General features: G+C 64.0%; 56 protein-coding genes and 1 tRNA gene (1 of these 57 running past the window's edge). 32 read left to right on the top strand and 25 right to left on the bottom strand.

Going from position 1 to position 56,273, the window contains the following annotated elements; all coding sequences use genetic code 11:
• The 3 genes from RQI43_RS21570 to RQI43_RS21560 all read right to left on the bottom strand — a co-directional run.
• Nucleotides 1–152, bottom strand: the 5' end (the start) of a protein-coding gene (locus RQI43_RS21570; RefSeq protein WP_207410888.1) for a TIGR00645 family protein. It extends 352 nt beyond the left edge of the window; only the first 152 of its 504 coding nucleotides appear in the window; the start codon lies at nt 150–152; the stop codon falls past the left edge of the window.
• An 87-nt stretch (nt 153–239) separates the two neighbouring features.
• Nucleotides 240–899, bottom strand: coding sequence for a peptide-methionine (S)-S-oxide reductase MsrA (msrA, locus tag RQI43_RS21565; protein ID WP_311276543.1), 660 nt, complete (start codon nt 897–899; stop codon nt 240–242).
• 99 nt (nt 900–998) lie between these two features.
• Entirely contained in the window at nt 999–1,319 is a 321-nt protein-coding gene (locus RQI43_RS21560) for a hypothetical protein (protein ID WP_056428459.1), read from the bottom strand.
• A gap of 179 nt (nt 1,320–1,498) precedes the next feature.
• Here RQI43_RS21560 and RQI43_RS21555 point away from each other — a divergent pair, with 179 nt between their 5' ends.
• Both RQI43_RS21555 and RQI43_RS21550 read left to right on the top strand, forming a co-directional pair.
• On the top strand, nt 1,499–2,194 hold the full coding sequence (locus RQI43_RS21555) for an HAD family hydrolase (protein WP_207410890.1): 696 nt from the start codon (nt 1,499–1,501) through the stop codon (nt 2,192–2,194).
• Between the two features lie 396 nt (nt 2,195–2,590).
• Entirely contained in the window at nt 2,591–2,965 is a 375-nt protein-coding gene (locus RQI43_RS21550; RefSeq protein ID WP_405030684.1) for a hypothetical protein, read from the top strand.
• Nucleotides 2,966–3,025: 60 nt separating this feature from the next.
• Here RQI43_RS21550 and RQI43_RS21545 read toward each other — a convergent pair whose 3' ends face one another.
• The gene (locus RQI43_RS21545; RefSeq protein WP_244478213.1) at nt 3,026–3,931 is read right to left on the bottom strand and encodes a GlxA family transcriptional regulator; all 906 of its coding nucleotides are present in this window, start codon (nt 3,929–3,931) and stop codon (nt 3,026–3,028) included.
• A 231-nt stretch (nt 3,932–4,162) separates the two neighbouring features.
• Here RQI43_RS21545 and RQI43_RS21540 point away from each other — a divergent pair, with 231 nt between their 5' ends.
• From RQI43_RS21540 to RQI43_RS21525, 4 genes are read left to right on the top strand one after another with little or no spacing between them, the layout of a single operon-like run.
• Nucleotides 4,163–5,413, top strand: a complete 1,251-nt coding sequence (locus RQI43_RS21540) for a sarcosine oxidase subunit beta family protein (RefSeq protein ID WP_311276542.1) — start codon at nt 4,163–4,165, stop codon at nt 5,411–5,413.
• A gap of 30 nt (nt 5,414–5,443) precedes the next feature.
• On the top strand, nt 5,444–5,731 hold the full coding sequence (locus tag RQI43_RS21535; RefSeq protein ID WP_056428443.1) for a sarcosine oxidase subunit delta: 288 nt from the start codon (nt 5,444–5,446) through the stop codon (nt 5,729–5,731).
• Nucleotides 5,728–8,766: a sarcosine oxidase subunit alpha family protein gene (locus RQI43_RS21530; RefSeq protein ID WP_311276541.1), complete on the top strand. Its 3,039-nt coding sequence runs from the start codon at nt 5,728–5,730 to the stop codon at nt 8,764–8,766. Before RQI43_RS21535 ends, RQI43_RS21530 begins: the two co-directional genes overlap by 4 nt.
• A complete protein-coding gene (locus RQI43_RS21525; protein ID WP_311276540.1) occupies nt 8,759–9,376 on the top strand; it encodes a sarcosine oxidase subunit gamma family protein in 618 nt (205 codons plus the stop codon). Before RQI43_RS21530 ends, RQI43_RS21525 begins: the two co-directional genes overlap by 8 nt.
• A 30-nt stretch (nt 9,377–9,406) precedes the next feature.
• Here RQI43_RS21525 and RQI43_RS21520 read toward each other — a convergent pair whose 3' ends face one another.
• The 7 genes from RQI43_RS21520 to RQI43_RS21490 form a co-directional block, all read right to left on the bottom strand.
• Complete coding sequence (locus tag RQI43_RS21520) at nt 9,407–10,012, bottom strand: XRE family transcriptional regulator (RefSeq protein WP_056454447.1); 606 nt, start codon at nt 10,010–10,012, stop codon at nt 9,407–9,409.
• A 340-nt stretch (nt 10,013–10,352) separates the two neighbouring features.
• Nucleotides 10,353–10,664, bottom strand: a complete 312-nt coding sequence (locus RQI43_RS21515) for a hypothetical protein (RefSeq protein WP_405030683.1) — start codon at nt 10,662–10,664, stop codon at nt 10,353–10,355.
• Nucleotides 10,627–11,319 carry a hypothetical protein gene (locus RQI43_RS21510; protein WP_311276538.1) on the bottom strand — a complete coding sequence of 231 codons (693 nt, stop codon included), beginning with the start codon at nt 11,317–11,319 and terminating at the stop codon, nt 10,627–10,629. Before RQI43_RS21510 ends, RQI43_RS21515 begins: the two co-directional genes overlap by 38 nt.
• Before the next feature lie 7 nt (nt 11,320–11,326).
• Nucleotides 11,327–12,721: an APC family permease gene (locus RQI43_RS21505; RefSeq protein WP_405030682.1), complete on the bottom strand. Its 1,395-nt coding sequence runs from the start codon at nt 12,719–12,721 to the stop codon at nt 11,327–11,329.
• Between the two features lie 62 nt (nt 12,722–12,783).
• Nucleotides 12,784–12,954, bottom strand: coding sequence for a hypothetical protein (locus tag RQI43_RS21500; RefSeq protein WP_200919106.1), 171 nt, complete (start codon nt 12,952–12,954; stop codon nt 12,784–12,786).
• A gap of 55 nt (nt 12,955–13,009) precedes the next feature.
• On the bottom strand, nt 13,010–13,420 hold the full coding sequence (locus RQI43_RS21495) for a hypothetical protein (RefSeq protein WP_311276537.1): 411 nt from the start codon (nt 13,418–13,420) through the stop codon (nt 13,010–13,012).
• On the bottom strand, nt 13,417–13,719 hold the full coding sequence (locus RQI43_RS21490; protein WP_311276536.1) for a hypothetical protein: 303 nt from the start codon (nt 13,717–13,719) through the stop codon (nt 13,417–13,419). The genes RQI43_RS21495 and RQI43_RS21490 overlap by 4 nt, the downstream gene beginning before the upstream one ends.
• Before the next feature lie 640 nt (nt 13,720–14,359).
• On the opposite strand from RQI43_RS21490, the gene RQI43_RS21485 reads away from it, so the two are divergent.
• From RQI43_RS21485 to RQI43_RS21465, 5 genes are all read left to right on the top strand, one after another.
• Nucleotides 14,360–15,253 (top strand): glutamine amidotransferase family protein, encoded by an 894-nt coding sequence (locus RQI43_RS21485; protein WP_311276535.1) that lies wholly within the window; start codon nt 14,360–14,362, stop codon nt 15,251–15,253.
• Nucleotides 15,253–15,942, top strand: a complete 690-nt coding sequence (locus RQI43_RS21480) for a protein glxC (RefSeq protein ID WP_056428416.1) — start codon at nt 15,253–15,255, stop codon at nt 15,940–15,942. Before RQI43_RS21485 ends, RQI43_RS21480 begins: the two co-directional genes overlap by 1 nt.
• Nucleotides 15,942–17,303 (top strand): FMN-binding glutamate synthase family protein, encoded by a 1,362-nt coding sequence (locus RQI43_RS21475; RefSeq protein ID WP_056428413.1) that lies wholly within the window; start codon nt 15,942–15,944, stop codon nt 17,301–17,303. The genes RQI43_RS21480 and RQI43_RS21475 overlap by 1 nt, the downstream gene beginning before the upstream one ends.
• 83 nt (nt 17,304–17,386) lie before the next feature.
• Complete coding sequence (gene glnT / locus RQI43_RS21470; protein ID WP_056428409.1) at nt 17,387–18,685, top strand: type III glutamate--ammonia ligase; 1,299 nt, start codon at nt 17,387–17,389, stop codon at nt 18,683–18,685.
• 236 nt (nt 18,686–18,921) lie between these two features.
• Nucleotides 18,922–21,675, top strand: coding sequence for a PAS domain-containing protein (locus RQI43_RS21465; RefSeq protein ID WP_311276534.1), 2,754 nt, complete (start codon nt 18,922–18,924; stop codon nt 21,673–21,675).
• Between the two features lie 48 nt (nt 21,676–21,723).
• On the opposite strand, the gene RQI43_RS21460 is transcribed toward RQI43_RS21465, so the two are convergent.
• A complete protein-coding gene (locus tag RQI43_RS21460) occupies nt 21,724–22,176 on the bottom strand; it encodes a response regulator (RefSeq protein ID WP_311276533.1) in 453 nt (150 codons plus the stop codon).
• Entirely contained in the window at nt 22,173–23,282 is a 1,110-nt protein-coding gene (locus RQI43_RS21455; protein ID WP_056428401.1) for a sensor histidine kinase, read from the bottom strand. The genes RQI43_RS21460 and RQI43_RS21455 overlap by 4 nt, the downstream gene beginning before the upstream one ends.
• A gap of 288 nt (nt 23,283–23,570) precedes the next feature.
• On the opposite strand from RQI43_RS21455, the gene RQI43_RS21450 reads away from it, so the two are divergent.
• The 4 genes from RQI43_RS21450 (at nt 23,571) to RQI43_RS21435 (ending at nt 27,884) form a co-directional block, all read left to right on the top strand.
• The gene (locus RQI43_RS21450) at nt 23,571–24,371 is read left to right on the top strand and encodes a hypothetical protein (RefSeq protein ID WP_311276532.1); all 801 of its coding nucleotides are present in this window, start codon (nt 23,571–23,573) and stop codon (nt 24,369–24,371) included.
• 97 nt (nt 24,372–24,468) lie between these two features.
• The gene (locus tag RQI43_RS21445; RefSeq protein WP_311276531.1) at nt 24,469–25,959 is read left to right on the top strand and encodes an alpha/beta hydrolase; all 1,491 of its coding nucleotides are present in this window, start codon (nt 24,469–24,471) and stop codon (nt 25,957–25,959) included.
• On the top strand, nt 25,956–27,506 hold the full coding sequence (locus RQI43_RS21440) for a GMC family oxidoreductase (protein ID WP_311276530.1): 1,551 nt from the start codon (nt 25,956–25,958) through the stop codon (nt 27,504–27,506). The genes RQI43_RS21445 and RQI43_RS21440 overlap by 4 nt, the downstream gene beginning before the upstream one ends.
• 69 nt (nt 27,507–27,575) lie before the next feature.
• Complete coding sequence (locus RQI43_RS21435) at nt 27,576–27,884, top strand: cupin domain-containing protein (protein ID WP_056428392.1); 309 nt, start codon at nt 27,576–27,578, stop codon at nt 27,882–27,884.
• 111 nt (nt 27,885–27,995) lie between these two features.
• Here RQI43_RS21435 and RQI43_RS21430 read toward each other — a convergent pair whose 3' ends face one another.
• From RQI43_RS21430 to RQI43_RS21410, 5 genes are all read right to left on the bottom strand, one after another.
• A complete protein-coding gene (locus RQI43_RS21430; RefSeq protein WP_311276529.1) occupies nt 27,996–28,766 on the bottom strand; it encodes a glucose 1-dehydrogenase in 771 nt (256 codons plus the stop codon).
• 138 nt (nt 28,767–28,904) lie between these two features.
• Nucleotides 28,905–30,536: an alpha-D-glucose phosphate-specific phosphoglucomutase gene (locus RQI43_RS21425; protein ID WP_311276528.1), complete on the bottom strand. Its 1,632-nt coding sequence runs from the start codon at nt 30,534–30,536 to the stop codon at nt 28,905–28,907.
• A 146-nt stretch (nt 30,537–30,682) separates the two neighbouring features.
• Entirely contained in the window at nt 30,683–30,937 is a 255-nt protein-coding gene (locus RQI43_RS21420) for a DUF6894 family protein (protein ID WP_056428385.1), read from the bottom strand.
• Nucleotides 30,938–31,092: 155 nt separating this feature from the next.
• Nucleotides 31,093–31,815 carry a Crp/Fnr family transcriptional regulator gene (locus tag RQI43_RS21415; RefSeq protein ID WP_244478163.1) on the bottom strand — a complete coding sequence of 241 codons (723 nt, stop codon included), beginning with the start codon at nt 31,813–31,815 and terminating at the stop codon, nt 31,093–31,095.
• Nucleotides 31,816–32,443: 628 nt separating this feature from the next.
• Nucleotides 32,444–33,325: a Crp/Fnr family transcriptional regulator gene (locus RQI43_RS21410; protein WP_311276527.1), complete on the bottom strand. Its 882-nt coding sequence runs from the start codon at nt 33,323–33,325 to the stop codon at nt 32,444–32,446.
• Nucleotides 33,326–33,820: 495 nt separating this feature from the next.
• On the opposite strand from RQI43_RS21410, the gene RQI43_RS21405 reads away from it, so the two are divergent.
• The 3 genes from RQI43_RS21405 (at nt 33,821) to RQI43_RS21395 (ending at nt 35,590) form a co-directional block, all read left to right on the top strand.
• Nucleotides 33,821–34,084: a hypothetical protein gene (locus RQI43_RS21405; protein WP_156652676.1), complete on the top strand. Its 264-nt coding sequence runs from the start codon at nt 33,821–33,823 to the stop codon at nt 34,082–34,084.
• A 159-nt stretch (nt 34,085–34,243) separates the two neighbouring features.
• Nucleotides 34,244–34,933, top strand: coding sequence for a response regulator transcription factor (locus tag RQI43_RS21400; protein ID WP_056428706.1), 690 nt, complete (start codon nt 34,244–34,246; stop codon nt 34,931–34,933).
• A gap of 234 nt (nt 34,934–35,167) precedes the next feature.
• A complete protein-coding gene (locus tag RQI43_RS21395) occupies nt 35,168–35,590 on the top strand; it encodes a PsiF family protein (RefSeq protein WP_311276526.1) in 423 nt (140 codons plus the stop codon).
• Here the strand turns inward: RQI43_RS21395 and RQI43_RS21390 are convergent.
• Both RQI43_RS21390 and RQI43_RS21385 read right to left on the bottom strand, forming a co-directional pair.
• On the bottom strand, nt 35,580–36,248 hold the full coding sequence (locus RQI43_RS21390; RefSeq protein WP_311276525.1) for a methyltransferase: 669 nt from the start codon (nt 36,246–36,248) through the stop codon (nt 35,580–35,582). The genes RQI43_RS21395 and RQI43_RS21390 overlap by 11 nt on opposite strands.
• Nucleotides 36,245–37,402 carry a glycosyltransferase family 4 protein gene (locus RQI43_RS21385; protein WP_311276524.1) on the bottom strand — a complete coding sequence of 386 codons (1,158 nt, stop codon included), beginning with the start codon at nt 37,400–37,402 and terminating at the stop codon, nt 36,245–36,247. The genes RQI43_RS21390 and RQI43_RS21385 overlap by 4 nt, the downstream gene beginning before the upstream one ends.
• 535 nt (nt 37,403–37,937) lie before the next feature.
• Between RQI43_RS21385 and RQI43_RS21380 the strand changes: the two genes are divergently transcribed.
• From RQI43_RS21380 to RQI43_RS21370, 3 genes are all read left to right on the top strand, one after another.
• On the top strand, nt 37,938–38,522 hold the full coding sequence (locus tag RQI43_RS21380; protein WP_311276523.1) for a hypothetical protein: 585 nt from the start codon (nt 37,938–37,940) through the stop codon (nt 38,520–38,522).
• 155 nt (nt 38,523–38,677) lie between these two features.
• Nucleotides 38,678–39,943 carry a DNA topoisomerase IB gene (locus tag RQI43_RS21375; RefSeq protein WP_311276522.1) on the top strand — a complete coding sequence of 422 codons (1,266 nt, stop codon included), beginning with the start codon at nt 38,678–38,680 and terminating at the stop codon, nt 39,941–39,943.
• A gap of 557 nt (nt 39,944–40,500) precedes the next feature.
• Nucleotides 40,501–42,585, top strand: coding sequence for a TonB-dependent siderophore receptor (locus RQI43_RS21370; protein ID WP_082470580.1), 2,085 nt, complete (start codon nt 40,501–40,503; stop codon nt 42,583–42,585).
• 412 nt (nt 42,586–42,997) lie between these two features.
• Here RQI43_RS21370 and RQI43_RS21365 read toward each other — a convergent pair whose 3' ends face one another.
• Together RQI43_RS21365 and RQI43_RS21360 are read right to left on the bottom strand one after the other, a co-directional pair.
• Nucleotides 42,998–43,726 carry a response regulator transcription factor gene (locus tag RQI43_RS21365; protein WP_207410916.1) on the bottom strand — a complete coding sequence of 243 codons (729 nt, stop codon included), beginning with the start codon at nt 43,724–43,726 and terminating at the stop codon, nt 42,998–43,000.
• A gap of 292 nt (nt 43,727–44,018) precedes the next feature.
• Nucleotides 44,019–44,915, bottom strand: a complete 897-nt coding sequence (locus RQI43_RS21360; protein WP_207410917.1) for a diguanylate cyclase domain-containing protein — start codon at nt 44,913–44,915, stop codon at nt 44,019–44,021.
• Between the two features lie 218 nt (nt 44,916–45,133).
• Here RQI43_RS21360 and RQI43_RS21355 point away from each other — a divergent pair.
• The 3 genes from RQI43_RS21355 to RQI43_RS21350 all read left to right on the top strand — a co-directional run bounded on the left by RQI43_RS21355 (nt 45,134) and on the right by RQI43_RS21350 (nt 46,584).
• Nucleotides 45,134–45,208: transfer RNA gene (locus tag RQI43_RS21355), tRNA-Thr, on the top strand.
• A gap of 197 nt (nt 45,209–45,405) precedes the next feature.
• Nucleotides 45,406–45,894, top strand: a complete 489-nt coding sequence (locus RQI43_RS24605; RefSeq protein WP_405030680.1) for a DUF6538 domain-containing protein — start codon at nt 45,406–45,408, stop codon at nt 45,892–45,894.
• Between the two features lie 165 nt (nt 45,895–46,059).
• Nucleotides 46,060–46,584, top strand: coding sequence for a hypothetical protein (locus tag RQI43_RS21350; protein WP_311276521.1), 525 nt, complete (start codon nt 46,060–46,062; stop codon nt 46,582–46,584).
• Between the two features lie 360 nt (nt 46,585–46,944).
• Here RQI43_RS21350 and RQI43_RS21345 read toward each other — a convergent pair whose 3' ends face one another.
• Nucleotides 46,945–47,385: a helix-turn-helix transcriptional regulator gene (locus tag RQI43_RS21345; protein ID WP_311276556.1), complete on the bottom strand. Its 441-nt coding sequence runs from the start codon at nt 47,383–47,385 to the stop codon at nt 46,945–46,947.
• Between the two features lie 201 nt (nt 47,386–47,586).
• Between RQI43_RS21345 and RQI43_RS21340 the strand changes: the two genes are divergently transcribed.
• The 5 genes from RQI43_RS21340 to RQI43_RS21320 all read left to right on the top strand — a co-directional run bounded on the left by RQI43_RS21340 (nt 47,587) and on the right by RQI43_RS21320 (nt 52,086).
• On the top strand, nt 47,587–48,417 hold the full coding sequence (locus tag RQI43_RS21340) for a porin family protein (protein ID WP_311276520.1): 831 nt from the start codon (nt 47,587–47,589) through the stop codon (nt 48,415–48,417).
• A gap of 268 nt (nt 48,418–48,685) precedes the next feature.
• Entirely contained in the window at nt 48,686–48,814 is a 129-nt protein-coding gene (locus RQI43_RS21335; RefSeq protein WP_280136556.1) for a hypothetical protein, read from the top strand.
• An 81-nt stretch (nt 48,815–48,895) separates the two neighbouring features.
• The gene (gene ctrA / locus RQI43_RS21330) at nt 48,896–49,597 is read left to right on the top strand and encodes a response regulator transcription factor CtrA (RefSeq protein ID WP_056428356.1); all 702 of its coding nucleotides are present in this window, start codon (nt 48,896–48,898) and stop codon (nt 49,595–49,597) included.
• Between the two features lie 1,104 nt (nt 49,598–50,701).
• Nucleotides 50,702–51,313, top strand: coding sequence for an isochorismatase family cysteine hydrolase (locus RQI43_RS21325; protein ID WP_311276519.1), 612 nt, complete (start codon nt 50,702–50,704; stop codon nt 51,311–51,313).
• A gap of 140 nt (nt 51,314–51,453) precedes the next feature.
• A complete protein-coding gene (locus RQI43_RS21320) occupies nt 51,454–52,086 on the top strand; it encodes an SGNH/GDSL hydrolase family protein (RefSeq protein WP_311276518.1) in 633 nt (210 codons plus the stop codon).
• Between the two features lie 353 nt (nt 52,087–52,439).
• On the opposite strand, the gene RQI43_RS21315 is transcribed toward RQI43_RS21320, so the two are convergent.
• Complete coding sequence (locus RQI43_RS21315) at nt 52,440–52,577, bottom strand: hypothetical protein (protein WP_156467779.1); 138 nt, start codon at nt 52,575–52,577, stop codon at nt 52,440–52,442.
• Between the two features lie 152 nt (nt 52,578–52,729).
• Here RQI43_RS21315 and RQI43_RS21310 point away from each other — a divergent pair, with 152 nt between their 5' ends.
• Nucleotides 52,730–53,050, top strand: a complete 321-nt coding sequence (locus tag RQI43_RS21310) for a sensor histidine kinase (protein WP_311276517.1) — start codon at nt 52,730–52,732, stop codon at nt 53,048–53,050.
• Nucleotides 53,051–53,267: 217 nt separating this feature from the next.
• Here RQI43_RS21310 and RQI43_RS21305 read toward each other — a convergent pair whose 3' ends face one another.
• A complete protein-coding gene (locus RQI43_RS21305) occupies nt 53,268–53,879 on the bottom strand; it encodes a helix-turn-helix domain-containing protein (protein WP_311276555.1) in 612 nt (203 codons plus the stop codon).
• Between the two features lie 102 nt (nt 53,880–53,981).
• Between RQI43_RS21305 and RQI43_RS21300 the strand changes: the two genes are divergently transcribed.
• Nucleotides 53,982–54,896 (top strand): SDR family oxidoreductase, encoded by a 915-nt coding sequence (locus RQI43_RS21300; RefSeq protein WP_311276516.1) that lies wholly within the window; start codon nt 53,982–53,984, stop codon nt 54,894–54,896.
• 199 nt (nt 54,897–55,095) lie between these two features.
• Nucleotides 55,096–56,187, top strand: coding sequence for an adenylate/guanylate cyclase domain-containing protein (locus tag RQI43_RS21295; protein ID WP_311276515.1), 1,092 nt, complete (start codon nt 55,096–55,098; stop codon nt 56,185–56,187).
• Nucleotides 56,188–56,273 lie beyond the last annotated feature (86 nt).

The following is a 56,273-nucleotide window of genomic DNA, read 5'->3' as shown; positions in this document are numbered from 1 at the left end:
TCAGTGGCGCTCCACATGTGCAAGACGAAGTGGGCGAGTTCCTGCAGCAGCTTGACCAGCAGCACGACGATGCCGATGCCCAGTGCGGCATAGAAGGGCGCCAGCAGCCAGCGACACGCGAAAAGTACGCGTTCGAAAACCTGTTCGACCATCTGTCCCAAAACCCCCGTCCGACCGGGCGGGGGTTTGCCATGTACCGCCAAGCTCGACAAGGTTCGGGCTTGGATAAGCCGGGCGCCTCAGGCGGCGATCCCGGTTCCGACCGGACAGGTCACTCCGGTGCCGCCTACACCGCAATAGCCAGCCGGGTTCTTGGCAAGGTATTGCTGATGGTAGCCCTCGGCGAAGTAGAACGTATCGAGCGGGACGATCTCCGTCGTGATCTCGCCGAACCCGCGTGCCTTCAAGGCCTCTCCGTAGACCTCCCGAACGCGTCGGGCGGTCTCGGCCTGCGCCTCGTTCGCCGTGTAGATTCCCGAACGGTACTGCGTGCCGACATCGTTGCCCTGGCGCATGCCCTGGGTTGGGTCATGGCTCTCGAAGAACGTCTTGAGCACTGCCTCCAGGGGGCGCACGGCCGGATCGTAGACGACGAGGACAACCTCGTTATGGCCGGTCATGCCCGAGCAGACCTCCTCGTAAGTCGGGTTGGGCGTGAAGCCGCCAGCGTACCCCACCGCTGTCACGACGATTCCGTCCGGCAATTGCCAAAACTTGCGCTCGGTGCCCCAGAAGCAGCCGAGTCCCAGGACGATCTGTTCGGTTCCCTCCGGATAGGGGCCTTTCAGCGGATGGCCGTTGACGAAATGGGTCTCGGTGGTGGGAATCGGCGTCGACCGGCCGGGCAACGCATCGGTGGCGCTCGGCATCTCGGGACGCTTGCGGAAGAACTGGAGCATCGGGGGCCTCCATGAGAGGGCGGGATGTCCCCTATATGGGGTGCCGGCCCCGTTCCTGAATGCCCCGTGTCGAAACGGCCATGCCGCCGGACGTCGATGTCAGGGCCGGCTGAGGAAGCCGATCGGCTCGCGGGGCGGCTGGCCGAGCCAGAGCAGGAAAGCCCCCAGGCCGAGGCCGAGGAGGCAGGCGGGGGCCAGGGTCAGCGGCAGGACGAGGGCTTGCCAAAGCCATGGCGCCACGCTCTCCACCGCGCCCTGAAGCGCGCTTCCGCGCTCCTTGAACAGTGTCATCAGCAGGTCGCTCAGGCTGGTGACGCGCACGCCGTTATTGGCGATCGAACGCGCGCCATCATAGACGAGGCCGACAAAGCCCGCCGCGAGGACGACGTATCCGAGGAGGCGGCTGAGAAAGCGGAGCATCGCGGCTTGCACACAAGCCGGCTCCCATGCCGGCCTTGCGGGATTACGGGCCGCCGTCGCGAGGCGCAAGGTGTCCGAGGCGCACGCCGTCCCGGCAATGAGTGCGCGAGGACTGCCATTGCGCCCCGAGACGCCTCCGTGGCACAGCCCGGCCCAGACATTTCCAGCGGACCAGCGCTTTGCCGACCGAACCCGAAACTCCCACCGAACTGGTGATCTTCGATTGCGACGGCGTGCTGGTCGATAGCGAGCCCCTGAGTCTCGGGACGCTGACTGCCGGGCTCAATCGGATCGGAGTGGTCATCGATGTGGATACGGTGAGGGAGCGCTTCGCCGGCACATCCATGACGTCGATCATGGGGCATATCGAGCGCGATTACGGGATCGCCGCGCCCGACGGCTTCGTCGAGGCGGTGAAAGCCGAAACCCTTCGCGCCTTCGACCGCGACCTGCGCGCCATGGAGGGGATCGCGCTGGCGGTGCGGGCGCTGGAGCTTCCGAGCTGCGTCGCGTCCAGCAGCGATCCGGCGCGGCTCGCCCATTCGCTCGGCCTCACCGGCCTGTTGCCCCTGTTCGAGGGCCGTATCTTCTCGGCGACCATGGTCTCCCGCGGCAAGCCGGCTCCCGACCTGTTCCTCCTTGCCGCTGCCGAGATGGGCTTCGCTCCTGGCCGATGCCTCGTGGTGGAGGATAGCGTGCCTGGTGTCACGGCGGCGCGCGCCGCGGGGATGCGCGTCCTGGGCTTCACCGGCGGAGGGCATTGGCTGCACGATTCCACGGGAGCGGACTTGATCGCGGCCGGTGCTGAACGAGTCTATGGGCATCATCGCGACCTTGCCGGCCTGATCGGGCGCGTGGCCGCCGCGTCCGCTTGACCGCGGCGCACTCCAAAAAAACTACCCTCCGAAGAAATCGCCTGCGCTTCGTGGGTCCAGGCGTCATTCCTGCCACAAGACTGCATGCATTCGGAAGATGCATCCGTTGACGAAGCGACGTGTTGCTCTCATTTTAGAGGTGCGGCTCCAGACCGGATGGCTTGGTCCGTCGCGGTGATTTGAAGTGTGTAGCTTGCGCCGCGTCATCAAACGCTAAAGCACTGCGGAGCGCTCGCGCCTCGTGGTCCTTCATCGAAAGGATGACTTGCCGTGATTGATCGACCCTCGTTCCAAAGTCTCTTTTGTGCCTGCTCCCGCTGTCGATGCTGACCCACCCGTCAGATCCGATTGCTTTCAGCAGATGGCCGTTAGGCCGCGCCAGGAGACTTCGACACCATGCCCCACTTTCACCAGGGCGACGCCCACAGGGCGTTGAACCGATTGCACACGCCTGATGCCCGGGCGGATCATCTGGAGGCCCGTGCCCGTAACCGCCTTCATACCGCCCCGCCGCCACGGGTGATCGAAATCGGCGACGTGACGGCCGGAATCGCTGTGCCCGAACGGGGCGGCGTCCGGTTCTTCTCGTCCGAACGCGATTTCGACCCCCTCGACGGGCTCGTCTTCGCCAGCGTCGAGAAGGCCGCCAAGGCGGCTCGGGACCGTTTCGCGGCTCGTCGCGCGCTGCGCAGGCACGCCGCCTCGCCCCGCCTCGATCCTGTCCGGGCCGACGCGGCCTTCGACATCCATCGGACCGCGTACGGGCGCTGAGCCTTCGCTCCCCTCGAAGGCGGCCGTTCCGGCGCGGACGCCCGTCCCGGAACGGCCCTCTCACCCCTCGCCGGTTTTGCTAGGCGGGGTTGTGGCCTTGAGGCGCCTCCGGCGTTCGGCTCGGGCGAGTTCGGCCGCATTGGCAAATCCCGTCGCCATGGCGATATTCGCCGAGCTCAGCGCGCTCTCGCGGCGGAGCTGATGGGCCCGGTCGAGCCGCAGGGCGAGATAATGCTGGTGAAGACTGATGCCGATCCGGTTTCTGAAGAGTAGCTCGAGCTGACGGATCGACACGCGGGCGAGATCGGCCAGTCCCTGCCGCGAGAGCGGCGTTTCCAGATTCGCTTCCATCGCGGCGAGGACCCGGAGCAGCCGCGGGTCGCGCACCCCGATCCGCAGGCGGAGGTCCATCCTCTGCGGAGTCAGGCCCTCGCGAATCTGGTTGTGCAAAAACCAGTCGCTGACGCCGTTGGCGAGGCCCGGACCGTGGTCGCGCTCGATCAGGTTGAGCATCAGGTCGAGGGCGGCGATGCCGCCCGAGCAGGTGATCCGATCGTCCTGGATCTCGAAGAGGGAGCGCACGACCTCGATATCCGGGTAGCGTTCCTCGAAGGCGGGAACATGCTCCCAGTGGAGCGTGCAACGGCGCCCCGTCAGCAGACCCGCACGGGCGAGCAGGTAAGGCCCTCCGGAAATGCCGCCGAGCGTGATCCCCCGCCGGGCGAGATGGCGAAGCCAAGCGGTCAGGGCTGGGTCGTCGAAGGCGGCGGGATTTCCCCCCGCACAGACGAAGACACGGTCGGCGTCGAGCTTGGTGTCGCCGACATCGACATCAGGCAGGATCGCAATTCCGTTGGAAGCCTGGACGGCGCCTCCGCCCGGTGCCGCATGCCACCAGCGGTAGACTTCGCTTTCCAGAAGGGTGTTGGCCGCCCGCATGGGCTCGACCGCGGCCGCGTAGGACATGAGCGGAAAGCCCGGCAGCAAGATGAAGCCGACGGTCAGCGGCGCCGGCTTTTCCGATGCCGTGGCGTCAAGGGCGAGATCGGGCAAGATTCGGGGACTTTGGCGCTAGAGGACGGCCGTTCATTTCTGCGCAAATTGTCCGAATGACGTCGCAAAATGCAAGGGGCGTTAGCCGGCGATACGCTACTCAAGGTGACACACGCCGCAACCAGCCCCGGAGCATGTCCTGCCATGCGCTATTCCCTCCTCAGCGTCCTGGGTCAGGCCCTGCGCGGCCAGCGTGATTGGAAGCCCCAATGGCGCGATGCCGCGCCCAAGGCCGAGTATGATGTCGTCATCGTCGGTGGCGGCGGCCACGGTCTCGCGACAGCCTATTATCTCGCCAAGGAGCACGGCATCACCAACGTCGCCGTGCTGGAGAAGAGCCATGTCGGCTCCGGCAATGTCGGGCGCAACACCACCATCGTCCGCTCGAATTATGGGCTCGCCGGCAACATCCCGTTCTACGAACGGTCGATGAAGCTCTGGGAGGGGCTGGAGCAGGACATCAACTACAACGCCATGGTGAGCCAGCGTGGCGTGCTGAATCTTTACCATTCGGATGCGCAACGCGATGCCTATGCCCGGCGCGGCAACGCCATGCGGATGGCGGGCATCGATGCCGAACTCCTCGACCGCGAGGGGGTTCGGGGAATGGTGCCGTTCATCGATTTCGACAATGCGCGCTTTCCCGTGAAGGGCGGTCTCCTGCAGCGCCGGGGCGGCACGGTGCGCCACGACGCCGTGGCCTGGGGCTATGCCCGCGCGGCCAGTGACCGGGGCGTCGACATAGTCCAGAACTGCGCCGTCACCGGCATCCGCCGCGAGAATGGGCGGGTGGTCGGGGTCGAGACGAGCCGTGGCTTCATCCGGGCGAAGAAGGTTGCGCTCTCGGTGGCGGGCTCGACATCGCTGCTGGCCTCCATGGCCGATCTGCGCCTGCCGATCGAGAGCCACGTGCTCCAGGCCTTCGTCAGCGAGGGCGTGAAGCCTCTCATCGACACGGTGATGACCTTCGGGGCCGGCCATTTCTACGTCAGCCAGTCGGACAAGGGCGGCCTCGTCTTCGGGGGCGACATCGACGGCTACAATTCCTACGCCCAGCGCGGCAACCTCGCGACGATCGAGGACGTGATGGAGGGCGGCATGGCCCTGTGGCCGGGCCTCGGGCGCCTGCGCCTGCTGCGGCACTGGGGCGGGATCATGGACATGTCCATGGATGGCAGCCCGATCATCGACCGTACACCGATCGACGGCCTCTATCTCAATGCGGGCTGGTGTTACGGCGGCTTCAAGGCGACCCCGGCGGCGGGGTTCTGCTTTGCCCATCTCATCGCCCGCGACACGTCGCATGGGGACGCCGCCGCCTACCGGCTCGACCGTTTCGCCACCGGCCATCTCATCGACGAGAAGGGCATGGGCGCCCAACCGAACCTGCATTGAGCGCGGATCTGGATTGAGGGAACGACGATCATGCGTATCCGATGCCCCCATTGCGGGCCCCGCGACAACGGCGAGTTCAGCTATCTCGGCGACGCCGCGCCGATCCGGCCCGACGGCATGGAAGCGCCTCCCGCCGCCATGCACGACTACGTCTACCTGCGTGACAACCCGGCCGGCCCCCATCGCGAGCTCTGGTATCACGGCGCCGGCTGCCGCTCCTGGCTCGTGGTCGATCGAGACACGCGCACCCACGAGATCACCGGGGTGTCCTCCGCCCGCGAGGTCGCGCTGAGCCGTCGGACAGGAGAGGTCGCATGACCACGCTCACCCTTCGGGATACCGCCTCCCCCAGCGGCGCCTCCCCGGCAACGGCCGTTGGGCAGGGCTTTCGTACCGCGACCGGCGGCATGATCGACCGGCGCCGCCCCCTGGACTTCACCTTCGACGGCCAGCGCTACAGCGGTTTTCAGGGCGATACCCTGGCCTCGGCGCTGTTGGCCAACGGCGTGCGCCTCGTCGCCCGGTCGTTCAAGTACCACCGCCCGCGCGGCATCCTCACCGCCGGTTCGGAAGAGCCTAACGCCCTCGTCGAACTGCGTTCGGGCGCGCGCCGGGAGCCGAACACCCGCGCCACCGTGGCCGAACTGTACGAGGGGCTTGAGGCGTCGAGCCAAAATCGCTGGCCGTCGCTGAAATACGACGCCCTCTCGGTCAACGCCCTGGCGGCGCCGGTTTTCGCGGCGGGCTTCTACTACAAGACATTCATGTGGCCGGCTGCTCTGTGGGAGAAGCTCTACGAGCCGATGATCCGCCGCGCCGCCGGCCTCGGCCGGGCCGCCCATGCGCCGGATCCCGACACTTACGACAAGGCCTTCGCCTTCTGCGACGTGCTGGTCATTGGGGCAGGACCGGCCGGGCTTGCGGCGGCCCTGGCCGCCGGACGCTCGGGCGCGCGTGTCATCCTCGTCGACGAGGATCACCGGACGGGGGGGCGCCTGCTTGCCGACCGGCGCGAGATCGCCGGCCGATCCGGTGCGGACTGGGCGACGGACACCCTCGCCGAACTGGCGAGCATGCCGGACGTGCGCATTCTGAGCCGGACCACCCTGTTCGGGGTCTACGATCACGGAGCCTACGGGGCGGTCGAGCGCGTCGGCGATCATCTCGCCGTGCCCCCCGTCCATGCGCCGCGCCAGCGCCTGTGGCGGATCACGGCAAAGCAAGCCATTCTCGCTGCCGGAGCCATCGAGCGCCCTCACGTCTTCGGCGGCAACGACCGGCCCGGCGTGATGCTGGCCGGCGCGGTGCGGACCTACCTCAACCGATACGGCGTGCTCCCGGGCCGGGCCGTCGCAATCTTCACCTCGGGCGATGACGGATGGCGCACCGTGGCCGATGTCGCCGCGGCGGGCGGACAGGTGGTGGCCGTGATCGATTCCCGCGCATCGGTGCCGGCCGAGCTGCGCCGGGCGGCCGAGGCCGTCGGCGCGCAGGTGATCTGTGATGGCTACGTCACCGGTACGAAGGGGCATCTCGGCCTGGAGGCGATCGAGGTGGTGGACACCTATGGCAGCCGCCAGACTATCGCCTGCGACTGCCTCGCCATGGCCAATGGCTGGAACCCGATCGTGCATCTCGATTCGCATCTGTCCCGGCGCCCGATCTGGGACGAGACGATCCACGCCTTCGTGCCGGGTGCGCTTCCCTCCGGTATGGTGGCCGTCGGGGCGGCGGGCGGGGCCTTCACCCTCGCCTCCTGCCTGGAGACCGGCGGCCGGGCCGGTGTGGAAGCTGCCTCAGCCTGCGGATTCGCCAGCGCCGCGCCCGAGATCCCGAAGACCGATCCCGAGAGCATCGCCCATACGCCGCTGTGGCGCGTGCCGGTCTCGAGGGGCAAGGCCTTCGTCGATTTCCAGAACGACGTGGCCGCCTCCGATGTGGAGCTCGCCCATCGCGAGGGCTTCCGCGCGGTGGAGCTGCTGAAACGCTACACCACCCTCGGCATGGCCACCGACCAGGGCAAGACCTCGAACCTCGCCGGGCTCGGCATCATGGCGGAGCTCACCGGCCAGCCGGTCGCGAGCGTCGGCACTACGATGTTCCGGCCGCCCTTCACCCCCGTCGCCATCGGCGCTTTCGCCGGGCATCACCGGGGCAAGGATTTCCGCGCGACCCGGCACGTCCCATCGCATGCCTGGTGCGAGGAGCAGGGCGCGGTCTTCGTGGAGACCGGCCTGTGGCTTCGTCCGGCCTATTTCCCCAAGGCCGGCGAGAGCGACTGGCTGGAAACGGTCAATCGCGAGGTGAACACCGTGCGCGCCCATGTCGGCATCTGCGATGTGACGACGTTGGGCAAGATCGACATCCAGGGCAGGGACGCCCTCGCTCTCATCGAGCGGGTCTGCGCCAATCCGTTCGGCACGCTACCCGTGGGCAAGGCGCGCTACGCCGTACTTCTACGTGAGGACGGCTTCGTCCTGGACGATGGCACCATCGCGCGGCTGGGCGAGAGCCATTTTGTGATGACGGCCTCCACGGCCAACGCTGCCAAGGTCATGCAGCACTTGGAATTCTGCCACCAATGGCTGTGGCCTGAGCTCGACGTGCAGATGGTCTCTGCGAGCGAGCAATGGGCGCAATATGCGGTAGCCGGACCGCGCGCTCGCGACACGTTGCAGGGCATCGTCGATCCCGGTTTCGACCTGTCGAACGAGGCTTTCCCCTTCCTGGCCTGCGCCGACATCACGGTCGGAGGGGGCATCCCCGCGCGGCTGTTCCGCATCTCGTTCTCGGGTGAACTCGCCTACGAACTCGCGGTGCCGGCGGCCTATGGCGACGCCGCCTGGCGTGCGGTCATGGCGGCCGGCTCGGCCTACGGCATCACCGCCTACGGCTCGGAGGCGCTCTCGGTGATGCGCATCGAGAAGGGCCACGCCGCTGGCGCCGAGATCAACGGCCAGACGACGGCGCGCGACATCGGCCTTGGCGGCATGCTCGCCAAGAAGAAAGACTATATCGGCCGGCTGATGAAGGAGCGCCCGGCCCTCGTCGATCCCGAACGGCCGATCCTCGTGGGGTTCCGCCCGGTCGATCGCAGCCAGCGCCTGCGTGCGGGTGCGCGGTTCCTTGCCGTCGGCGCCGCCCCGAGTCTCGCGGCCGATGAGGGTGTCATGACCTCCGTCGCCTATTCGCCGAGCCTCGGGCACTGGATCGGGCTCGGGTTGATCCGGCGCGGCGCCGAGCGCCATGGGACGCGCGTGCGCGCCTACGATCCGGTGCGCGACGGGGATGTCGAAGTCGAGATCTGCTCACCGGTCTTCGTCGACCCGAAAGAGGAGAAGCTGCGTGTCTGATGTTACCGAGACGACATGGCGGCCGAGAAGCGCCTGGGCGGGGATCGCGCCGGTCGGTCGGCACGGCCGCCCGGGCGGCGAGCCCGGTCTCACCCTGACCCTGCGCGACGAATTCGGGCTTGCCACCGTGATCGCGGTGAAGGGCCGGACCGACGCCCTGCAGCAGGTTCTGGGCGAGCGCTTCGGCTGGTCGCTGCCCGATACGGGGACTGCCAGCCTCACGGGAGAGCGGGGATTGGTCTGGTCCGGACCGGATCAATGGCTCGCTCTCTTCGAGACGCGCCAGGAGATGGCGGGCCTCGGCGAGGCGTTGCAGGGTATTGCCGCGGTCACCGACCAGAGCGACGCCCGGGCGATCGTCCGCGTGTCCGGGCCGGACGCCCGGGCGTTCCTCGCCAAGGGCCTCGCCATCGACCTTCATCCCCGTGCCTTCCAGCCGGGGCAGGTCGCCGTCACCGCCCTTGCGCATATGGGCGCGCAGATCTGGCAGCGGGACGCAGCCCCCATCTACGACCTCGCCGTGGCGCGCAGCTTCGCCGGCAGCGTCTGGTCGTGGCTGAGCCATGCCGCGGCTGAGTTCGGCTACGACGTTCGCAACGCGGCGCCGTGAGCGGAGCCGGCTGTTCCCCGGCCGGATGCTTCAGCTACGCGGGTAGATGATGACCGACAGGTAGGTCATCGGGGTCTTAATCAGTTTGGCCGGCCCATGCGAGGCCGCCGAATCGAACAGGAGCGAGTCCCCTGGCTGCAGCGTGTAATCGTGCTTGTCATGGCGATAGATGACTTCGCCGGTCAGCATGTAGATGAACTCGGTGCCGCCATGCCGAAACTCCGTATAGGACTCGGCATCGTTCTCCAGGGTGATGAGATAGGGCTCGACGACGATCTCGCCGCGCAGGCCCGCCCCGAGCAGTTCGTAGAGATGCCCGGCCTTCGTGCCGCGCCGTTCGATGACGACGCCCTGTCCGCGCTTGACGAAGGAGCAGTCGCGGCTCTCCTCGAAGGCCGAGAACAACACGGTGATGGGCACGTTCAACGCCTTCGCCACAGCGTTGATCGACGACAGCGACGGCGAAATCTGCCCGTTCTCCATTTTGGAGATCATGCCGGGTGATATCCCGGCCGCCGTGCCGAGATCGGCTACAGAGAGGTCGCGCTCGCGCCGGAACAGGCGGATCTGGTGGCCAAGTGCCCGCTCGAGTGTGCGCTTGTCGTCCACCGGTGCGTTAGAGGCGGTGTTCAGCATCCGGTTTCTGATCTCGCCCTCATCGCAACACGCATCGAGCACGACGCGGGGCTCAAGAGCATCATGTCGGCACAAGATTCACGTCTAACACCGGAATACCGCATCGAACAGATTGCGCGATTGCCGGTGAGGCGATCCGACTCATGATTGTCGATGGCGGAATCTGTGCGGTTGGTTCCTTTGCCCGACACATCAGCCGATCAGGCGCGCCGAACCGCGAAACCCGTCCGTGTAAAAAAGATGGTGTGCGAGCAGACGCGTTGCTTCGGAGAAGACGTCCAGCCTGCCTCGAGTGAAGGCGCGCGCCCGTTTCCGGACGATCGCCCGCACAGGCCGTGGGTCAGGATGCCGAAGTAGTCGGGCGTGACGTGGAACCATAGGATGTCACCGCACGCAGGCGCGCGATCCGGTAAGCGTCGGGGATCGAGAGTGCCCAGACGAACACGCCTGCTGCGTGACGACCGATCACATCCACATCCGGCGACGCGAATTTCGTGGTCAGCCACGCCCCCACCAGAGTGAAGAACGCGAAGCCCAATCCGCGTTGTGCCTGCCCGAGGAGCACATGGCCCATGCCCGGCAGCAGGATGGCGGCCGCGAGGACCAGATAGGGGTTAGGCTGCGGCGCGCGCAGGGGCTTCTTCGGATCCATGGACTGCATCTTCTCCGGTAAGGCTCCGGACGAGGCCGGTTGCTTGGGCGAGCAGAGGCCGCAACTGCTCCGGACCGATCTGCGTCATGGGGAAACGGTTCTCGCGCAGGAGCAGGTAGGCACCGCGTTCGCCCTGGCAGAGCTGGCTGACGATCCGGATCCCCCGAGGCGTGAGCAGCACTTCCTTCACGCGTGGCTCGGCGAGAATGGTCTCGATTGTGCCGGAGGCACGGGCAAGGAGGGGGGCGGCACCGAGCGATCCCCGCACCAGCGTCTCGCCCGGCCAGCCTTCCGGCACATCGTAGCGCGCCGGGAGATTGTCCGCCGGGGCATAGAATTCGGCACCCACCACGCGCCTGAGGATGTCGATCGTGCCGCGAACGCCTGTCGCATGATGCACCGAGACGCTGAGCCAGAGCTGCGGAAGGCGCCGGAAGGCAAGGGCTTCCGGGAGGACCCGGATCTCGACCGGCATGCCCAGGAACCGGCCCGCGAGAGTTCCGAAGCCCGTCGGGTCGCGGCCATGGACCGGCTTCGCCAGAAGGTCTTCGCAGGGTCGGAGCATTCCGGCCCGTTCCGCCGAGGCCGTCCGGCCGCGCCGGTAGAGCGCGTAGCCGGCGGCACCCAGCATCGGGAGGATGAGGAGGTCGATCATTCCGGCCTCAATAGCCGCGCGGCTTTGGCCAGTGCATCGTGAACTGGTCGCCGCGCCTGACATACTTGTAGCGGTGCAGCACGAACCAGGCGGAGGCGATGATGTAGAAGGTCATCATCGCAACGAGTTGCGTCCCGTAGCCGAGGAACACCGCGACGTAGGTGACGCTGCACAGAAGCAGAAGCAGAAGGCACGGCAGCGGATGGAGCGGATGGACGTAGCCTCTCTGAATGGTGCCGAGAGGCCACTTCCGACGGAACAGGACGATGGAGAGCGCCATCAGCGTGTAGCCGAGCAGCCCGGACAGGATCGAGAAGGTGATGGTCTGGTCGAGCGGCGTCGAGACCGCGAACATGATCGCCACCGGCACGAAGAAGACGATCGACCGGTAGGGTGTGTGGTAGGCGGGGTGCACCGCACCGAACCAGGCCGGCATGTAACGGTCGCGCCCCATGGCGAACCAGGCCCGCGAGGCGTCGTTGATGCAGCCATTGGCCGAGGCGACGGTGGCGAACAGGGTGCCGAAGAACAGAAACACTTCGAGCCAGCGATTCCCCGTGAGACGCCCGGCATCGTAGAGCGGCGTCACGGCCTGGCCGAGATATTCCCAGGGCATCAGCCCAGAGCAGACGTACCAGGTGGCCGTCGCGGCGATCAGGAGGGTCATCATCCCCGTCATGGTGCCCAGCGGCAGGGCACGGGCGGGCGAGCGCACCTCCTCCGCGGCCTGCGTCGTTCCCTCAATGCCGAGGTAGAACCACAGGCCGAAATGCATGGCGGCGAGGATGCCGAGATTCCCGTAGGGCAGGCCGACCAAGAGGGCATCGTGCTGCAGCACTGCGCCCGGCGCCCAGGGTTGGGTCGCCACGAAGAGCACCACGATGGCGAGGAAGGCAGCGGCCGTGATCAGCAGGTTCATCGTCAACGATGCGAGCACGCCGCGATAGTTCAGGAAGGCGAGGGCCACGATGGTGAGCACCATGAACGCGCGCTTGTCGACGGTGCCCGCGACGCCGAGATTGGCCATGAACGCTTCGATCAGATCCCCGGTCACGATGGCGTTCGAGACCTCGAGCATCGTGTAGGCCATCACAAGGTAGAGGCCGACATTGAAGGCCGCGAGCGGCCCGATGATGTGCTTGGCCTGCGCGTACTGGCCGCCCGCGGCGGCCACCGTGGAGGTAATCTCGGAATCGATCATGGCCACGCAGGTGTAGAGTATCCCGGCGAGCCAGCAGGCGGTCAGCGCCGCGACCGGCCCCCCCTTCCCGACGGCGAAGTTCCAACCCATGAACTCGCCCACCAGCACGATCCCGACGCCGAGCGCCCAAACATGGCCGGGCCCGAGCACGCGCAAGAGCGCGATCTTCCTGGCGGGCACAGCGGCCGATACTGACGACACGTCTGGCAGCGAGACTTTCGGGGGCTGGAATCCAGGCGGAGTGGCGATCTGAACATCCTGCATCACGACCTCGCTGCCTGTTCGCCGACATCGGCATCAACGATCTCGCCCTCCTCGGACGAGAGGAGGTAGTCCTCTCCGAAGGCTCGGTTGGTGCGCACCAGATCGACGGCCATCCAGAGCGCAAGGGCTCCGGCGATCGCCCAGGCACTCCAGTTCATGATCTCGACCATGACGGATATCCTCGTAGGAAATGAACGGGCTGACTGTGACCGCGGCCAATGAGGCTCAGCGAGGCTCTACTGTCTTACTCGGGTCATCGTCGCCGAAGCGCTCGGCGATGACTTCGCGGTACTCATGGTCAGAGTAGCGGAACATGAAGACGAAGTAGGCCACGATGATCAGCGCCGTGAATGCCAGGGCCGTCCAGTTGAAGTTATAGTCGAATCGGGTCCCGATGATCGTCGCGGCCTTCTCTGGCGCGATGCCCAGCTTCTCCCACTGAGCCGCCATAACCGCGTTCTGTCCCAGTGATTCCCAGGATGGATTCGGATATTCCGTCGTGGTCGTGCCGCCGCCGGCCAGTTTGAGCCAAAGCGGCAGGTAGAGTGTGATGAACACAAGGATGAGCATCAGGATCGCATCGAAAATCTGCCCGATGATCGGCTGACTCGGCGGCTCGTAGGGAACCTTTTTCATTCGGTTGCTCCTTTGTGCTGCCGCGCTTTGCAGATCTGGTCAAGATAATAGATGTCGGTGCCGTAGATTGCGGACTTGTCTTCACTGTAGTGACGGATCATCGCGAAGGTGGATGCTGTGTTAAGGAAGAGCACGATGGCGCCAAGGATCGCCATCGGAATGAGCAGGTTGGTGCTCTCGAAAGCTTTCCACATGCTCCAGAACGTGAAGGCATAGATCAGCCAGACCGCGACCACAGCGAACGCGGCGGCTGCGCTGTCGCGTCTGAACATGGATGAGATGCGGGGATCCTGATTCACGGCATGTCCTCCTTCATAAATTTTCTTTTTGAGAACCCAGGGTTCCTTTCTGGAAAGATCCTGCCGAGAATAGGCCCTTGTCAATGCCTAAATTGGTGGCGCAGTGCACGCGTATTGAACTTTCTTGCCTGTCCCTTGAGAGAGTCAACTGTTTCTCAGCCGTCGCTTGATGGTGGAGAGGGGTGGGCGGTGACCTCGTCACTCGCTCGTGAGCCATCACTTTCTCTTATGATGAAGGGACACATTCTCCGTTCGTCAGGACTTGACGGCCTCACGCTTTTCGCGAAACCCTATTTCTTGAAGGGAATTTTTCGTCGTTCCGGCGAGCGGGTGTTCTCGTCGCTACAGGTTGCGTCGAACCTATTTGACGAGGATAGGCGTATCGTAACGACGCCTTGTTCTCAGCGATACAGTTCTTCAGAGCGGTAAACTTGCAGGGCGCTGTGCTGGCCAGGCGAATCTCGCTGCGAGCATTTGTCATTTTCGCAACGTGCCTCACAGAAAGGCGCCTCTGTTCGGGCGGCAGATGATCGGTCACCCCCAATATTTCCCAGGAAGAATTTTTTGTGACCGATAGTTGACGGGTCGGTTGGAATGTGAGAGCAACAATGAACATGCTCGGTGGAAGCGGGAAAGTGCGATGTGCGGTATAGTCGGGTTGTACTTGAAGAACTCAAAGCTTGAGCTGCAGCTTGGCTCGCTTCTGTCCAAGATGCTCGCGACAATGACGGATCGCGGTCCCGATAGTGCTGGCTTCGCCGTTTACGGATCGGACAGTGACGGCGTGAAGCTCACCCTTCGTGGTGCGGATCAGGCAGCGCTGCGAAAGGCGATCTCCGGTCTGGAAGAGGCTCTCACATTCACCTTCGACAAGATTGAACGCGACACTCATACCGTCATTTCCGTGCCCGCCGAGCGCGAGGGGCGGATCCGCGCGTGGCTCAAGAAGGAGGCGCCCGGCATCGACGTGGTCAGCGCCGGCCGGCGCATGGAGATCTACAAGGAGGTCGGGCTACCGGCCTCCGTGGCCGAGCGGTTCGATCTCGCCGGCATGACCGGCACCCATGGGATCGGTCATACGCGCATGGCCACGGAGAGCGCGGTCACCACCAATGGCGCGCACCCGTTCTCTACCGGCATCGACGAATGCCTGGTCCATAACGGCTCGCTGTCGAACCACAACGACATGCGCCGCCGCCTCGAGCGCGAGGGCCTCACCTTCGCTACCAAGAACGACACCGAGGTCGCCGCCGGCTACCTGAGCTGGCGCATGCGCGAGGGGGCGTCCCTCCAGCAGGCCCTGGAATCGAGCCTGTCGGATCTCGACGGTTTCTTCACTTTCGTGGTCGGGACCGAGACGGGCTTCGCCGTCGTGCGCGATCCGATCGCCTGCAAGCCTGCGGTGATGGCCGAGACCGACGATTACGTGGCGTTCGGCTCCGAATACCGGGCCCTCGTGGGTCTGCCCGGCATCGCCTCCGCCCGCGTCTTCGAACCCGAACCCGCCAAGGTCTACGCCTGGGAGCGTCACTGATGTCGTCCTACGATCTCAATCAGGCGCCTCTGCGCGACCTCAACCGGGCGCTGCATGCCCTACGTCCCGACACCAACGAGACCCATTGGACCATCACCGGCCCGGACGGCCGCCACGCCATAGCGGTGGGCCTCGATGCGCCGATCTCCGTCGAGATCGAGGGGAATGTCGGCTATTACTGCGCCGGCATGAATAAGCTCGCCAGCGTCGTGATCAACGGCAATGCGGGCGTGGGTGTCGCCGAGAACATGATGTCGGGCTTCGTCCATGTGCGCGGCGACGCCAGCCAATCGGCCGGCGCCACGGCTCATGGTGGCCTGCTGGTGATCGACGGCAATGCGGGCGCGCGCTGCGGCATCTCGATGAAGGGCGTCGATATCGTCGTAAAGGGCTCGATCGGCCACATGTCGGCCTTCATGGCGCAGGCCGGAACCCTGACCGTTCTGGGCGATGCCGGCGAGGCTTTGGGCGATTCCCTCTACGAAGCGCGGCTCTACGTGCGCGGCTCGGTCAAGAGTCTCGGCGCCGATTGCATCGAGAAAGAGATGCGCGACGAGCACCGCGAACAGCTTTACGCCAAGCTCAAGGCCGCCGGACTGGCGGGCGAGGTGAGCCCGTCGGAATTCCGGCGCTACGGCTCCGCGCGCCGCCTCTATCATTTCAACGTCGACAACGCCGGAGCCTACTGATGGCCGAGACTCCCAAGGACCCGACCCTCAAGGATGCGCGCCCCTTGCCGCGCACCAAGCCCCGCTTTTCAGCGACCTACACGCCTGACGTGATGTCCGAGATCCGCCGCGCCGCCGCCACCGGCATCTATGACATCCGGGGGGCCGGGGCGAAGCGCAAGCTGCCGCATTTCGATGACCTCCTGTTCCTCGGCGCCTCCATCAGTCGCTACCCATTGGAGGGGTACCGCGAACGCTGTGGCACCGAGGTGGTGCTGGGCGCGCGTTTCGCTTCGAAGCCGATCCACCTCAAGACACCGATTACCATCGCTGGAATGAGCTTCGGCTCGCTCTCCGCCCAGGCCAAGGAAGCCCTCGGGCGCGGAGCCACGCTCGCCGGCACCTCGACCACCACCGGCGACGGCGGCATGACGCAGGAGGAGCGCGGGCATTCTCAGACGTTGGTCTATCAGTACCTGCCCTCGCGCTACGGCATGAACCCGGACGACTTGCGGAAGGCGGACGCGATCGAGATCGTCATCGGCCAGGGCGCCAAGCCCGGCGGCGGCGGCATGCTACTCGGCCAGAAGATCACCGAGCGTGTCGCGGGCATGCGCTGCCTGCCCCCGGGCGTCGACCAGCGCTCGGCCTGCCGCCACCCGGACTGGACCGGGCCGGACGATCTCGAGATCAAGATCGAGGAACTGCGCGAGATCACCGATGGTGAGAAGCCGATCTACGTGAAGGTCGGCGCCTCGCGGCCCTATTACGACACTGCGCTCGCAGCCAAGTCCGGCGCCGACGTGGTTGTCCTCGACGGCATGCAGGGCGGGACAGCCGCGACGCAGGACGTGTTCATCGAGCATGTGGGCATTCCGATCCTGGCGGCGATCCGCCCCGCAGTGCAGGCGCTGCAGGATCTCGGTCTGCACCGGAAGGTGCAGCTCGTCGTCTCGGGCGGTGTGCGTTCGGGAGCCGATGTGGCCAAGGCTCTGGCTCTGGGCGCGGATGCCGTCGCCATCGGCACGGCGGCGCTCATCGCCCTCGGCGACAACGATCCACGCTGGGAGGCCGATTACCAGGCCCTCGGCACCACCGCCGGCGCTTATGACGACTGGCACGAGGGCAAGGATCCCGCCGGCATCACGACGCAGGATCCCGAACTGGCCAAGCGCCTCGATCCGGTTCTGGCTGGCCGGCGTCTCGCCAATTACCTCGCGGTGATGACGCTGGAAGCGCAGACCATCGCGCGTGCCTGCGGCAAGAGCCACCTGCACAACCTCGAACCCGAAGACCTCGTGGCGCTCACCATCGAGGCTGCCGCCATGGCGCAGGTTCCGATGGCCGGCACCAGCTGGATTCCCGGAAAGACCGGCTTCTGACCACGCAAGGCCGCCCCTGAAGGGCGGCCTTTTCTCCACCGCATGGCCGCGATCGGCCGCACGACGCAACGCAGGGTGACGCCATGACCCCGGATCTCGAAGCCGTCGCAAAAGAGCGTGGCATCAAGTATTTCCTCGTATCCTACACGGACCTGTTCGGAACCCAGCGCGCCAAGCTCGTCCCGGCCGCCGCCATCGCCAGCACCTGTCGGAACGGCGCGGGGTTCGCAGGCTTCGCCACATGGCTCGACATGAGCCCGGCCGATGCCGACCTCCTGGCCGTCCCCGATGCGGCGGGCCTGATCCAGTTACCCTGGAAGCCTGAGGTCGGCTGGTTGCCCGCCGATCTCGTAATGGGCGGCAAGCCCGTGGAGCAGGGGCCGCGCAACATCCTCAAGCGTCTCATCAAGGACGCGGCGCGGGACGGCCTTCAGATGAAGACCGGCGTCGAGTGCGAGTTCTTCCTGATCACGCCCGACGGTTCCGAACCCGCCGATATGGCCGACCGGCAGATGAAGCCCTGTTACGACCAGTCGGCCCTCATGCGCCGCTACGACGTGATCACCGAGATCTGCGATGCGATGCTGACCCTCGGGTGGAAGCCGTACCAGAACGACCATGAGGACGCGAACGGCCAGTTCGAGATGAATTGGGACTACGACGACGCCCTCGTCACGGCCGACCGGCACGCTTTCTTCAAGTACATGACCCGCTCGATCGCCGAGAAGCACGGACTTCGGGCGACCTTCATGCCCAAGCCCTTCATGGACCTGACCGGCTCCGGCTGCCACGCCCACGTCTCACTGTGGAACGGGGAGCGCAACGTCTTCTCCGATCCGTCGGACGAGATCGGGATGTCGCGGGAGGGCTACCACTTCATCGGCGGCCTGATTCACTCGGCCGATGCGCTCGCTGCCATCACCAACCCTTGCGTCAATTCCTACAAGCGCATCAACGCCCCGCGCACCACATCCGGCGCGACCTGGGCCCCCAATACGGTGACCTATACGGGTAACAACCGCACCCACATGATCCGCATCCCCGATGGCGGGCGCTTCGAGTTCCGTCTCGCCGACGGCGCCGCGAACCCTTACCTGCTCCAGGCAGGTCTCCTCGCTGCCGGCCTCGATGGCCTGCGCAACCGGCGCGATCCGGGCAAGCGGCTCGACATCAACATGTACACGGACGGTCACATGGTCGAGGGCGTCAAGCGCCTGCCGCTCAACATGCTCGACGCCATGCGGGCGCTCGAACAGTCGGACGTCCTCGCTCAATCCCTCGGCAGCTTCGTGCCCAGCTACCTCAAGCTCAAGACCGAGGAATGGAACGCCTATTCGCGCCATCTGACGCAGTGGGAGCGCGACACCACGCTCGACTGCTGACGGAAGGCTCCCGGCCGGTTTCCGGGAGCCCATGAGTGCGAGGTGTCGTTTCGCTCCTCGACCCAACCGTCGTCCGAGAGCGGCCGTCCTGCGCCGCTTTCGACCTGGATCGCTCTTGATGATAAGCATGGTGAGGGACATATCGCAGCCGGTTGCCCGTCTTGGAATTTCGGCGCATGAACCGGCGGATCTCGGCTTTTCGGTCCGAATAAGACGAATGCGGGCAGGAAAGCTCTGTGGACCACGACGACAACAGTGCGGGCATCGAGGCCCACCGTCGTGCGGCCCTCGCACGCTATGGCATCCTCGATACCGAGGCCGAGGCTGATTTCGACGATATCGTGAAAGCGGCGTCGGCGGCCTGCAATGTGCCGATCTCGTTGATTTCCCTGCTCGATGGCGAACGGCAATGGTTCAAGGCCGAGACCGGTTTCGGCCAGAGGGAGACTCCGATCTCTTCCTCGATCTGCCGCTATGCCGTCCGTGAACAGGACGCGGTGTTCGAGATTTCCGACACGACCCGCGACGAGCGGACCGCCACGAACCCGCTTGTTACCGGCGATTCGCACGTTCGCTTCTATGCTGGCGTACCGCTGCAGACGGCGGACGGCGTGACCCTCGGAACGCTGTGCGTCCTCGACACCAAGCCGAACAGCCTCACCCCAGCGCAGATGCTCATCCTGCGCACGCTGGCCAAGCAGGTGATGGCCCTCCTCGATCTACGGCGGGCCCTAGAGGACCGGCGCGAGAGCGACCGGCTCAACAAGGCGATCCTGGAGAGCGCTGTCGATTACGGCATCATCTCGATGGACCTGTCCGGCCAGGTCACGAGCTGGAACACCGGGGCGGAGCGCGTCCTCGGCTGGACCGAGGCGGAGATGTGCGGCGAGTACGCCCATGTCTTCTTCACAGTGGAGGACGTCGAGAACGGCTTGCCCGAGCAGGAGATGGGAGCGGCGCTGATGCATGGCCGGGCCAGCGACGAGCGCTGGCACAAGCGGAAGGATGGGTCCCTGTTCTGGGGGCTCGGCGAGATGATGCCGCTGAGGAACGAAGACGGGAATCCCGAGGGCTTCATCAAGATCCTGCGGGATCGCACGGAACAGCGTCTCGCGAGCCAGAAGCAGCACAACGACGCCGAGTTCATGCGCAGCGTCCTGGCCTCCTCGGCCGATTGCATCAAGGTCCTGGACCTCGACACGAGGCTCACCTTCATGAGCGAAGGCGGGATGCGCGTGATGGAAGTCAGCGACTTCAACGCGATCAAGAACTGTCCCTGGCCCGATTTCTGGCAAGATCAAGGTCACATCCAGGCTCGGGAGGCTGTCGCTGCCGCCAAGGCCGGGCGCACGGGCCATTTCCAGGGCCTCGCCAACACCATGGCGGGAAATCTCCGGTGGTGGGATGTGCAGGTTACGCCGATCCTCGACGCCGAAGGGCAGCCGGAGCGTTTGCTGTCGGTCTCGCGCGACATCACCGTCCAAAAGAATGCCGAGCAGCTGATCAGCGCCAGCGAGGCACGCTGGCGCGGCCTGTTTACCAGCATGCAGGAAGGCTTCTTTCTTGCCGAGCTTATCCGCGACGCGGCGGGACGGCCGCTGGATTACCGATTCCTGGAGATCAACCAGGCTTTTGCTCGGCAATCGGGCCTTCCCGATGACAGTGTCGGCCGGACCATCCGCGAACTCGTGCCCGATATCGAGCAATGGGTGATCGACCGCTATGCGACCGTCGTCGATACGGGCGAGCCAACCCTGTTCGAGATCACGGTCGCCGCTCTCGACCGCAGCTTCGAGGTTCGAGCTGGCCATGAGAGCGACCAGCGCTTCAGTTGTCTCTTTCTCGATGTCACCGAACGCGCACAGAACGAGACCCGCCGCCTCGCCATCGCGGAACTCGGTGACCGCCTTCGCCATTTGAGCGATCCTGTCACGATCTCCTTCACCGCGGCCGAGATCGTTGGCCGTACCCTCGGACTGTCCCATGCCGGCTACGGCGCGGTGGACCAGGATCGCGAGACCATCCTCATCGGCCGGGGCTGGTCCGCCCAGAATATTCCCCGTATCGACGGACTTCATCACTTCCGGGAATACGGCTCGTACATCGATGAGCTGAAGACCGGCGGGACAGTCCTGATTGAGGATGTCACCTCAGATCCGCGAACGGTGGCGGATGCAGCCTCGCTCATCCCCATTAGCATCCGATCGCTCTTGAACTTGCCCGTCATGGAGCACGGACGTTTCATGGCCTTGCTGTACGCGGCCAAGGACGTGCCCCATTCCTGGACGACCGAGGAAATCGGTTTCGTCCGCAACGTCGCCGACCGGACCCGCGCTGCGATCGCGCGGATCGAGGCGGAAGCGCAGCAGCGCGTGCTCAACCTCGAACTCAGCCATCGCATGAAGAACATGCTGGCGATGGTGCAATCCATCGCCACGCAGACCATGCGCAACGCCACCGACATCGCCACCGCGAAGGACGTGCTGGCGGGTCGTCTGATCGCTCTCGGCAAATCCCACGACCTGCTCCTCGGCGGCTCGCTCGGCGATACGCCCCTCAAGACGCTGATCGAGAGCACGCTGGAGCCTCACAAGGACAAGCCGGACCGGTTCGCCGTTCGTGGACCCGCGCTGAATGTCGGCGCCAAGGCCGCGATGTCGCTCGCTCTCATCCTCCACGAACTCGCGACGAACGCAGCCAAATACGGCGCGCTCTCCGCCGCGAAGGGTAGCATCACCATCCTCTGGGAGATCCGCCCGCATGAGAGCGACGGCAGCGACCGGGTGCTGCTGCGCTGGGTCGAAGCCGGCGGGCCTCCAGTGCAGCCGCCGACGCGGACGGGGTTCGGCACGCGGCTGATATCGCGCGGCTTGGCCGGCAATTTCGGCGGTGAGGTTTCCCTCGATTACCGCATGTCCGGCGTGGTCTGCACGCTCGAAGCTTCATTGAAGGGTTTGCAAGCCGTCGATACCCCGCCCGATTTCCACTAGGCGGCCGGCATCGCGCACCGACGCGCGCTAGGAGGTTGGAACCGGGGGTCAGTCTGCCCGGATCTGATTCCGGCCAGACCCATTGAAGTGGGGCGTGCAACTGCAACCGAACGATCCGGCTTCGGTCTTCCGCTGCGACGTCTCGCAGGTCAGGAGATGCTGCAACAGCGTCTCCAGGTCGTCCTTCTGGTAGGGCTTCTGCATCACCGGGACGGTGCGATAGGCGGGCTCGACTCCGGCCGCCCCGTAGCCTGTGGCGAAGAGGAACGGGATGCAGCGCTCGAACAGCTTGTCGGCTACGGGATAACTGCGCGCGTCGCCGAGATTCACGTCCAGGACAGCGAGATCGAATGTCTCCGCTTGCAGGTTCCTCAACGCCTGTTCGAGGCGCATGGCGATCACGACCTCGCAGCCGAGATCGAGCAGTATGTCCTCGGCGAGCATCGCCACCAGGCTTTCGTCTTCCACCAGCAGGACGCGGCGCCCCTCGAGCATGCTCATGAGCCGGGTCGCCCCGTCACGATCTCCTGCCCATGCCAGCCCAAGGGCGTCAGCGGGATATCGAGGCGACAGACAACTCCGGTTGGTGCGAAATCGATCGCGGCGTTGCCGTCGAACTCCAAGGGCAATTGTCGCTCGACAAGACGGGAACCGAAACCCCTGCGCGTCGGGGGAGCCACTTCCGGGCCACCCGTCTCCGTCCAGGTGAGGGAAAGGCGCTCGCGCGCCCCATCGGGTTTCAGCGTCCAAACGACGGTGACCCTGCCCTCGGGCACGGAAAGAGCACCGAACTTGGCGGCGTTCGTCATCAGCTCGTGCAACGCCATGGCCAGCGTCACGGCTACCTTGGGATGAAGACGGGTATCCGGGCCGGTGATCTGGAACCGGTTCGCGTCGGCCTCCGCCACCGCGTGGGGCGCGATCGCCCGCTCGACGACGCCGATGAGGCTGGCGCTCTCCCAGTTGGATTCGGTCAGGACGTTGTGAGCGTTCGACAAGGCCGTGACACGAGCGTCGAATACGGCGCGGGCCGGCTGGTCGGAAATGGCGCGGAAGGTCTGCGCCGCGATGGACTGGACGGTGGCCAGCGTGTTCTTCACCCGGTGGTTCAGTTCGTTGGTCAGCAGCCGCTGCCGCTCGGCTGCCGCCTTCTCCTCGGTGATGTCGCGGACCTCGATGATCGTGCCGATAATTTTGGCGGCGTCGTCACGGATCGGGCTCGCGGTGAACCCGACAGGGTAGAAATGCCCGTCCTTGTGGACGAACACCTCTTCGCCGCGCTCCTGGTTGTTCTCCGGGAAGGCACGGTCGATGGCGCATTCCTCCAGCGGGAACGGGCGGCCGTCGGGATAGGTGTGGTGGACGATGTCGTGAAGCGGGCAATCGCGCGCGAGCACTTCCCCGACGGTGAAGCCGGTGAGCAGTTCGGCGGCGCGGTTCATGTAGACGCAGTGCTGCCTGTCATCCATCAGGAAGATGGCCACCGACGCATTGTTCAGCACAGCGTTCAGACGGCGCTCGGTCTCGTGCAGCTGCGAGCCGCGGCGCAACGTCGGCAGGGATGTCGATGCTTCGGCGGAGGACAGGAAGGGCGGCCGGGTCGGCACGGAGCGGGCTCTCTGCGAAGATGGGCAACACCCGATGGTGCGCCGCAAGATCTTAACGGGTTCGCCATGGTCCGGCGAGGGGTATCCGGCTATCCTCTAAATCCCCGAGGGACGACAGGCGAAAGTGGGAGGAGCGAGGGTTTGTTCCGCCCAACCGCGTTCGGTTGCACAGTCGATGTGCGCATGGGCAGGTGAGCCCCCGTTTGAGCCACTGCCGAATCCGGAATTTGCCGGAACGTCACTTTGCCAGGGCGACGTCGTGCCGATGCGAGACCGCAGGCGCGGTGCATGATGGATTTCCTCAATTTCCTCTATGGCGCGCCGATCTGGCAGATGGCCTGCGTCATCAGCTCCATCTCCGTGGGTGGCACGGTGTCGGCCGTCCTGATGGTCGACAGGGTTTGGAAGAAGGATCGTCGGCGGTCCCACAACGGTATCGCCGGCTTCTTCATCGCCGTCGTCGGTGTCATCTACGCGATCTTGATCTCTTCCATGGCGATCACCGTCATGACGCGGAAGGACCGTGCCGAAACCCTCGTTTTCGAGGAGGCGGATAAAGTCGCGAGACTGGCGCGGGAGGTGATGACCCTTCCCGAACCGAACCGTGCTGCCATCCGTGCTCATCTGGCGACTGACGTTCAGGTGGTGATCGAGGAGGAGTGGCCCCAGATGAGACGGGCGGAGCGGCCCGTCGCGGGAACTCGGGTGCTGCACCGCCTATGGCTCGAAGCTGCGGCGCTGCCGCTGAAGGATCTGGCGGACGTTCTCACGGTGAAGGACTTTCGCAAGCACATCGACGATCTCTACGATCTCCATCGCGGACGAAGCGATCTGGCCATCAATGGCGTCGACCGGATCGTCTGGGCCGTCGTGCTTCTTGGCTCGATCTCGATGATCGCTTTCGCCGTCCTGTTCGGCGTCGAAAATTTCACGGCTCATCTCTTCATGAGCTGCCTCCTGTCCTTCTCCATCGCTCAGGCCATGACGATGATCGTCGCCATCGACTGGCCGTATTATGGCTACGATTCCATCTCGGAGGACCTTTTCCTCGAACTGAGATCGGGATTGAGAGAGGGGTCGGCCCCCTGACGCTCACGATGCGGATCGGATTGGACGGACGCCATGCCGCAAGCCCGGTGGGGGATTAAGCCCTTGATCGGGAGGGCACGCGCCCGAGTTCGGGCTGATGCCAAATCGTCCCGCTTCCAATACCACCGCCGCTGCCCCGGCCATCGCGGGCCTGGGTACCGGCGGCCCATCCACGTTGGTCTGCCTGCATTTCCTCGGCGGAAGCGCGCGGGAATGGGAGCCGGTCGCAGCCTGCCTCGATGGCGTCGTTCGTCTGGTCGCGCTCGACCTGCCGGGGTTCGGAGATGCGGCTGACGTCCCGGGCTACACGGTGGATGCGATGGCGGATTATGTGGCTGCCCGCATTACGGCCGCCGATCCCGGGGAACGATGGTATCTCGCCGGCCATAGCATGGGTGCCAAGGTGGCACTGGCTATCGCCCGGCGCGCCGAGGACGGGGCGCCGGATCTGGCGGGGCTCGCTGGGCTGGTCCTGCTCGGCGGTTCGCCACCGAGTCCAGAGCCGATGTCCGACGACAAGCGGCAGGAGATGTTGGACTGGATTTCCGCGGATGCGGAGACCCGCCGGCGCAAGGCAGGCGAGTTCATCGACCAGAATACCGGTGCGCGCCTCGACGAACCGCGTCGAACCCGGGCGATCGAGGATGTGCTGCGTGCTGCTCCCGCCGCCTGGACGGCATGGCTTCGCGACGGCTCCCGAGAGGATTGGAGCCGCCGGATCGGCATCCTGCGCATACCGGCCGTCGTCGTCGGCGGAACCGAGGATGCCGATCTCGGCGCTAAGGCGCAGGAGGCACTGACTCTTCCTCACCTGGCATCCGGCCGCCTCGTTGCCCTCGACGGTGCAGGACATCTCCTGCCCCTGGAGCGACCGGAGGCGGTGGCCGAGCTGATTACAGACCTCGTTGCGGAGGGGGCGGCGCGACGGTCTACCTCACCGGAGGTGCCGCAGCCCTACCGCGCGCTGATCGATTCCGAGCGGGTGAATAGCCGTCTGAGGGCGGCGCTCCTCGCTCGCGCCGAGCCCGATGCTTCGGAGTACCGGTCCACATGGTTCGATCCGATGGAACTCGCCCTCCTTCGCGCCGTCCTCGACCGGGTGCTCCCGCAGGGCGATGCCGGCCGGATCGACATCGCTGCGCGGATCGAGGCCCGGCTCGCTGCTGGAACCGGGGATGGTTGGCGCTTCGCCAAGCTGCCGGAGGACGGCGAGGCCTATCGTATCGCGCTGAGCATGCTCGATGCCGCCGCGAGATCCGTCCACGAGACGGGTTTCCTGTCCCTCGGCGGGGCCGATCAGGACGCCCTCCTGCACGCGGCCTCAGCCGGCGAGCGGCTCTCGCCCGAAGAACCGAGGCAGGGGTTCGACGCCGAAAGAATGAGCCTGTGGTTCGAGGATCTGCGCAGTGACGCGGTACGGATCTATCTGGCCCATCCCGCCAGCCTCGCGCGGATCGGCTTCGGCGGGATCGGTGCGGGTGGCGACGACACCGATCGTATGCCCGGCTTCGTACGGGTGGGGATCGGTGACCCTGAACCATGGGAATCTGCCGCCCTGGGTAAGACCGGCGGGGAGATCGGTCTGTGAAGCTCGATGCGATGCGTCGCTACGCAACCGATGACATCGTCGATGTGGTCGTGATCGGCACGGGGGCGGGCGGTGCGCCCGTGCTCGCCCGTCTCGTAGCGGCAGGGCTCACCGTCGTCGCCCTGGAGGCGGGGCCGAATTTCGATCCTACGCAGTTCGCGTTCGACGAAACGCTCGCGGATGAGATCTACTGGACCGAGGAGCGCCTCAGCGGCGGTTCGACACCGGAGGCCTTCGGCGCCAACAACAGCGGGACCGGGGTTGGTGGCTCCACCCTGCATTGGGGGGCTTTCACGCCGCGTGCCGACGAGCGCGACCTGCGTCTTCACTCCGAGACCGGGATGGGCGTGGATTGGCCGCTCGATTACGACGACCTGCTACCATTCTATGAGCGCGTCGAGGCGTTTATCGGCGTGTCCGGCTCCTCCCAGTACCCCTGGGATCCCGGCCGGCGCTATCCTCTCTCACCGGTCCCGCGCAATGCGCCGGCGCAGGTGATGGGCCAAGCCTGCGACCGGCTCGGCATTCGAACCGCCGACTCGCCTGCGGCCGTCGTCTCGCGCGACTTCTCCCAGGAGGGCGGCGGTCTGCGCCGGGGCTGCATCAGTTGCGGCTACTGCCACCAGGGCTGTCGCACCGGCGCCAAGACCAGCATGGATGTGACCTACCTGCCGCATGCGGTCTCCAATGGCGCGGAAATCCGCCCCGATTGTCGCGTGCACGGGCTCGAGCGCGACCGTGAGGGCCGGATCACGTCGGTGATCTACCGGCATGGCGGCATCGATCATCGGCAGCGTTGCGCGGCAGTCTACCTCTGCGCCGGGGCCGTGGAGACGCCTCGGCTCCTCCTGCATCTCGGGCTCGCCAACGGCAGCGGTCAGGTCGGCCGCAACTATATGGGCCATGTGGCGACACAAGTCTGGGGGACGTTCGAAGCCGAGATGCGGATGAACCGCGGCTATCCCTCGTCGCTCATCAGCGAGGACATGGTCCGGCCCGATGATGCGGATTTCGCGGGCGGCTACCTGATGCAGAGTCTCGGCGTCCTGCCCGTCACCTGGGGCAACTCGGTGGCGCGGGGGCGCGGCCTGTGGGGGCGGGCGCTGACCGAACATCTCAATCGTTACAACCACATGGCGGGCATCGGGATCAACGGTGAGACCCTGCCCTGCGACGCCAACGTGCTGGTCCTCGCCGACGAGGTGGACGCGTTCGGGATGCGCAAGGCGCAGATCGATTTCGGCTATTCCTCCAACGAGGATCGGCTGAACGCCCATGCGACGCGGACCATGAAGGCGATCTGGGAAGCCGCCGGCGCCTCCGACATCTGGGTGCTGGAGCGCGTCGCGCACACGATCGGCACCTGCCGGATGGGCATGGATGGCGACAGCGCCGTGGTCGATCCCCATGGCCGAAGCTTCGAGATTCCGAACCTCTGGATCAGCGACGGATCGACCTTCCCGAGTTCGCTGGCCGCCAACCCGGCCCTGACCATCATGGCGCTGGCTCTGCGCTCGGCCGATGCGTTCCTCGGGCATCCCTCCTGAGGATTAATCAGGAACGCCACCGCCATTCCCCGGTTGGATTCACCGCAACGCGACGAGGTTTCAAGCGCCATGACCACGAAGATCTCCACGACGAATGCCCGCGCGGATGCGCATGGCGAAATCCGCCTCGCCAAGGGTGAGCGGGTCGCCATGCGGATGTGGCGTCACGAGCCGCCGACGGACGACAAGCCGAGTGCCAGTCGACCCTACGAGACGGTGGGATACGTCATTTCCGGCCGCGCCGAACTCACGGTCGGCGGCGAGACCGTGACCCTGGAGCCCGGCGACTCCTGGCTCGTCCCGGCCGAGGCCGAGCACACCTACACGATCCTCGAAGAGTTCACGGCGGTCGAGGCCACCGCTCCGCCGGCCGCGTAAACGGCAATACCCGCCGAACCCAAGGCGGCGACGTGAGACCAGACATGAGAGGGGCCGGATCGATCGCGATCCGGCCCTTTTCGATATTCCGTTCCCGAAGAGAGACCCGCCCTACGCGCCGCCCCATTGCATGGTCAGGCCGCCATCCACCACGAGGGTATGGCCGGTGACGTAATCGGCGTCGTCCGAGGCGAGGTAGAGGATCGCCTTGGCGATGTCGTCGGGCTGGCCGGCGCGGTGCCACGGGATGCGCTCCAGGGAGGCTTCGAGCTTCTCCGGGTTCTCGAACCGGTCGCTGGTCATCGGTGTCTCGATCAGGCCGGGGGCGACGTTGTTGACGTTGATCTTGTCCTCGGCGAGCTCGCGCGACAGGCTCCGGCAGAGCGAGCCGACACCGGCCTTCGACATGCCGTAGGGCGCGCTTTCCGGCGTCGGCAGGTGCTGGGCCACCGACGAGACGATGACGATCTTACCCCGCCCGCCATTGGCCCGCCGGACCTTGATGAAGGCGCGGGCGCAGAAGACCGGCCCCATCAGGTTGACCCGCAGGATCTGTTCGAGCTTGCCGTTATCCATCTCGGCCACCGGCATGCCGCTCATGGCCTGGCCGGCATTGTTGACGAGGATGTCGAGAACGCCGAACTCGGCCGCCACCTTGGCGAAGGTCGCCTCGACGGAGGCCGGGTCACCGACATCGTCCTGGATCACCAGGCATCTGCGCCCGGCGGCCTCGACCCGGCGCGCGGTCTCCCGCGCGCCGTCCGCGTCGGTGTTGTAGGTGATCGCCACGTCCGCGCCTTCGCGCGCGAACAACTCGGCCGCAGCCTGTCCGATACCGGAATCCGCCCCGGTGATCAGAGCGCGTTTGCCCTGCAACTTCATGTCTGTCCCATCTGTGCGAGAAGGGGTGCGCGGCCATTGCGTGGCCGGCGATCACCCGTGATCTTCAGGACAATGGGCCGAGGAAAACGCGGTTCCCGGGATGCGGCATCGGTGGAAGGGCCGCCCCCCTTCGTGTCGTCAGGTGATCACGCTGGGCTCGCTGCGCCCCGTGATGCCGGCGATGTCGGCGATGTCGCGCGCCGCCTGGACGACAGGGGCAAGGACGACATCCGGCGTCAGGTCGAGCCGGTCCGGGTCGCTCTCGTAGCGCTCGATATAGACCCTCAGCGTCGCCCCCGCCGTGCCGGTGCCGGAGAGCCGGTAGACCACGCGCGCATCCTCGGCGAAGCTGATGCGGATGCCCTGCTGCGCCGTCACGGAGCCGTCGACCGGGTCGACATAGCGAAAATCGTCCGCCGTGGAGACGGTGAGATCGCCGATCCGGCGGCCGGGCAGGCTCGCGACCTGCGCGCGCAACACCTCCATGAGACGGTTGGCGCTCTCGGACTCGATCTCCTCGTAATCGTGGCGGGTGTAGTAATCGCGGCCGAACGAGGCCCAATGCTCGCGCACGATGGCGTCGGCGCGCTTGCCCGTCGCCGCCAGGATGTTCAGCCACAGCAGCACGGCCCAGAGCCCGTCCTTCTCGCGGACGTGGTTCGAGCCGGTGCCGGCGCTCTCCTCGCCGCAGAGGGTGATGAGGCCGGCATCGAGCAGGGTGCCGAAGAACTTCCACCCCGTCGGCGTCTCGTAGGCGGGAATGCCGAGCGACGCGGCGACCCGGTCGGCGGCACGGCTCGTGGGCATCGAACGGGCGATGCCAGCGAGGCCGGAGGCGTAGCCCGGCGCGCGATGGGCATGGGCGGAAAGGATCGCCAGGCTGTCGCTCGGGGTGACGAAGAGGCCGGGCGCCACGATCATGTTGCGGTCGCCGTCCCCGTCCGAGGCCGCGCCGAAATCCGGCGCGTCCGCGCTCAGCATCAGTTCGTAGAGCTCGTGGGCATGGACCGGGTTGGGGTCGGGGTGGTGGCCGCCGAAATCCTCCTCCGGCGTGCCGTTCACCACCGTGCCGGAAGGGGCGCCCAGCGCCCCTTCCAGGATGGCGGTGGCGTAGGGGCCGGTCACCGCGCTCATGGCGTCGAACCGCATGCGGAAGCCGGAGGCGAACAGGCGGCGGATCGCGTCGAAATCGACGAGTTCCTGCATCAGGGCCGCGTAATCGGCCACCGGGTCGATGATGGAGACGACCATGCCGTCGATCCGAGCCTCGCCCACGGCGTCGAGGTCGAGATCCGGCACGTCGGCGATGCGATACTCGGTGATCGCCTTCGTGCGCTCGTAAATGGCGGCGGTGACGGATTCCGGGGCCGGACCGCCATTGGCGGCGTTGAACTTGATCCCGAAATCTCCGTCCGGTCCGCCGGGATTGTGGCTCGCCGATAGGACGATGCCGCCAATCGCGCCGTGCTTGCGGATGACGCAGGAGGCCGCCGGTGTGGAGAGGAGACCACCCTGGCCGACGAGAACCCGGGCGAAGCCGTTGGCGGCGGCAAGTTTCAGGGTCGTCTGCACCACCTCGCGGTTGAAGAAGCGGCCATCGCCGCCCACGACCAGGGTCGCGCCCTCGCGGTCGGGGATGATGTCGAAGATGGATTGGACAAAATTCTCGACGTAGCGGGGCTGCTGGAAGACGGGGACCTTCTTGCGAAGGCCCGACGTCCCGGGCTTCTGGTCAGAGAATGGCGAAGTCGGCACGTGCCTCGAAGTCATCCGCGAAAGCCCCTCGTTGTCGGCGGGGACAACACAACGGCTGGTCCGTTCCGGTCAACCACCCTGAATGGGTCGAGACGGAAACTTTCTTCGGAATCGTCTCGTCGCGCCTCCTTTGCCACGAAGGCGGGCGACGTCCCGTCGCGTCATCGCTTGGTGTTCGTCGCGACACCTTCGGAGAACGGGACCGTCAGGACGGTTTCGCCCGCTTCGTCGATGATTTCGAACGAGCGATCCAGAGCGTCGCTCAGGGTGGAGCCGCTGACGAGGGCGTTGGCGACGATCTGCTTGACGCCGATCATGACCTCGTCGCGCAGGTCGTCCAGGCCGCCGAACTCGTCTCCGTCCGGATCGAGATGGAGCCCGTCGCGATCGCGCAGGTTCAGAAAGTATCGCGGCATGCCGGTCTCCTACCGTAACGGCCAAGCCTAGACTGGGTGTGCCATGCGGCTGCCGCAAGGGAGATCGGGCAGGAAACCGCAGGCAAGAAAATGTACGCAAGCAACCACGGGCAGGAAACCGGACGCAGCCCCGCCTTTGGGGGCGGCGAGCCTGCTCAAAACATGGTCTGTCCATCCACCCGAAGGTAGCCGGCCTTGAATTCGGCAAGAGACCTCAGCCTGGGCCAGTCCAGGACCTTCAGGTTCTTGCCCTTGAGTTCGATCAGCCCCCGCCGTCTCAGCTCCTGCAGCGAGCGGTTGACGTGGACGGTCGTCATTCCCGTCGTGTCCGCCAGTTCGTGCTGCGTCATGGGGAGATCGCAGCTATCCTCCGTGGCCAGGCCGACAGCCCGCAGCCGGACGAGGAACTCGCAGAAGAGATGCGCGATCCGCTCCAGAGCCGACCGGCAGCCGATATTCACCAGCCATTCGCGCAACGTCGCCTCGTCGATCAGGGCGGAGATGCGCATCGCCCGGGCGATCGCCGGATGGTTCTCGGTGATCTCTCTCAGGGTCGTCGCGGAAACGCGTGCGACCTTGCAGGGGGATAGGGTCGCGATCGTATGGTCGAGCCGGTTCAGCAGGGCGATGTCGAGATCGCAGGTATCGCCCGGAACGAGATAGGCCGTGATCTGTCGGGCGCCGTTGGCGCGTTGCTTGAACCGGCAACCGATCCCTTCGGTGATGAAGATGATATCGCTCGGCGGCTCGCCTTCGCGGACGAGGTTGGTGCGGGCGGGAACGTCGCGGGCGACGGACGCGAGCCGATGAAGCGCGTCCCTATCGGCGTCGCTCAGTTCCACGAAGCCTTCCAGCTTCTGGATCAGAGGATTGAACACGCTATCCGCCGTATTCGAGAATCTATTCCGCGACAATGGTCGATATCTCTATGCGATCAACATCGGCTTTCGCCAAAAGTAGCATTCTTCGAAACGCGTTTTCAATGATCTATGACAATTGAAGGACGCGAACCGCGATTATCTTAAGATAATCGCTCTCGTACTAAAGTCGTAGTCATGCTCCGGTTCGACGCGAGGTTCGAGCTGGACGGGCGCCGCCCCCACCTCCTGCTGTGACTGATCGATTCCCGAAACCGTGGATCGTCAAGGCGAAAGGGGCTTGCTCGACCGCCAGATCCATGGGGATGATCATTTGCCGCATGCTCTCGTCTTCTTTGACTATACGTCCTCGCAAAAGTGCCAAAAGCTCCTGGTGGGCCACATGACCGTAAAGACGGCTCCGATAGCAGCTGTAGGAAAGGTGAGGCATCGATCGCGAAAGTTCTAGTTCAGGCCACGGGGCGAACGCCTCGATCATATCGAAGACGAGATGTCGATTCTAGGACGGTGATACGCAAAAGGAAGACGGTGAATAAGGTCGGCCAGAAGCTTGGTACGGATCATGACCATCGCCGGGGATGAGATCGACGTTCATCGAAGCCTGAACACGTTGGGGGCGGTCCAGGGATCAACTCTCCGCGGCATCCTCGGCGATGAGGCGGCGGTACTCCGCCTCCGGTATGCCGTAGCTTTCGCCCGCGATGAGCTTGAGCTTGTCGCGATTGACGATCTCGATGTGAGACCTCCGGGCCCGGACCGTGCCGGCGCCTTCGAGGATATGGATCGTCGTCGTCACCCCGGGGCGATGGACGCCGAGCATGACGGACAGGAATTCGTGCGTGATGGGAAACTCATCGCCCGAGACACGGTCGTGGCACATCAGCAGCCAACGAGCCAGCCGTTCTTCCAAAGTATAAGAACCGTGTGACAAGGCTGTCTGGGCGGTGAGAAGCTGAAAGATGTGAGCATAGCGCATCATCAACTTGCGGAAGGCAGGTCTTTCCTCGACCAAGCTGCGGAACGAGGCCTTGTCCACCTGCAGCGCTTCGCCGTCGATCTGCATGAAGGTTTCGTGGGGCGTGGATTCCACGTCGAACAGCAGCGGTAGGCCGCTGGCTCCCTCCGAGCCGATGATCCCCACCTCGATGCGCCTGCCTTCGCGGGTGCCGACCACCACCGAGGCGACGCCGCTCTCGATGAAACGCATATGGGTCAAGGGCTGGCCGGGTTGGATGAGGACGTCCTTCCGCTTCAGCGTGACCGGCTCGAGAACGGTTTCGATGGCCGCATAATCGTCGGGGTGCATCCGGGAGAGAAGGCTGTTGCGAACGTGTTTTTGAGAAGGAATGACCATGCAATTGCCCCGAAGAGTCGGCGTCCGGTTTCCACGCCGCTCATCAACCCCAAACGCCGAACGTACCATAGCAACTGCGTCACGGGTCCAACAAATGATAGGCGGTGATTTGTGGATTATGAGCGTTTTTGGCGTTCTTTGTGCGTAATTCGACATTCGGCATGATCGAGTCGCTGTCTCGGGATCTCTGACGCGCCCGATCGAGACGATCGGCATCCTTGGCCGCTCGCCTCGATTTCCTTTTCCGGCCGGGCCGGACGAAGGGATTGCGGGTCCGAATACGCTTTCGGGCGATGCCGCCCGGAGGGATCATGTTGCTGCCGGGCGAGATTCCGTCATCGCGGCGCGGGAATTGCAGCCGTGGTTTCACGGGGCGGGGAAGGGCCGGTTTCCAGGCGCGTCACGGATGATGGGAGATTCGTTTCGGCCGTCGGGCATGCGGATTGTCACGTCGACCGGCGTGCCGTGGCCCTCGGATTCATGGCCCTCGGATTTATGGCCCTGGGATTCTTGCATGGCCTGTATGAGGAATGTCGAATTGTCATGGCACTGCGATAAGCTTAACCGTTTGAAGCCTCTGGGGTTAAGGCGCCGCAGATACATGTCTATGGCCGAAAGATCATAGATCCGACTTTTGAAACGGAGATGTCAGTGCCTAATTTCCTCAAAGCACTCGTCATGACGGTGATTGCTTTTGTTTCGATTTACTATCTGACCGGTAATTCGACGATGGCAGTGACGCTATCTCTCATCCCTCTCCTGCTCGGACTGCTGGGAGTGATGCACGGGCTTGCCTATAGCTTCGCTGCACTCTGCCTGGTCTGTGCGGTAGCCTGGTCCGTTGCTCCCCAGGAGACCAAGACGATGGTACGGGCCGAGGTGGAGAAGACCGGCGTCAAGATCACCGCAAAGTAGCACCGATCGGGCCGGGCGAGGGGATGCGGCACGAGGGGCCTCGGTGCCCCCTCCGATGCCGTTGTCGGCGCGGCGCTTCCCCTCGCTTTGGCGCGTTCGACACCGATCTGGTAGGGTCACCGCAGGGCTCGCGTGCGAGATCGGTGCGGGATGGGTTCGATGCCGGGGGAAGAGGGCAGGGGCGGGGCGGCCACGCGTCTTTTGATCGTCGACGACCATCCGCTGTTCCGCGATGCGTTGGCGAGCGCCGTCAAGCTCGCCTTTCCCGAAGCGGCGATAGCGGAGGCCGAGGGGATCGTCAGCGCCATGGCGGCCCTGACGGCCGACAGTCGAATCGATCTCGTGCTGCTGGACCTGTCGATGCAGGGCGTCGTCGGATTCGATGGCCTGATCTCGATCCGCTCCCGTTTCCCGCGCGTTCCGATCCTCGTCGTGTCCGGCCTGGAAGATCCGCGCATCATGCGCGAGGCGCTGCGGCACGGCGCGGCCGGGTTCGTGCCGAAGGCGGTGGACAAGGCGACGCTGACCCGTGCCATCGCGGACGTTCTGGGTGGAGGCCTGTCGATCCCGGCGGCGCTTTCCGGGCCCGCGGCGGATCTGGCCACTCCGGCGACGCAGCTCGCGGAGCGGATCGCCCGCCTGACGCCGCAGCAATTACGGGTCCTCCTGATGATCCGGCAGGGAAAGCTGAACAAGCAGATCGCGCACGAGCTTCAGGTCGGGGATTCCACCGTCAAGGCGCATGTCTCCGAGATCCTGCGCAAGCTCGACGTCATCAGCCGCACCCAGATCGTGATCGAGACGGCCCTGCTCGATTTCGACCAGATCCGCGCCCCGCAGGCGGGGTGAGCGCGGATCGTCGCTCCTCGGCCGAACCGCGCCGTCCCGGGGCCGATCCTCACGGGAATGTGCCCGGGGGCGGGTGAAGGGCAGGGGGCCGGATGTTGCATCCATGGCGGGCATGGCCGATGATGGAGTGTGGTGCGACGACCGACGCACGGGGCGCGTCGCCACACCGATCGCGGCCACGCTCCGGTCCGTCGCGATCCCATCCCCCCTCCATCCGTTGAAGCGAGTGCGATTATGAAGAACTCGACGTTGCGACTCGTCCTGCTTGCCGGGATGCTCACCGGATTGCCCATGACGGACGCCTCCGCCGCCGTGGGTGGCCGCATCGGCGCCTGCAAGCAGGAACTGAAGGCCAAGGGCCTGAAGGGCGACGAGCGCAAGACGTTCATGAAGTCCTGCAGGGACGACGCGCTCAAGGCGTGCAAGGAGGAGTTGAAATCCGCCGGCGTGGACAAGGCCGACCGGCATGCCTTCATCAAATCCTGCCTGAAGGGCGACGACGCCTCCGGAGCGACCACCGCCCCCACGGCCCCCGCAGCGAATGCGCCTGCCCCGATGGCACCCGCCCCGACGGCGCCCGGCTCGACCGTGCCCCCCGGCACCGGCACCGGCTCCGGCATGATACCGGAGGCGACGCCCCCGGCTCCTAAGCCCTGAAGCGCCAGACGCTGCTGCGCTTGATCTCCGCATCCTCGAGGGAGCGGCTCACCGGCACCTCGTAGGTCGCGAGGATGTCGAGCCGGTCCCTCGGCAGGTAGGAACGGCCGGGATCGCCGATGAGGATGGTGGCGCCCTGCTCATGCAGGGCCGCCAGCCAGTCGGTGACCCGGCCGGCGATGTCGCTCTCGTAGAAGATGTCCGCCACGAGGATCGTCGTGACGCCGAGATCGGCCGGCCGCGAACCGATGAGGTCGTCGAGGACGGGCGTGATCCGTTCGCCGACGCCGTTGGCTTCGGCATTGAGGCCGATGGCCGCGATCGCGAAGGCATCGAGGTCGCTCGCCGTCGCATGGGTGGCGCCGGCGAGCGTCGCCGCGATCGCCACCAACCCGGAGCCGGAGGCGAAATCGAGGATCCGCTGCCCGGCCACGAGGTCCGGGCGGTCGAGGACATGCCGGGCCAGGGCTTGCCCGCCTGCCCAGGCGAAGGCCCAGAACGGCGGCGGCAGGCCGATGGAATCGAGCTCGTCCTCCGTCTTCTGCCAGAGATCGGTGGCCTCGTCGGCCACATGCAGCACGATCTCCGGTGCGTGGGGCACGGGCAGAAGCCGCGTATTGGTGCGGATGAAGCGAAGTGGATCGACCGAGGGTGTCATGAGCGGATGAGATCCGCGTAGAGGCCCGTTACCGCCTGCATCACCGCATCCTCCGTGAAGCCGCCCTCGACCACGCGCCGCCGCGCGGCCTCTCCCATCCGCGCCACGAGGAGCGGATCGGCGGCGAGCCGGATCATCGCGGCAGCGAGGCTCCGCGCATCGTCCGGCGGGACCAGCATGCCCTCGATTCCCTCGCGAACCAGCGTCCGGCAGCCGGGAACGTCGGTGGTGAGGAGGGCGCGCCCGCAGGACGCCGCCTCCAGAAGCGTACGCGGCAGGCCTTCGCCGCCCCGGGAGGGCAGGCATCCGACATGGTGCTCCGCCCAGACGGCGCTCACATCGCGGGTCGGGCCATGCCAGGTGATGCCGTCCCGGCTCCAGGAACGCAGGGTCTCTTGCGGGATCGCCCTCCGGTTCGAGGCGTCCGGAGCACCGTAGAGGGAGAGCTCCACCGCCGCGCCCTCCGCGCGTGCGAGGCGCGTCGCCTCCACGGCAGTGTCGATACCCTTCGACCACAGCATCCGCGCCACGACGGCGATGCGCAGGGGCGGGGAGGGCGGTTGCGGCGTCTCTGCGAGCAAGGCCGGGTCGATGCCGGCCCCGCCGACGATGGTGACGGCCGTGTCGGCCGGATCGAGGCCGAGGGCGATGGCGTCGTCCGGGTTTTCGAACAGGAACCGGGTCTGTTTCGAGGCGAGCGGTCCACGGATCAGCTGGCGCAGGGCGATGCGGGCCATGCGTCCCGCGACGTCGGCGCGCGCGCCCATCAGGCCGAGCCCGGTCAGGGCATAGACCCGGCCTGAGATACCCGCCATCGCCGCCGCCGTCCCGCCCACGAGGATCGAGCGCAGCGCGATGCAATGGACGATATCCGCCTTCAGCGCCTTCAGGATCGCCGCGAGCTGGCCCGCCGCATAACCCGCCGCCATGGGGTTGAGGCTGGAGCGCTCGGCCTCCAACTCGACCACGCGCGCCCCCGTCGCCTCGATCACCGCCCGGTGGGCGCGCACGCGGGTCACCACCGCCACGGACAGGCCCATCGCCACGGCGGCCCGCGCCATGGGCAGGAAGTGCGAGGCGAAGAACCAGTCCTCGGTGACGACGAAGACGAGCCGCTTCATCGGCGCGGAGGAGGGCGAAGGGGACGTGGCCATGAGAGAGGCTGTAGCACGCCGCCGCTCCGGGGCGAGCCGGACGGTGTTGACGGCGTGGTAGGTCAGTCTGAAATCTGACCCTGAATGGTTGCGACTCGCGTTAAAGTTCCGATCTTTCGCGCAGGGTCCCTAGGCGGGGTATCTTGGCACCAATTCAGGGTCGACGATGCATTGGGTTTCTATCTGCCACGGCAGCGCTGGGCAGCGGCGCATCACCGCCCAGGTTGTGTCCGGCAACGCCAAGAAGGCTCTGGAATACGACAGGAAAGCCTTGAACTTGCCAACCTAAATGATGAGGAACTTTACACCCAGGTGAGAGACTCGCGGCGGAAATCTGACGTGTACAACCTTACGGATGTGAGAAGCCGATTGAACCTTAGGCTGGGGATAGATTGACGCCCGCCGGACCGAAAGGCGAGGAGCGGCCCGCTCGCGTATCGTTTCGATTTTGGGGCATGGAAGCCGGAGCTGGCTTATTAGAAACTGCCGCGCTTGCCGCTGGCAAGGGTAGGCTACAAGAAGCGGGGCGATACGAGTGACCAAAACATCGCTTAGAAACAGCGTAATATTTGTGTCCGCAACTTTCGTGCTAGTTGCCCTGCTGGCGGCAATCTCACGATTTATCATCCATTCGGAGTTTTTATACGGATATCTGAAAGATTTTTCTCCGCTAATACTGGCTGTCGGTGCCGCGTATCTTGCGTATAGCTTTCAGAGAAGAATGGCTTTCCTAACATCGCTGCGGGATTTGTGGAAGGACATTACGCAAACAAAGAACACACTTATTAACTTTACCTATAAATCTGATCCAACATTAAAAGAGTACGATGAGGCTCAGCAGAAATTATACAATACTATAGACTTAGTTAGGGCGGTTTACAAAAATGTTGGGGAAACGGATGAAGAAATCGGCTTTTATCCTTTTGAGCCGTTGCATGACATGAGAAGAGCGTTTTCCGCGTGTGAGCCAGCTATTTCATCGTTCGAGAAACGAAAGAAGGCTAGGGCAGAATTAGTTAGCGCGTGGCATTCTCTAAAGTTGGCATTTCTCCAAGAATTTCCAAGAGCGTCTCCGATTGCTCCTGTTGTCGAACGCGGAGCGCGCGATCCACGCCGCTAAACTCGAACTGAGATGCTACCCGGAAGGTAGCTAGGATGAACGATAGCGTGAAGGCTGGGCATCCCCCCGGCGAGACATCGCGCCGCCGCCCCGGTTCGGAACGCCGCCCGTGCCCGGTCGGTTGACGGTTCCTGACGATCGACGGGAGGCGGGTGATGGCGACGGATCGCGAAGAGGACGGCGTTGTCGCCGATCCGCGGGATGCGGCCATCGAGGCAGGCCTGACTTATGTGGATGCCGACCGTCCGGGGCTCACGCGCCGCAGGAGCGGAACCGGGTTCTCCTATCGCGATGCCAAGGGCAAGCCCGTCCGCGACCCTAAGATCCTGAAGCGGATCCGGTCCCTGGCGGTCCCGCCCGCCTATACCGATGTCTGGATCTGCCCCCGCGCCGACGGCCATATCCAGGCCACGGGACGGGACGCCAAAGGGCGGAAGCAATATCGCTATCACCCCGATTTCCGGCAGGCGCGCGACTCGACCAAGTTCGAGCACATCATGGCCTTCGCCGACGCCCTGCCCGCCATCCGGGCGCGGGTGGACGAGGATATGGGCCGTCGCGGGTTGTCCCGCGAGAAGGTGCTCGCCACCATCGTCCATCTCCTGGAGGCGACCCTCATCCGAGTCGGCAACGACGATTATGCCCGCACCAACAAGAGCTACGGCCTCACCACCCTGCGCGATCCCCATGTGACCGTCGCTGGCGCGGAGCTGACGTTCCGCTTCAAAGGCAAGAGCGGCAAGATGTGGAACCTGTCGGTGAAGGACCGGCGCGTGGCCCGCATCGTGAAATCCTGCCAGGACCTGCCGGGCCAGGAACTGTTCCAGTATATCGACGACGCGGGCGAGACGCGCGACGTCACCTCGGCCGACGTGAACGCCTATCTTCGCGAGATCACCGGGCAGGAGATCACCGCCAAGGATTTCCGGACCTGGGCCGGCACGGTGCTGGCCGCCCTGGCCCTGCAGGAATTCGAGGCGTTCGACAGCGAGGCCAAGGCCAAGAAGAACCTGCGCGCGGCCATCGAGAGCGTATCGGCGCGGCTCGGCAACACGCCGACGATCTGCCGCAAATGCTACATCCACCCCGAAATCCTCGACGGTTATCTGGAGGGCGCGTTGCTGATCCAGGTGGCGGATGCGGTGGAAGACGAGTTGCGGGACGATATCGCACGGTTGAAGCCCGAAGAGGCTGCGGTTCTCGGATTGCTGCGGGCGCGTCTCGAAAAGGCGAAGGGCACCGTCTCGGTCAAGACGAAGGTGCCGGCCAAGGTAAAGGCCAAAAGTTCGACGAAGGCCAAGAGTTCGGCAAAGGCCAAGAGTTCAACGAAGGCCAAGGCCATGGGGGCTGCGACGGGCAAGGTGACGCCGTGCAAGGAACGTTCCGTCTCGGTGAAGCCCGAGGCCCGAGCGACGGCATAGGCCGGGACCGGACATCCCGTGGCCGAAATCTACCGGACGGTACCCGCCCTGAACGTCCGCGATGGGTGGAAGCGGACTCTGACGGTACGCCCCGAAGCAGACGTTTCGCCTCGACCGTGATTGCCGCTGCGCATGCGCCATAAGCGACATGTCTATATTGAAAACGGTAGCTGCCCCTTACAAAATCTCGGACAGCCCATATAACCTTACTTAAAGGCTCCCAGTTTTGTTTGGTAAAATCTCATTTATTCAACCGAAGGTCGCGTAAGTTTCAATGAGATAGCGTCGATGTGCTGTGACCCCCGTGCAACAACTAGTCAAAAGGGCGTCTCAGTTTATAATACTTCTAGATTTTTTGGCATCCAGATTGAAATGCCTATAAACGTCGCTTCTCGCGCAGGGCAAATCAAGCTTGACGCCATATGTTTCTGAATTGTAACGGACGAAAAACCATAACAGGCTAGCTTTTGTTCGTGTCCAAATCTTTCAAAAACAATAAAAAAATCTTTCCGCTGGTTACTTCGGTTGCCATTGGTTTTGTGGCGCAATCCGGATCATTGAACGGTTTCGGGCCAAGTTCCGCTTTAGCACAGCTTGCGGCAGACTCCTCTCAGGAAGTGCAGCTCGACGAATTATCAGTGGTTGGCAATGGCGGTCCGGCAAGCAAAGTGGATGGTTACCTCGCCAGAAACAGTGTCAGCGCAACGCGCACTGACACGCCCCTGCGCGAGGTGCCACAAACAGTCGTTGTCGTGCCAGACCAGATCCTCAAGGACGTCGCCGCCACCCGCGTCGATGCGGCGCTCGATCTTGCCGGAGTCGGCCGAGCGAATAACTTCGCAGGTCTCGGGCTGACGGAATTTACGATCCGCGGCTTCTCTACGGGGGAGTACTATCGAAACGGCTTCCCCGTGAACCGTGGCTATCCAAACTCGCCTGATGTCGTCTCGATCGAGCGGATTGAGGTCCTGAAAGGCCCCTCGGCATTCCTCTATGGTCGTGGCGATCCAGGCGGCACCTTCAACATCGTTACCAAACAGCCTCAGGCCGAACGCTCTCTCGCCATCGGAACACAGTTCGGAAGCTTCAATCAGAAACGCACCACCTTCGATGCTACCGGTGCGCTCGATCAGGAGGGGCGCGTGCTCGCCCGCGTCACAGGTGCAGTCGAGGACAACGGCAGCTTCCGAGACTTCGTGCATAGCGACCGTTACTATCTCGCGCCCGTAATCGCGTGGAAGCCGTCGGCCGACACCACGATTACGCTCGAGGGCGAGGTGGTGAGCACCGCGGCGACCTTCGACCGAGGTATCGTGCCTATCAACGGCAACTTGCGTGCGGTGCCGCGCAGCCGCTTCATCGGCGAGCCCGGCATCCCGCCCGTCCGCAACGACAACGCGCTCGGGCAGCTCCGCATCGAGCACCGGCTCGATTCGAACTGGGTGGTGAGCGCGGGCGCGCAGGCGCTCGGCGGCCAGCTTTACGGCGATGGTGTCGGTGCTGTGAACGTGCTGGGCGACGGCCGCACCCTGCGGCGCACCTTCGAACACCGCGATTTGAGCTGGTCGGATCTCAACCTGCAGCTCAATCTTGCGGGCAAGTTCGAGACCGGACCTTTCCGCCACACCCTGCTGATGGGCTTCGAGTACGACAGCTATCGCTACCGGGAGATCTTCGATCGCTCGAATGTGAACGTCAATCCGTTCACCCTCGACCTTCTCGCGCCTCGCTACGGGCAATCTCCGCTGCCGCCGCTCGGCTCGATTACCAACTTCCTCCAAAACACTCAAAGCTACGGAGGCTATATCCAGGACCAGATCGATATAACTCCGCGGCTTCACGCCCTCCTCGGCGTGCGCGTGGAGGATCTTGGTCTCGTCTCGACCGATTATCGGACTGGCCGTACCACCAGCCTGCAGGGGACGGTCGCGACCCCGCGTTTCGGCCTCGTCTACGATCTCACCGACGCAATCGCATTGTACGGCAATTATGGTCGCTCTTTCCGCCCAAACACCGGCACTGACCGCAGCGGGAACCCCTTTGCCTTCGAGCAGGGTGAGGGATACGAGGCCGGCGCGAAGATCAGCCTGCTCGACGGAAGCCTGAGCGCTACGGCCGCCGTGTTCGACATCCGCAGGACCAATGTCCTCACCGTCGATCCAGGCGATTCGAACTTCAGTGTTGCGGCTGGCGAGGTACGCAGCCGTGGTTTCGATCTGACCGTCGCGGGCTATCTGACCCCCGGCTGGCGGGTATTCGGCACCTACACTCATGCCGATGCCGCTGTCACGCGCGACAACACATTGGCCGTCGGGACACGCATCGCAAACATCCCGGCCGATAGCGTCGCTCTACAAAGCGTGTACGAGTTTCAGAACGCCGATCTGCGCGGTCTCGGTCTTGGCGGCGGCATGACCTATGTCAGCCAGCGGGTGGCTGGGACCGCTCTTTCCACCTTCCGCCTGCCGGAATACACGATCTTCAACTTAATCTCGTATTACTGGATCACGCCTCAGGTGCGGGTCTACCTCAACGTCGACAACCTGTTCGACGCAAACTATTTTGATCGCGCTTGGCAAAACCGGTACGCCACTCCAGGCACACCCCGCACTATCATGGGCGGTGTCGCGGCCCGATTTTGACGTGAATCACCGGTGAGTAAAGATCCTCGCCGGAGGCTCGCAGTTGATTAAGGCCATGTCCGCTTCGCTCTTCGAGAAACTCGCGGTAGGACGGTCGCAAACCTACCCAACCCGGCCCTACCATCAGTTCCACCAATCTGCCTGGAAGCGGACCTTCGGCTGCATGGAAGCTCGGCAACGATTGGAGCACCTCGGGATCGCCGCGTTTCGAAATGATGGGGGTTCCACTGCGGTTAAATAAACGACGCTGAAAGCGGGCTGCTCCCAGCGGCGGTCACCCAACGTCGAATTTTTACCGCTGGCATCGACGCGAAAGCGCCCTTTCGGCGAATCCGGTCCTGCCTGCGTCTGGCGGGATTTTCTTCGGGGGCGCGGGTACGGCCGACGCGGCGAGCCGTCCCGTCACGGTTCCTCAGTGTCGCGCCATCGCTTCGATGATGGTCGAGCGGCCGTGCAGGCCGGTCTCGCTTTTGCCTTTCTCGGACTTGCCCTTGTCGCCTTTGCCTTGGCGCGGCATCTCGCTTTCGACGACGGGGGCGAGGCCCAGTTGCCGTGCGAGGCAGACGAGGTCCTTCAGCCGGCCCGTCTGGGTCTTGCGACGAAGGTTGAGCCGATGCGTCTCCACGGTGCGGACGCTGAGGCTGAGGCGTCGTGCCACCTCCTTGTTGCTGAAACCGGCACTGAGAAACCGCAGGATTTCCGCCTCGCGGGGGGTGAGCCCTTCTCCGGCATCCGCCGCATCGGACGTTTCGACATTGGAGGTCGGGGCGTCCGCCTTGCCCGCCTGGGCCAAGCGGACGATGGTGGCGCTGATCTCCCGCGGGGTCGCCGATTGGGCGACCACCGCATCGATACCGGCCACGAGCAGATGGCGCAGGGTGTCGGCGGGCAGGCTCTGGAAGGCCGCCAGCACGCGCAGCCTCGGATGATTCTTCAGCGCGGTGATCCGGGCGAGGTCGGCCTCGCTTGCGTTCTCTCGCAAGAAGACCAGGGCGACGACGCTCTCGATTCCCGGACCGTCGAGCGGCAGATCGGCCTCGCTCACCGTATGCAGGCTGGGCTCATGCTCCAGGAAGGCCCTCAGGACAGGCCCGAGCCCCACGGGTTCGTCGACGATCAAAACTCCAACGGCCTGGTTCATGCCGCTCCCCCCTCTGTCCCATCGCGATACATCGCGCCCGGGCTGGTCAAGAGCAGTTCAAATCCCATTCCATCGGTTTATTCGTCGCGATTCCGCGTCGCGCGATGAATACAAGGACGCATATCGCGAAAACAGCCGCGAAAATCGCCTTATCTCGGTTAACGCGGGCGAATGCATGCTGGCCGACCGACCACGCCTGTCCCTATCAGGAACAGCCCGGTCCGAAATGGGATCGGCTCATTCCATGCCTCACTGACACCGACCCATCGGTAGGGGGCAGTGAGATCCGGGATCAGCCTGCCCGGGCGAGGACGAGGTCGGAGGCGGCGGAAATCACCCGGTTGCGGCCCGTGGTCTTGGCCTCGTAGAGGGCGATGTCGGCGCGCTTGATCATGGCCTCGATCGTGTCGCCCTCGCTCCATTGGCTGACCCCGAAGCTGCAGGTCAGCCGGATCGGCGTGCGTGCCCCACGGATACGCATGCCTTCGACGAGGCGGCGCAGGCGTGACGCGAGAGCCTCGGCATCGGCCACCGGCCGGTGCGGAAGCACGATGCCGAACTCCTCGCCTCCGAGCCGCCCGACGATGCCTTCCTCCGCGATAGTCTTGCTGACGTTCTGGATCGCCGCATCGCCGACATCGTGGCCGTACTCGTCGTTGATGCGCTTGAAATGGTCGATATCCACCAGGATCGCCGACATGTCGCCGTGGTTGCCGACGCGGTCGGCAGCGTCCCGCACCCGCTGGAGGAAGGCGCGCCGATTGAGGAGACCGGTGAGCGGATCGGTCTCGGCAAGGCGAATCAGCTCGCTTTGCATGGTCGTCAGCCGTTCCGCGGCACGCATGCGGGCATGCAGTTCCTCGGCGCCGGGCGGTTTCTCGATGAAATCGTCGGCTCCGCTGTCGAGGGCCTCGGCCAGATTGCGGGAGTTACGGGCCGAAGACATGGTGATCACGTAGAGAGGACGATTGGTCTCGGCGATCAGGCGCGCTGACCAGCACAGTTCGAGCCCGCTCAAGGGGCGGACTTCCAGGCTCGTGATCAGGACTCGCACAGTCGTCGTGTAAGTCACGAAGTCGAGTGCTGCCTGAGAATCGGTAAAGACGTCGACCGTATGGCCTTGCGGTTCCAGAAGTCCGGCGACGACCTTCAGGACAACACGGCTCGTGTCGACGATGACAATGTGCATGGCGTTGGTCACTCGCCCGATTTCTAGCGCTGTGTTTCAGCATGGCAGCCACAGATTAACATGTTGCCAAGACGGCATGCCCACATGAGTCCATCCGAGGCCCCGGCAGGCGGATGCCCTGCATCGCCCCCTGCGGGAGGGGCGTCGCAAGGCAGATCACCGACGCTCCGTCATCCCCGGTTGAATGCCGCGCCTCCGACTGGTAGCTAACGCGTCGGGCCGGCGTAGCACAGCGGTAGTGCAGCGGTTTTGTAAACCGAAGGTCGGGAGTTCAATCCTCTCCGCCGGCACCACGCTTTCGTGTGTAAGCGCAATAGGTTACGCTGTCTGGCGGACTTAGGCTGGCCGGGTCTCACACGGCGGCCTCCCAGATGGCGCGTCCCCGGAAGGATCCCGGCACGGGAACCTGTCACCTGCGGCAAAGGCCGCACAGGATTGTGTCTCCCGTATCAAAGGGACGCGAGTCATTCTTCACATCGATGAAAAGCCTGTGGCCGTCACTGCTGGCGCAGTGGTCCAAGTGTCCCTCCGAACCAAGGATGTTGCGGAGGCGAAGCGACGCCACAGCGAGGCTGATGCCGAACTCAAGCGCTATTGGGAAACCGTCCGGATCGGGCCACAGCCGCTGACGCATAGAGAAGTGACGGCGCTGACAGGCGAAATGTACGCCGCAGGGATGCAATGTCTCAGTGACGACAGAAGCCGATACCTCCTTAGGGTAGTTGAGGAAGCCGATCGGGTTGGGAGCGATCTCAAAACGGATCACATCAATTTCGAGACCCTGCGTGACGCCTTCCTAAGCACTCTTGAGGAGGCCGGAACACCGGCAGAGTGGGCCAAGTTCGACGATCTCCGTGCCATCCCGATGGTGACGCTAGAGCTGCGCCCGACCACGTTGGGTCGGGACACATCTCTAAGCCTCTGTTTGCCGCGCTCTGTTTCGCCGAACCGGCATCCACTTCGGCGGAAAGCGCTCTAGAGGCCGCGTTCGGAGCTCAAGCGGACGCACTTCTGCAGCAAAAATCGCTTGTGACGGATGTAGCCAGTCGAGTTCTTCTGATGCGGGAGCTTTGTCGAGCAACGCGCCAAGCTGCAGACTGCGGCTTTCGAAACGCCAGCGGGGATTATAGTGTGGATAAGACATTTGCTCGCTTCCCTGCCTTGGGATAGCGGCGCTCGTCGTCGGGTGAAGAGGCGGTCTGTTACAATCAGCGACATTTTTTCGGCCTGGGAGGCAGGGCCAAAACAGGAAGTTCAGCCTGCGATAGTCAAACGCTATCGCTGCATATTTGGATTCCTTCCTTCATATTTCGGAGACCGTGACGTCAATTCCTTATCAGATGATGACGTTCATGAATGGGCAATTCATCGCCGCGACAAGCAAGGCGTCACCGCGCGATCAATTAAGCGGAGTGATTTATCCGCAGTAAAAGCTGTGTTCGGATGGGCCATAACCCGTGACGCAAGGCGCCTGTTGCAACGAAACTCAGCTAGCAACGTGCATTTGCCTGAACAAAAGTTCGATATCATGCAGCAAACTCACCTGAAATCGTTGAGGGTAATGCGATGCGATTGGCTGATTGAATCCGATCTTATGGAACAAATGCCCCAAGAAGCTACGGCACGGTCAAGTGTCGTGACGCCGGCTAACGATTCACGATGGGCGTGAAGCTCGCGAGCCTGGGCTATGGCCCCGACCGCCTGTGTACTCCTCCACGCCCGAAGCTGGATCTCCAGCACCCAAGCCGCCAAAGCTAGGGAAGCATCCGAAAACCGCCAAAACCGATGCGCAGCCTGAAAAGCCAGTGTCCAATCAGGACGATGATCTGTAGCGGCGGGCGAGGAGGTCGACCGTGTCTTTTCCTCAGCGATCGCCTTCAGCCGTTAGCCAGGAAGGGCGTCACGCCCGTGATCGCGGCGACCCAAGCAGCGCCAATCCTTACCCCTTGGACACTGAGGAGCATGCCACCTGGAAACGGGGTTGGGAAATGCCCGACAGGGAGATTGGGCAGGAGAAGGCCAAGGGCGATCAGGAGTGAGAGTTTGGCCTGTCACCTGTCAAAACAATCTGGCTAGGTTCTTCCACGCCTTGGGTTTGCCTCGCCCTCAAGCCCACCACAGAACGAACGAGCTGCAGCACGGCGCAGCGCAGTTGATCGTTCTCGATGGTGGCATAGGCACGAAGCAGATCGACAGCACCGGCCTCGCGGAAGAAGCCGAAGGCATCGTTGTGCTCCTCGGCTTCATGATCGCCGAACAGGGTAGACATCGGCACTTCGAGGAACTGAGCGATCTGCTGCAGCCGGCCGCTGCTGACGCGGTTCGCCCCTTTTTCGTATTTCTGGATCTGCTGAAACGTGACGCCGACGTGCTGGCCTAGATCAGTCTGCGACAATCCCTTCGCCTTTCGCAGCGTTGCGATGCGTAGGCCGACGGTACGATCAACGTCTGTCGTGGATTTTACAGTCACAGTGGCCACCAGCTATATTAAGTAATGATTAAGTATGATGACATTCCAAATGAGAGCTAGTGCGTATTTATCTTCGCAACATAGGGAATCGGCACTCGGCTGATGCGCTGTAAATCCCCAGTGTTGCAAGATCGCACTATCGCTGCTGACGCTTTCGAGGCTCTGTGTCGTTCAAATTCATCGCACGGGCCAATGACTTCCATGTTCAAGAAGCTTCTCCTCACCACTGCGGCCACCGCTCTCCTGGCTGGCGCCGCTTCGGCCGCCGACCTTCCGCGTCGCGCCGCTCCCCCGGTCTTCGTGCCGGTGCCGGTGTTCACCTGGACGGGTGCCTACTTCGGTATCAACGCCGGTTACGGCTTCGACGCCGGCAGCAACAGCGACCGCTACGCCCTGCCGGGTGGTTCGGTGCTGAACTCCTTCACCCGCACCCCGGTGGTCGTCTCCACCAACGGCGGCAACGATCTCGAAGGCTTCGTCGGCGGTGGTCAGGTCGGCTACAACTCCCAGTTCACCCCGGGTTCGGGCGTGGTCGTCGGTCTTGAGGCGGACGCCCAGTACACCGACTTCGGCAACAAGAGCCGCACCGTGACCGGCACCATCAGCCCTGTCGCCGGCGCTCTCAACAGCCCCGTCGGTGTCCGCGTCCCGGGCAACGAGATGAACTTCTTCGGCACCGTCCGCGGCCGCCTCGGCTACGCGTTCGATCGCGTCCTGTTCTACGGCACCGGCGGCTTTGCCTATGGCGACGGTGGCACGGGTGGCGACGACTTCCGCACCGGCTACACCGCTGGTGGTGGTTTCGAGTACGCGATGCCTACCGACTCGTTCTTCAACTTCTTCAAGTCGTCCGCAGTAACGCTGAAGGTCGAAGGCCTGTACGTGAACCTCGAGAACGAAGGCCGGGCCGGCAATCGCTCGGTGTTCAACCCAGCCACCAACGTTCTTACGCTCAGCCGTTCGGTCACCGCTCGTGAGAGCGAGTTCGCCGTCGTCCGCGCTGGCCTGAACTACAAGTTCGGATCTTACTAAGGCGCTTCGCCTTATATCCTCTGACTGAGCATCCCCAGCCCGATCCAGCCGGCCGCTCGGCCAACAGACGCCCTAGGAGCTTCTCCTGGGGCGTTTTTCGTATGTGCATCAATCCCGGTCATACCGATGAGCGGATGTGGCTGGCCAGTAGGGCCGATGCGCGCATCGCGATGGCTTGGGTTGGCTCGCACACACTCTCGCCGAACTTTAGGAGGATCGTGGCTGTGGTGCAGGGCGTGTGCCGCTGCACGCCGGAGTGAGCAAGCCTATGATCAAAATCCTGACGGCGATCCTGTCGGTCATCGTGGTCCTGGCGCTGGGCGCCTGCCTCACGGTTGTGACGCTTCCGTTCCGAGCCGTCCGTGGCCTGGTGCGCAGCCGAGCCGTGCCTGCATAGAGAAGCGAGTCTTTCTCCCGCACCTTAACGGTTTGTTGCCAACGTCCGGTTAGGAAGTCTCAATCTTTTGAGGATCTTCCCATGCGCGTGCTGCTGATTGAGGACGACGCTTCGATCGCCGCGAGCATCGAACTGATGCTCAAGTCGGAGAGCTTCAACACCTACACGACGGATCTCGGCGAGGAAGGAATCGACCTCGGCAAGCTCTACGACTACGACATCATCCTGCTCGACCTCACCCTTCCCGACATGTCGGGCTACGAGGTGCTCCGCAATCTGCGCGTGGCGAAGGTCAAGACACCGATCCTGATCCTCTCCGGCATGGCCAGCATCGAGGACAAGGTGAAGGGCCTTGGCTTCGGAGCCGACGATTACCTCACAAAGCCGTTCCATAAGGACGAACTCGTCGCCCGCATCCATGCGATCGTCCGCCGCTCGAAGGGCCATGCCCAATCGGTCATCACCACCGGTGACCTGACGGTGAACCTCGACGAGAAGATGGTGGCCATTGCCGGCAACCGGGTGAACCTCACCGGCAAGGAGTACCAGATTTTGGAGCTCCTCGCGCTGCGCAAGGGCACGACCCTCACGAAAGAGATGTTCCTCAACCACCTCTATGGCGGCATGGACGAGCCCGAGTTGAAGATCATCGACGTCTTCATCTGCAAGCTGCGCAAGAAGCTCGCGAACGCTTCCTCCGGCAAGAACTACATCGAGACCGTCTGGGGACGTGGCTACGTGCTCCACGATGGCGTAGCCGAGATGCAGGCTTTGGCCGGTTAGGGTCTCTCATCCGCGTTTTGTGAGCAGGCTTCAAAACCATTGCGCGTCAAGCGGCTGCGTCTGGCCGCCGATGGGTCCGAGCAGGTCCGGGAACTGTGCCGCCTCCGGTTGGGCCTGCGCGGCCGGTGTTTCGCCCATGGTCGCAGATCCACCGCCCATGATCGCCCGTAGGAAACTCGCAGCACTGCACGAGTGAGTTGCCCGAGCTTCCGTTGGCATCGGCCTCGGTGTCACTGGCCCGGTCGAAGCTGGCGCACTCGATACACCGAATGTTTGCTGTGAAAGTCTACGGGGCCGTTCGGCCGTTCGTCTTCATCGACGGAAACGTCCGCGCCATCGAGGAAAGGATCTGTAGGAGCGCTTTGCCGGCCACGAGGAGAAGACCCGCTCGCTGGGCGGAGGGAGCGGAGTGGTGGCTCGTAAACATGCTTGATCCACGATCGAACTCCTCATGGAGGCGCTTGCCCACCTCGGGGCTGCGTTACCGACGCGCGGGTGGCGGCGCGCTTCGCACGATGAGGCCCAACCGCGCCTTCGCCAAGAACGGGCTTGGAGTAATTTAGCAGGCGATCCTGCCACCTGAGGCTTTAACTAGTCGGTAGCAGCATTGCTCCTCGACGCAACCTACGATCCGCGGGGCGGCATTGACGCCGAGATGATCAGGGCGCCGATGCGGGACAATGCCGATGTGATCGAACGGGTGCCGGAGTTGAAGCCGATCCGCTCACCTACCCTGTATATGGGGCAATTAGCATCTAGCTCTAAGCCCGCGGCCGAGAGCCTTAACCTATGCATGCAAGACAGAACCGAGTTGCTGCTTGGCGCAACACATTGGCTGCACCATGAGAAGGGTAGGACGCTGACAATGCGCCTATGACCTTTCTCAGCCAGTAGACGCCCTTCGTGTGCCCCTCAGCGAGGCCTGCTGACCGAAAACAACCTGAACTGCTATCGCGTGTTGCGAGGAGATCTTTAGCCACTTGCTAGTACATGCGTCCGTGCTGCTGTGCGACAGTAGCTTGACCGATGCTTGCTGCGGAACTCTCCTCCAGCCCTTCCCGTTTGCATAGCCCACAGAGAGAAACAACTTCTGACGGGCGCAATATGGTAGGAACCGACGAGCTTCGTTTCGGACCACTCGGCCGTAGCTGCGCGCATCTGTGTGTCGACATGCAGCGTATGTTCGCTGAGCAAACCGATTGGTGCACGCCCTGGATGCCTCGCGTTCTGCCGAAGGTGGTGCGGATCGTCGAGGCTCATCCCAAAGAGACCCTGTTCACTCGTTTCGTGCCAGCTCAAATGCCGGGCAATGGGGAAGGAACGTGGAAGCGCTACTACGAGCGCTGGACTTCCATGACGATTGCGCACCTCGGAGCAGACAGGGTCAACCTTGTCCCAGAGCTAAGCCGTTTCGTGCCGCCTGCTGAGATGATCGACAAGCACGTCTACTCGCCATGGTTGGGCACAGACCTGCACGAACGTTTGCGCGGGCGGGGCATCGACACGCTCGTGGTTACAGGTGGTGAGACGGACGTGTGCGTGCTTAGTGCCGTGTTAGGCGCTGTCGATCGCGGCTACCGCATTGTCGTCGTCACAGACGGGCTCTGCAGCTCTTCGGACGAGGCGCATGATGCGATGCTCACCCTCTACCATGGCCGATATGGCCAGCAGGTCGAGACCGTCACGACTGATACCCTGCTTCGGGGGTGGGTGTAAGGAAGCGGGCTCGTGATAGCTCGGAGACCATGCGATGCGTTCTCCGATCTTGCTTATCGGCCATAGCAAGACTTGGCCGCAATAGGCCTGATACTTCCTCTGCCCTCACATTCTAGATGTGCATATCAGGTGAGACATCCATGCTGCACGTTGTACTGCTCGGCGACTCTGTTTTTGATAACTCTGCTTACGTGGGCGGAGCGCCAGATGTGGTAGAGCAACTGCGAACAATTCTGCCTGAGGGCTCACAGTCCACATTGCTGGCCGTCGATGGTCACGTGATCACGGACGTGCCGCGCCAGCTGAGCCGGCTTCCAGACAGCGCGACCCACCTCGTGGTGAGTGTGGGTGGTAACGACGCGCTGAGAGCGTCCGGTGTGATCGAGCATCCCACCCGATCAGTAGCTGAGGCTCTCTACCTGTTGGCTGAGGTAAGAGAACGCTTTCAGACCGCGTACAGCGCCATGCTGGACACGGTCCTGGCGGCGGCACGCCCCACGGCACTCTGCACGATCTACGACCCACGCTATCCAGACCCTCAACGACGACGGCTGATCACGACAGCCCTCGCGCTGCTGAATGACGTAATTACGCGCGAGGCCTTCACGCGTGGGCTGTCGCTGGTCGACCTGCGCGTTCTGTGCAACGAGGACGCTGACTTTGCCAACCCCATCGAGCCGTCGGTCAAAGGCGGGCAGAAGATTGCCAAGGCTATCGCAGCCTTTCTTCATGCGCGTCCTGAGATGCAAGGTGCCAGGGCCTTCGCCAGATAGCGGCGGATGCACAAAGCCCTATCGCGAGCTTCGCCCGACCCCATGGACCCGTGATGCCGCACCATCCGATCCAAATCCTACTACCCCTCTCCGATAACCAAGGCCACGGCTTTCCCGGCTCCGATTACACGTGGGTGCTGATCGGAACTTACCAAGCAGTTCGGCGGGCTGACGGCGTTTACGCGTAGTCCGGCTGAGGGTCTTTGGGCTCATGTGCGGCCGGGCGAATCCACGCCAAAGGCAGGTAATCTCAACCACCTAACCGGATGGAGACTACCTATGTGCATGCGCGACTGATCAATTTGAATTTGGCTAAAGATGACATGAGGCGTCACCTAACTTGGGTGTCCTCCTCACTGCGGCGGCAGCGGCGATGGGATAGAGATGAAGTAAATCGCGTATGCCACCAGCGCTGCGAACAAGATACCTGCCGCAATCAGGCCGAAGCGGTTACTTTTGACCGGTGACGGTTTTTTATCGATGGGAGCCATTGAACCTCCTGTTTCGCTAAAAGAACCCCGTTTTTGAAGTTTGGTTCAGTATCTCTTGAACATACTAGGTGATTCACGGATGCTCGTGTTCGGAACGGGCGGCCTCGAACTGGGCTGTGTGGACGGATTAATATCCTTGGGCTGTCGCTCTGATGGGCGACACGGCAGACAGCGTCGAGGATTACCGTAACCGCCTGGAGGGCCGCTTTCGTGCACTCGCCCGGACGCAGGCGCTGCTCACCCGAACAGCCAATGCCGGCGTGGATCTGGCCACCCTGGTCCGAGAAGAGATCGGGGGCCAGGCGGAGCACGACGACCAGTACCGTCTCTCCGGACCGGAACTCCTACTGGCTCCAAAGGCCGCGGAAGTCCTCACGCTGGCCGTCCATGAACTGGCGACCAATGCCCTGAAGTATGGGGCTCTGGCTGAGCCGCATGGCCGGGTCATTATCGCCTGGACGGGATTATTGTGAGACACTCTCTCGTTAGCTCGCCTAGCGAACGTATGCTTCCGGCGACCATTGGAAGTTGCGTCTTCGACTAGGTTGGGTCGGGACCCGTCTGTCCGCTCCAAGACCGGGCTGGGTGGATTTGCGACTGTCAGCTTCCACGAGGCGGAGGTCACGTAGAGGGCGTACCGGAGCTGTCGGATCTCGGCAGCCCGAATCTCTTCGGCACGTTGGTGCGAAGCTATCGCAGGGGTTGGCAGAACTCAGCTGCGAGCCCATCAAACGCGGCGTGCAGGAAGGAGTCCAGCGGCTGATCTCCGCCCACCTGGATCCAGTCCTCAATGGCCAGGCGCATGGCGCCGAGCGAGGCCATCGCGAGGAGGCGTAAGGGCGTGCTGCGATCGGGACTCGGCCACCGCTCGACAAGCGTCGCATACAGGGCCTGCTCATGCAGGCCGTAGGTTGCCTGCTTACGCACCCTGAGGGTTTCGCTGGACCGCAGGACGCGGTCGATGCTGATGAACTCCTGGGTCCGGAAGCCTGCGGATAGCGTCAGCATCGCATCGCGGACCGCATCCACCGGCACCTTGTTGGAAGGTTGGGCCAGGATCGCCTTGTGCAGGGATACGCTGAACCCCCGCATCTGCCAATCCAGCAGGATCTCCTCCTTCGACTTAAAGTAGTAGAAGAAAGTCCGACGCGAGATGCCGGCCGCCTCGGCGATGGCATCCAGCGTCGTCGCCTCGTAGCCGTTCCGGCTGAACAGCTTAAGGCCTGTCTCCGCGATCCTCTCCAGCGTCTCCTGACGCTTACGCGCGCGCAGGCCACTCGGCTTTGATGACACGATTTCCATCCCTGCGTTTTGGCATGCGATTTCGCACATACAAAACCGCACTCAGTGCGAATATATCTTTGCACCGAGTGCGATTTAGCGTGTGGGGCGGGAAAGACCTGGATGTCTGGCTGGACGTTGAAAGACCTTCCTTCCCAGTCGGGACGGGTTGCCATCGTGACGGGGACAAGTGGCCTCGGCTTCGAGAATGCGCTCGCACTCACGCGGGGCGGGAGCGAGGTTATCATCGCTGGGCGCAACTCGGAGAAGGGCGGACAAGCCATCAAGTTGATACGGCAGAAGTCGCCTGACGCCAGGGTTCGCTTCGAAATCCTCGACCTGGCAAGCCTCGCTTCGATTGCTGCCTTCGCTCAGCGCATGGCGGGCGAACTCAACGGCGTCGATTTACTGATCAACAATGCCGCAGTGATGAATCCGCCGGTGCGCAAGGTCTCTGGCGACGGCTTCGAGTTGCAGTTCGCCACGAACTACCTCGGACACTTCGCGCTCACCGCCCATCTGCTGCCGTTGCTGCGCCGGGGGCGCACACCCCGCGTGGTCACGTTGTCCAGCGTGGCGGCCCGTAGCGGTCGCATCGACTTCGACGACCTGCAGACGGAGCGCACCTATCGCCCGATGGCGGCCTACGCTCAGTCCAAGCTCGCCTGCCTGATGTTCGCGCTCGAACTTCAGCGCCGCAGCGAAGCGAACGGCTGGGGGGTCACCAGCCTTGCGGCGCATCCCGGGATCTCGCGGACAGACCTGTTGCCGAACGGCTCAGGTCGCTGGAGCTTCGCCGGCATCATGCGGACCTACATGTGGTTCCTGTTCCAGCCGGCAGCGCAGGGGGCATTGCCGACCCTGTATGCCGCGTCCTCGCCATTTGCTTTGAGCGGGGGGTATTACGGTCCGACGCGACTGGGTGAGACCCGCGGCGCGCCGGGGCCCGCCGCCATTCCGGTCCAAGCTCGGGACGAGGCCGTTGCGGCTCGGTTATGGGCCGAGTCCGAACGTCTGTCCGGCGCGGTGTTCCAATAGATCCCGGTCGTCGGACGGACCTTCCCGATCATACGTAGCGAGGCGAAGGAGCCGCCGGATGCCTGGGCGTCCCACTGCCCGGCCAAACGGTGACCCTCCGTCGGGCACAGTAAGTCGCCTCGACCGGCCCAATTCCCAAGATCCCATGCCCGTGGCCTTCCTCGGCCATTCCAGAGCAGCTCCCACTTGGATGGAAACGATGTCGAACGGCTCGCTCACGTTCTGGATCGTCATCGCCGCCGCCAGTGCCGCGTTCGGTGCCCTGTACGGCATCCTGTTCCACGAGGGGCCGGCCGTACTCGGCGTTACGTATGGGACGTGCATCGGCGTCCTCGCCATCGCCTACGAGCGCGGTGCCCTGTTCCCGCGTTACACGACCTGCCTCCGGCGCCTGCCCTCTCTGGCCTACTTCGCCGCGGCGGAGATGAGCTTGCTCCTCGTGATCATCATAGGAATGGGCGTGATGGGCATCGTGGTCCGAGCCCTAGGCCTGACGGACAAGAGCTTGGCGGAGGTCGTGATACCTCGGCCCCAGGCTGTCATCTACGCGATGGCTGTGTCGGCGCTCCTGATCGGCGTGTTGCGCATGCGCGACCTCATCGGCCGCAGCACATTCACCAACCTGATCCTCGGTCGCTATCATCGCCCGCGCAGCGAGGAGCGCATCTTCCTGTTCCTCGATCTCGTCGGCTCGACCGCCTATGCGGAGAAGCACGGGGACTTCGCGGCACAGGAACTGCTGAAGGACGTGTTCGAGACGATTGCCGAACCGGTTCGCCGACATCGCGGTCAGATCGACGACTACATTGGCGATCAGGTGATCATCTCCTGGCCACTGATGCGCGGCATCGAGCGGGCCAGGTGCATCGAATGCATTTTCGCGATCCAACGAATGCTCCGCGATGACCGCGACCGATGGACTAGGAGATTCGGACTCGTCCCGGAACTCCGCGCGGCGCTCCATGGCGGCAGTGTGGTCACGGCCGAGATAGGGATCGACCGGCACAAGATCGCCTACTTCGGCGACGTCATGAACGCAACCGCCCGACTGGAAGGTCTGTGCCGGCAGACAAGCCGGTCCGTTCTCGTCTCGGAAGCCGTGCTCTGCAGGATTCCCGTGCTTCCAGACGGCATCGAGGCGGAGGCCTTGGGGCAGCATGTTCTGAGGGGGCGTAGCGGGGAGATGGTCGTCCACGCGCTTACCGAACGGCGGAAATTCTCGGTCGTTGGCGAGGTCGTCGGTCAACCCCATCATGGGCGCGGGGTTGCAGCGTCCCATCGCTTGTCTTGAACGGGCGTACCGTAAGCGCCGCTGGATGACGGCTAGAGCGCTCTCCGCCGAAGTGGATGCCGGTTCGGCGAAAAAGAGCGCGGCAA

The organism is Methylobacterium sp. WCS2018Hpa-22 (assembly GCF_031843785.1).
In the GTDB taxonomy this organism is placed as follows: domain Bacteria; phylum Pseudomonadota; class Alphaproteobacteria; order Rhizobiales; family Beijerinckiaceae; genus Methylobacterium.
The sequence above is the reverse complement of the archived record's forward strand: the minus strand, read 5'-3'. Positions and strand labels throughout refer to the sequence as shown.

Excerpts from the sequence above, each read along its gene's own strand:
- RQI43_RS21520 (WP_056454447.1), bottom strand. The coding sequence starts at position 10,012 with ATGCTGAACACCGCCTCTAACGCACCGGTGGACGACAAGCGCACACTC.
- RQI43_RS21450 (WP_311276532.1), top strand. The coding sequence starts at position 23,571 with ATGATGGATTTCCTCAATTTCCTCTATGGCGCGCCGATCTGGCAGATG.
- RQI43_RS21410 (WP_311276527.1), bottom strand. The coding sequence starts at position 33,325 with ATGTCGAATTACGCACAAAGAACGCCAAAAACGCTCATAATCCACAAA.
- RQI43_RS21530 (WP_311276541.1), top strand. The coding sequence starts at position 5,728 with ATGACCACGCTCACCCTTCGGGATACCGCCTCCCCCAGCGGCGCCTCC.
- RQI43_RS21435 (WP_056428392.1), top strand. The coding sequence starts at position 27,576 with ATGACCACGAAGATCTCCACGACGAATGCCCGCGCGGATGCGCATGGC.
- RQI43_RS21535 (WP_056428443.1), top strand. The coding sequence starts at position 5,444 with ATGCGTATCCGATGCCCCCATTGCGGGCCCCGCGACAACGGCGAGTTC.
- RQI43_RS21315 (WP_156467779.1), bottom strand. The coding sequence starts at position 52,577 with ATGGCTCCCATCGATAAAAAACCGTCACCGGTCAAAAGTAACCGCTTC.
- RQI43_RS21510 (WP_311276538.1), bottom strand. The coding sequence starts at position 11,319 with ATGATCGACCTCCTCATCCTCCCGATGCTGGGTGCCGCCGGCTACGCG.
- RQI43_RS21430 (WP_311276529.1), bottom strand. The coding sequence starts at position 28,766 with ATGAAGTTGCAGGGCAAACGCGCTCTGATCACCGGGGCGGATTCCGGT.
- RQI43_RS21340 (WP_311276520.1), top strand. The coding sequence starts at position 47,587 with ATGTTCAAGAAGCTTCTCCTCACCACTGCGGCCACCGCTCTCCTGGCT.
- RQI43_RS21515 (WP_405030683.1), bottom strand. The coding sequence starts at position 10,664 with ATGGATCCGAAGAAGCCCCTGCGCGCGCCGCAGCCTAACCCCTATCTG.
- RQI43_RS21300 (WP_311276516.1), top strand. The coding sequence starts at position 53,982 with ATGTCTGGCTGGACGTTGAAAGACCTTCCTTCCCAGTCGGGACGGGTT.
- RQI43_RS21320 (WP_311276518.1), top strand. The coding sequence starts at position 51,454 with ATGCTGCACGTTGTACTGCTCGGCGACTCTGTTTTTGATAACTCTGCT.
- RQI43_RS21545 (WP_244478213.1), bottom strand. The coding sequence starts at position 3,931 with ATGTCCTACGCGGCCGCGGTCGAGCCCATGCGGGCGGCCAACACCCTT.
- RQI43_RS21445 (WP_311276531.1), top strand. The coding sequence starts at position 24,469 with ATGCCAAATCGTCCCGCTTCCAATACCACCGCCGCTGCCCCGGCCATC.
- RQI43_RS21495 (WP_311276537.1), bottom strand. The coding sequence starts at position 13,420 with ATGAAAAAGGTTCCCTACGAGCCGCCGAGTCAGCCGATCATCGGGCAG.
- RQI43_RS21560 (WP_056428459.1), bottom strand. The coding sequence starts at position 1,319 with ATGCTCCGCTTTCTCAGCCGCCTCCTCGGATACGTCGTCCTCGCGGCG.
- msrA (WP_311276543.1), bottom strand. The coding sequence starts at position 899 with ATGCTCCAGTTCTTCCGCAAGCGTCCCGAGATGCCGAGCGCCACCGAT.
- glnT (WP_056428409.1), top strand. The coding sequence starts at position 17,387 with ATGACCCCGGATCTCGAAGCCGTCGCAAAAGAGCGTGGCATCAAGTAT.
- RQI43_RS21305 (WP_311276555.1), bottom strand. The coding sequence starts at position 53,879 with ATGGAAATCGTGTCATCAAAGCCGAGTGGCCTGCGCGCGCGTAAGCGT.
- RQI43_RS21395 (WP_311276526.1), top strand. The coding sequence starts at position 35,168 with ATGAAGAACTCGACGTTGCGACTCGTCCTGCTTGCCGGGATGCTCACC.
- RQI43_RS21295 (WP_311276515.1), top strand. The coding sequence starts at position 55,096 with ATGTCGAACGGCTCGCTCACGTTCTGGATCGTCATCGCCGCCGCCAGT.
- RQI43_RS21420 (WP_056428385.1), bottom strand. The coding sequence starts at position 30,937 with ATGCCGCGATACTTTCTGAACCTGCGCGATCGCGACGGGCTCCATCTC.
- RQI43_RS21475 (WP_056428413.1), top strand. The coding sequence starts at position 15,942 with ATGGCCGAGACTCCCAAGGACCCGACCCTCAAGGATGCGCGCCCCTTG.
- RQI43_RS21385 (WP_311276524.1), bottom strand. The coding sequence starts at position 37,402 with ATGGCCACGTCCCCTTCGCCCTCCTCCGCGCCGATGAAGCGGCTCGTC.
- RQI43_RS21375 (WP_311276522.1), top strand. The coding sequence starts at position 38,678 with ATGGCGACGGATCGCGAAGAGGACGGCGTTGTCGCCGATCCGCGGGAT.
- RQI43_RS21485 (WP_311276535.1), top strand. The coding sequence starts at position 14,360 with ATGTGCGGTATAGTCGGGTTGTACTTGAAGAACTCAAAGCTTGAGCTG.
- RQI43_RS21360 (WP_207410917.1), bottom strand. The coding sequence starts at position 44,915 with ATGCACATTGTCATCGTCGACACGAGCCGTGTTGTCCTGAAGGTCGTC.
- RQI43_RS21310 (WP_311276517.1), top strand. The coding sequence starts at position 52,730 with ATGGGCGACACGGCAGACAGCGTCGAGGATTACCGTAACCGCCTGGAG.
- RQI43_RS21390 (WP_311276525.1), bottom strand. The coding sequence starts at position 36,248 with ATGACACCCTCGGTCGATCCACTTCGCTTCATCCGCACCAATACGCGG.
- RQI43_RS21425 (WP_311276528.1), bottom strand. The coding sequence starts at position 30,536 with ATGACTTCGAGGCACGTGCCGACTTCGCCATTCTCTGACCAGAAGCCC.
- RQI43_RS21325 (WP_311276519.1), top strand. The coding sequence starts at position 50,702 with ATGGTAGGAACCGACGAGCTTCGTTTCGGACCACTCGGCCGTAGCTGC.
- RQI43_RS21400 (WP_056428706.1), top strand. The coding sequence starts at position 34,244 with ATGCCGGGGGAAGAGGGCAGGGGCGGGGCGGCCACGCGTCTTTTGATC.
- RQI43_RS21540 (WP_311276542.1), top strand. The coding sequence starts at position 4,163 with ATGCGCTATTCCCTCCTCAGCGTCCTGGGTCAGGCCCTGCGCGGCCAG.
- RQI43_RS21550 (WP_405030684.1), top strand. The coding sequence starts at position 2,591 with ATGCCCCACTTTCACCAGGGCGACGCCCACAGGGCGTTGAACCGATTG.
- RQI43_RS21480 (WP_056428416.1), top strand. The coding sequence starts at position 15,253 with ATGTCGTCCTACGATCTCAATCAGGCGCCTCTGCGCGACCTCAACCGG.
- RQI43_RS21500 (WP_200919106.1), bottom strand. The coding sequence starts at position 12,954 with ATGGTCGAGATCATGAACTGGAGTGCCTGGGCGATCGCCGGAGCCCTT.
- RQI43_RS21460 (WP_311276533.1), bottom strand. The coding sequence starts at position 22,176 with ATGAGCATGCTCGAGGGGCGCCGCGTCCTGCTGGTGGAAGACGAAAGC.
- RQI43_RS21335 (WP_280136556.1), top strand. The coding sequence starts at position 48,686 with ATGATCAAAATCCTGACGGCGATCCTGTCGGTCATCGTGGTCCTGGCG.
- RQI43_RS21365 (WP_207410916.1), bottom strand. The coding sequence starts at position 43,726 with ATGAACCAGGCCGTTGGAGTTTTGATCGTCGACGAACCCGTGGGGCTC.
- ctrA (WP_056428356.1), top strand. The coding sequence starts at position 48,896 with ATGCGCGTGCTGCTGATTGAGGACGACGCTTCGATCGCCGCGAGCATC.